General features: G+C 69.9%; 49 protein-coding genes. 32 read left to right on the plus strand and 17 right to left on the minus strand.

The features are described from left to right. The first annotated feature begins 444 nt into the window (after window positions 1-444). The 9 genes from ACFWY9_RS19920 (at window position 445) to sbnA (ending at window position 16,025) form a co-directional block, all read left to right on the plus strand. A complete protein-coding gene (locus ACFWY9_RS19920; RefSeq protein WP_378339492.1) occupies window positions 445-4,131 on the plus strand; it encodes a nitrate reductase subunit alpha in 3,687 nt (1,228 codons plus the stop codon). A gap of 31 nt (window positions 4,132-4,162) precedes the next feature. Then, the gene (gene narH, locus ACFWY9_RS19925) at window positions 4,163-5,740 is read left to right on the plus strand and encodes a nitrate reductase subunit beta (protein WP_378329227.1); all 1,578 of its coding nucleotides are present in this window, start codon (window positions 4,163-4,165) and stop codon (window positions 5,738-5,740) included. Beyond that, window positions 5,737-6,381: a nitrate reductase molybdenum cofactor assembly chaperone gene (gene narJ / locus ACFWY9_RS19930; RefSeq protein ID WP_378339494.1), complete on the plus strand. Its 645-nt coding sequence runs from the start codon at window positions 5,737-5,739 to the stop codon at window positions 6,379-6,381. The genes narH and narJ overlap by 4 nt, the downstream gene beginning before the upstream one ends. Further along, window positions 6,378-7,145, plus strand: coding sequence for a respiratory nitrate reductase subunit gamma (gene narI / locus ACFWY9_RS19935; protein ID WP_378329229.1), 768 nt, complete (start codon window positions 6,378-6,380; stop codon window positions 7,143-7,145). Before narJ ends, narI begins: the two co-directional genes overlap by 4 nt. A 645-nt stretch (window positions 7,146-7,790) precedes the next feature. Further along, complete coding sequence (locus ACFWY9_RS19940) at window positions 7,791-10,274, plus strand: Pls/PosA family non-ribosomal peptide synthetase (protein ID WP_378339495.1); 2,484 nt, start codon at window positions 7,791-7,793, stop codon at window positions 10,272-10,274. 102 nt (window positions 10,275-10,376) lie between these two features. After that, window positions 10,377-12,887: an amino acid adenylation domain-containing protein gene (locus ACFWY9_RS19945; protein ID WP_378339496.1), complete on the plus strand. Its 2,511-nt coding sequence runs from the start codon at window positions 10,377-10,379 to the stop codon at window positions 12,885-12,887. A gap of 46 nt (window positions 12,888-12,933) precedes the next feature. After that, complete coding sequence (locus ACFWY9_RS19950; protein WP_378339498.1) at window positions 12,934-13,938, plus strand: TauD/TfdA family dioxygenase; 1,005 nt, start codon at window positions 12,934-12,936, stop codon at window positions 13,936-13,938. Beyond that, a complete protein-coding gene (gene sbnB, locus ACFWY9_RS19955) occupies window positions 13,935-14,975 on the plus strand; it encodes a 2,3-diaminopropionate biosynthesis protein SbnB (protein ID WP_378339499.1) in 1,041 nt (346 codons plus the stop codon). The genes ACFWY9_RS19950 and sbnB overlap by 4 nt, the downstream gene beginning before the upstream one ends. A 33-nt stretch (window positions 14,976-15,008) precedes the next feature. Further along, window positions 15,009-16,025: a 2,3-diaminopropionate biosynthesis protein SbnA gene (gene sbnA, locus ACFWY9_RS19960; protein WP_378329234.1), complete on the plus strand. Its 1,017-nt coding sequence runs from the start codon at window positions 15,009-15,011 to the stop codon at window positions 16,023-16,025. Window positions 16,026-16,200: 175 nt separating this feature from the next. Here sbnA and ACFWY9_RS19965 read toward each other — a convergent pair whose 3' ends face one another. Continuing rightward, complete coding sequence (locus tag ACFWY9_RS19965; protein ID WP_378339500.1) at window positions 16,201-17,253, minus strand: hypothetical protein; 1,053 nt, start codon at window positions 17,251-17,253, stop codon at window positions 16,201-16,203. A 138-nt stretch (window positions 17,254-17,391) separates the two neighbouring features. Between ACFWY9_RS19965 and ACFWY9_RS19970 the strand changes: the two genes are divergently transcribed. The 9 genes from ACFWY9_RS19970 to ACFWY9_RS20010 are packed head-to-tail and all read left to right on the plus strand — an operon-like array spanning window position 17,392 to window position 22,099. Next, window positions 17,392-17,628 (plus strand): hypothetical protein, encoded by a 237-nt coding sequence (locus ACFWY9_RS19970; protein ID WP_378339501.1) that lies wholly within the window; start codon window positions 17,392-17,394, stop codon window positions 17,626-17,628. Window positions 17,629-17,630: 2 nt separating this feature from the next. Beyond that, a complete protein-coding gene (locus ACFWY9_RS19975) occupies window positions 17,631-18,014 on the plus strand; it encodes a VOC family protein (protein WP_378339502.1) in 384 nt (127 codons plus the stop codon). A gap of 40 nt (window positions 18,015-18,054) precedes the next feature. After that, the gene (locus ACFWY9_RS19980; protein WP_378339503.1) at window positions 18,055-18,483 is read left to right on the plus strand and encodes a hypothetical protein; all 429 of its coding nucleotides are present in this window, start codon (window positions 18,055-18,057) and stop codon (window positions 18,481-18,483) included. Further along, window positions 18,480-18,731, plus strand: a complete 252-nt coding sequence (locus ACFWY9_RS19985) for a monovalent cation/H+ antiporter complex subunit F (protein ID WP_378329239.1) — start codon at window positions 18,480-18,482, stop codon at window positions 18,729-18,731. The genes ACFWY9_RS19980 and ACFWY9_RS19985 overlap by 4 nt, the downstream gene beginning before the upstream one ends. Further along, window positions 18,728-19,006 (plus strand): cation:proton antiporter, encoded by a 279-nt coding sequence (locus ACFWY9_RS19990; protein WP_378329240.1) that lies wholly within the window; start codon window positions 18,728-18,730, stop codon window positions 19,004-19,006. The genes ACFWY9_RS19985 and ACFWY9_RS19990 overlap by 4 nt, the downstream gene beginning before the upstream one ends. After that, on the plus strand, window positions 19,003-19,245 hold the full coding sequence (locus ACFWY9_RS19995) for a Na(+)/H(+) antiporter subunit B (RefSeq protein WP_378339505.1): 243 nt from the start codon (window positions 19,003-19,005) through the stop codon (window positions 19,243-19,245). The genes ACFWY9_RS19990 and ACFWY9_RS19995 overlap by 4 nt, the downstream gene beginning before the upstream one ends. After that, complete coding sequence (locus ACFWY9_RS20000) at window positions 19,242-19,979, plus strand: MnhB domain-containing protein (RefSeq protein WP_378339506.1); 738 nt, start codon at window positions 19,242-19,244, stop codon at window positions 19,977-19,979. Before ACFWY9_RS19995 ends, ACFWY9_RS20000 begins: the two co-directional genes overlap by 4 nt. Further along, window positions 19,976-20,314, plus strand: coding sequence for a sodium:proton antiporter (locus ACFWY9_RS20005; RefSeq protein ID WP_378329243.1), 339 nt, complete (start codon window positions 19,976-19,978; stop codon window positions 20,312-20,314). The genes ACFWY9_RS20000 and ACFWY9_RS20005 overlap by 4 nt, the downstream gene beginning before the upstream one ends. Window positions 20,315-20,317: 3 nt before the next feature. Continuing rightward, the gene (locus tag ACFWY9_RS20010) at window positions 20,318-22,099 is read left to right on the plus strand and encodes a complex I subunit 5 family protein (protein ID WP_378339507.1); all 1,782 of its coding nucleotides are present in this window, start codon (window positions 20,318-20,320) and stop codon (window positions 22,097-22,099) included. A 104-nt stretch (window positions 22,100-22,203) separates the two neighbouring features. On the opposite strand, the gene ACFWY9_RS20015 is transcribed toward ACFWY9_RS20010, so the two are convergent. Beyond that, window positions 22,204-26,454 (minus strand): cation-translocating P-type ATPase, encoded by a 4,251-nt coding sequence (locus ACFWY9_RS20015; protein ID WP_378339508.1) that lies wholly within the window; start codon window positions 26,452-26,454, stop codon window positions 22,204-22,206. A 180-nt stretch (window positions 26,455-26,634) separates the two neighbouring features. On the opposite strand from ACFWY9_RS20015, the gene ACFWY9_RS20020 reads away from it, so the two are divergent. Continuing rightward, window positions 26,635-27,246, plus strand: a complete 612-nt coding sequence (locus ACFWY9_RS20020) for a flavodoxin family protein (RefSeq protein WP_378329246.1) — start codon at window positions 26,635-26,637, stop codon at window positions 27,244-27,246. A 99-nt stretch (window positions 27,247-27,345) separates the two neighbouring features. On the opposite strand, the gene ACFWY9_RS20025 is transcribed toward ACFWY9_RS20020, so the two are convergent. The 3 genes from ACFWY9_RS20025 to ACFWY9_RS20035 all read right to left on the minus strand — a co-directional run bounded on the left by ACFWY9_RS20025 (window position 27,346) and on the right by ACFWY9_RS20035 (window position 29,321). Continuing rightward, window positions 27,346-27,945 carry a dihydrofolate reductase family protein gene (locus ACFWY9_RS20025; RefSeq protein ID WP_378339510.1) on the minus strand — a complete coding sequence of 200 codons (600 nt, stop codon included), beginning with the start codon at window positions 27,943-27,945 and terminating at the stop codon, window positions 27,346-27,348. Then, on the minus strand, window positions 27,942-28,787 hold the full coding sequence (locus tag ACFWY9_RS20030) for a metalloregulator ArsR/SmtB family transcription factor (protein WP_378329248.1): 846 nt from the start codon (window positions 28,785-28,787) through the stop codon (window positions 27,942-27,944). The genes ACFWY9_RS20025 and ACFWY9_RS20030 overlap by 4 nt, the downstream gene beginning before the upstream one ends. 69 nt (window positions 28,788-28,856) lie before the next feature. After that, the gene (locus tag ACFWY9_RS20035; RefSeq protein ID WP_378339512.1) at window positions 28,857-29,321 is read right to left on the minus strand and encodes a DUF6194 family protein; all 465 of its coding nucleotides are present in this window, start codon (window positions 29,319-29,321) and stop codon (window positions 28,857-28,859) included. A gap of 63 nt (window positions 29,322-29,384) precedes the next feature. Here ACFWY9_RS20035 and ACFWY9_RS20040 point away from each other — a divergent pair, with 63 nt between their 5' ends. From ACFWY9_RS20040 to ACFWY9_RS20050, 3 genes are all read left to right on the plus strand, one after another. Then, window positions 29,385-30,155, plus strand: a complete 771-nt coding sequence (locus ACFWY9_RS20040; RefSeq protein WP_378339513.1) for a MerR family transcriptional regulator — start codon at window positions 29,385-29,387, stop codon at window positions 30,153-30,155. Window positions 30,156-30,290: 135 nt separating this feature from the next. Then, entirely contained in the window at window positions 30,291-31,793 is a 1,503-nt protein-coding gene (locus ACFWY9_RS20045; protein ID WP_378339514.1) for a substrate-binding domain-containing protein, read from the plus strand. A gap of 142 nt (window positions 31,794-31,935) precedes the next feature. Then, window positions 31,936-32,637 (plus strand): hypothetical protein, encoded by a 702-nt coding sequence (locus ACFWY9_RS20050; protein ID WP_378339515.1) that lies wholly within the window; start codon window positions 31,936-31,938, stop codon window positions 32,635-32,637. 111 nt (window positions 32,638-32,748) lie between these two features. Here ACFWY9_RS20050 and ACFWY9_RS20055 read toward each other — a convergent pair whose 3' ends face one another. Beyond that, window positions 32,749-33,522 carry a DUF5995 family protein gene (locus ACFWY9_RS20055; protein WP_378329253.1) on the minus strand — a complete coding sequence of 258 codons (774 nt, stop codon included), beginning with the start codon at window positions 33,520-33,522 and terminating at the stop codon, window positions 32,749-32,751. A gap of 427 nt (window positions 33,523-33,949) precedes the next feature. On the opposite strand from ACFWY9_RS20055, the gene ACFWY9_RS20060 reads away from it, so the two are divergent. Continuing rightward, window positions 33,950-34,171 (plus strand): hypothetical protein, encoded by a 222-nt coding sequence (locus tag ACFWY9_RS20060; RefSeq protein WP_378329254.1) that lies wholly within the window; start codon window positions 33,950-33,952, stop codon window positions 34,169-34,171. A 199-nt stretch (window positions 34,172-34,370) separates the two neighbouring features. After that, window positions 34,371-35,789, plus strand: coding sequence for a nucleobase:cation symporter-2 family protein (locus ACFWY9_RS20065; RefSeq protein WP_378339516.1), 1,419 nt, complete (start codon window positions 34,371-34,373; stop codon window positions 35,787-35,789). Here the strand turns inward: ACFWY9_RS20065 and ACFWY9_RS20070 are convergent, their stop codons facing one another. From ACFWY9_RS20070 to ACFWY9_RS20080, 3 genes are read right to left on the minus strand one after another with little or no spacing between them, the layout of a single operon-like run. Further along, on the minus strand, window positions 35,790-36,275 hold the full coding sequence (locus tag ACFWY9_RS20070) for a nitroreductase family deazaflavin-dependent oxidoreductase (protein WP_378329256.1): 486 nt from the start codon (window positions 36,273-36,275) through the stop codon (window positions 35,790-35,792). Continuing rightward, entirely contained in the window at window positions 36,272-37,504 is a 1,233-nt protein-coding gene (locus tag ACFWY9_RS20075; protein WP_378339517.1) for an FAD-dependent oxidoreductase, read from the minus strand. The genes ACFWY9_RS20070 and ACFWY9_RS20075 overlap by 4 nt, the downstream gene beginning before the upstream one ends. A 19-nt stretch (window positions 37,505-37,523) precedes the next feature. After that, the gene (locus ACFWY9_RS20080; protein ID WP_378339518.1) at window positions 37,524-38,090 is read right to left on the minus strand and encodes a TetR/AcrR family transcriptional regulator; all 567 of its coding nucleotides are present in this window, start codon (window positions 38,088-38,090) and stop codon (window positions 37,524-37,526) included. A 268-nt stretch (window positions 38,091-38,358) separates the two neighbouring features. Here ACFWY9_RS20080 and ACFWY9_RS20085 point away from each other — a divergent pair, with 268 nt between their 5' ends. Then, a complete protein-coding gene (locus ACFWY9_RS20085) occupies window positions 38,359-39,021 on the plus strand; it encodes a hypothetical protein (RefSeq protein ID WP_378339519.1) in 663 nt (220 codons plus the stop codon). 5 nt (window positions 39,022-39,026) lie between these two features. On the opposite strand, the gene ACFWY9_RS20090 is transcribed toward ACFWY9_RS20085, so the two are convergent. After that, on the minus strand, window positions 39,027-39,383 hold the full coding sequence (locus tag ACFWY9_RS20090) for a hypothetical protein (RefSeq protein ID WP_378329260.1): 357 nt from the start codon (window positions 39,381-39,383) through the stop codon (window positions 39,027-39,029). A gap of 608 nt (window positions 39,384-39,991) precedes the next feature. On the opposite strand from ACFWY9_RS20090, the gene ACFWY9_RS20095 reads away from it, so the two are divergent. The 3 genes from ACFWY9_RS20095 to ACFWY9_RS20105 all read left to right on the plus strand — a co-directional run bounded on the left by ACFWY9_RS20095 (window position 39,992) and on the right by ACFWY9_RS20105 (window position 45,322). After that, entirely contained in the window at window positions 39,992-41,572 is a 1,581-nt protein-coding gene (locus tag ACFWY9_RS20095; protein WP_378339520.1) for a PQQ-binding-like beta-propeller repeat protein, read from the plus strand. A 27-nt stretch (window positions 41,573-41,599) separates the two neighbouring features. Continuing rightward, on the plus strand, window positions 41,600-44,593 hold the full coding sequence (locus ACFWY9_RS20100) for an amidohydrolase family protein (RefSeq protein WP_378339522.1): 2,994 nt from the start codon (window positions 41,600-41,602) through the stop codon (window positions 44,591-44,593). An 84-nt stretch (window positions 44,594-44,677) separates the two neighbouring features. Then, window positions 44,678-45,322: a lytic polysaccharide monooxygenase gene (locus ACFWY9_RS20105; protein ID WP_378339523.1), complete on the plus strand. Its 645-nt coding sequence runs from the start codon at window positions 44,678-44,680 to the stop codon at window positions 45,320-45,322. A gap of 136 nt (window positions 45,323-45,458) precedes the next feature. On the opposite strand, the gene ACFWY9_RS20110 is transcribed toward ACFWY9_RS20105, so the two are convergent. After that, on the minus strand, window positions 45,459-45,860 hold the full coding sequence (locus ACFWY9_RS20110; protein WP_378329264.1) for a hypothetical protein: 402 nt from the start codon (window positions 45,858-45,860) through the stop codon (window positions 45,459-45,461). 214 nt (window positions 45,861-46,074) lie between these two features. Here ACFWY9_RS20110 and ACFWY9_RS20115 point away from each other — a divergent pair, with 214 nt between their 5' ends. Further along, window positions 46,075-47,241 (plus strand): PucR family transcriptional regulator, encoded by a 1,167-nt coding sequence (locus ACFWY9_RS20115; RefSeq protein WP_378329265.1) that lies wholly within the window; start codon window positions 46,075-46,077, stop codon window positions 47,239-47,241. A 65-nt stretch (window positions 47,242-47,306) separates the two neighbouring features. On the opposite strand, the gene ACFWY9_RS20120 is transcribed toward ACFWY9_RS20115, so the two are convergent. Both ACFWY9_RS20120 and ACFWY9_RS20125 read right to left on the minus strand, forming a co-directional pair. Beyond that, window positions 47,307-47,717: an Lsr2 family protein gene (locus ACFWY9_RS20120; protein ID WP_378329266.1), complete on the minus strand. Its 411-nt coding sequence runs from the start codon at window positions 47,715-47,717 to the stop codon at window positions 47,307-47,309. Window positions 47,718-47,916: 199 nt separating this feature from the next. After that, the gene (locus ACFWY9_RS20125; RefSeq protein ID WP_378329267.1) at window positions 47,917-48,489 is read right to left on the minus strand and encodes a TetR/AcrR family transcriptional regulator; all 573 of its coding nucleotides are present in this window, start codon (window positions 48,487-48,489) and stop codon (window positions 47,917-47,919) included. A 72-nt stretch (window positions 48,490-48,561) separates the two neighbouring features. Here ACFWY9_RS20125 and ACFWY9_RS20130 point away from each other — a divergent pair, with 72 nt between their 5' ends. Next, window positions 48,562-49,146, plus strand: a complete 585-nt coding sequence (locus ACFWY9_RS20130; protein ID WP_378329268.1) for a dihydrofolate reductase family protein — start codon at window positions 48,562-48,564, stop codon at window positions 49,144-49,146. A gap of 30 nt (window positions 49,147-49,176) precedes the next feature. Here the strand turns inward: ACFWY9_RS20130 and ACFWY9_RS20135 are convergent, their stop codons facing one another. Genes ACFWY9_RS20135 through ACFWY9_RS20145 form a run of 3 tightly spaced genes read right to left on the minus strand, consistent with a single transcriptional unit; the run spans window position 49,177 to window position 51,519 of the window. Continuing rightward, the gene (locus tag ACFWY9_RS20135; RefSeq protein WP_378339524.1) at window positions 49,177-49,938 is read right to left on the minus strand and encodes an SDR family NAD(P)-dependent oxidoreductase; all 762 of its coding nucleotides are present in this window, start codon (window positions 49,936-49,938) and stop codon (window positions 49,177-49,179) included. 14 nt (window positions 49,939-49,952) lie between these two features. Next, window positions 49,953-50,333, minus strand: a complete 381-nt coding sequence (locus ACFWY9_RS20140) for a hypothetical protein (RefSeq protein WP_378329270.1) — start codon at window positions 50,331-50,333, stop codon at window positions 49,953-49,955. Window positions 50,334-50,364: 31 nt separating this feature from the next. Then, window positions 50,365-51,519, minus strand: coding sequence for a flavin-dependent monooxygenase (locus tag ACFWY9_RS20145; RefSeq protein ID WP_378329271.1), 1,155 nt, complete (start codon window positions 51,517-51,519; stop codon window positions 50,365-50,367). A gap of 241 nt (window positions 51,520-51,760) precedes the next feature. On the opposite strand from ACFWY9_RS20145, the gene ACFWY9_RS20150 reads away from it, so the two are divergent. Further along, window positions 51,761-52,126: a hypothetical protein gene (locus ACFWY9_RS20150; RefSeq protein WP_378329272.1), complete on the plus strand. Its 366-nt coding sequence runs from the start codon at window positions 51,761-51,763 to the stop codon at window positions 52,124-52,126. Window positions 52,127-52,190: 64 nt separating this feature from the next. After that, window positions 52,191-54,005 (plus strand): ABC transporter ATP-binding protein, encoded by a 1,815-nt coding sequence (locus tag ACFWY9_RS20155; RefSeq protein WP_378339525.1) that lies wholly within the window; start codon window positions 52,191-52,193, stop codon window positions 54,003-54,005. A gap of 48 nt (window positions 54,006-54,053) precedes the next feature. Here ACFWY9_RS20155 and ACFWY9_RS20160 read toward each other — a convergent pair whose 3' ends face one another. After that, entirely contained in the window at window positions 54,054-57,248 is a 3,195-nt protein-coding gene (locus tag ACFWY9_RS20160; RefSeq protein WP_378339527.1) for a BTAD domain-containing putative transcriptional regulator, read from the minus strand. Window positions 57,249-57,295: the final 47 nt, after the last annotated feature.

Raw genomic sequence — 57,295 nt, forward strand, 5'->3', positions numbered from 1 at the left:
TAAAAAGCACCCGCCGGTTAACTAAAGGATCTCCGGCCCCGTTAGGCCAACCTGCGGCGCGAGACCCCCCGCCAAGGTGGCCTTACCGGCATGACACATGCGTCGAGAGTGGGTCCGTTATGTCGTATTTGTGCGGGATGGTCCACCAGCCCCGCGACCACCTGGGCCGAGCGTTACCGAGAGCTACTGTTGTCTAGAACAACAGTCCACAGTCGACAGGACAGAGCGCGCGACCGAAAATTGACAAACGATTTACTTTCCTTTACCTTGATCGCTTTTCGCTTAGCCGCTTAGAGTGAATCGCACGACAGAAACGATCGAGTAGCGGCGCGAAGATCATGATGGCGCTACGCTGGCGCCATCCTCACTCGCCGACGTGATCGGCCTGCCACACCCAATGCCGGCCGTCGATTCTCACGCCATTTTTACGGAGGTGCCCGAGATATGGGTCATCGTGGCCGGAAGAGCGCGACGACGGCGTCGGGCTCCGCCGCCGAAACCCTGCTGCGGCTCGGCAGATATCTCACCCGGTCCGCGACGTCGGACGACCTGCGCACGGTGTACCACGTCGGCGGCCGCGAAGGGGATTCCTTCTACCGCAACCGGTGGAGCCACGACAAGGTGGTGCCCTCGACGCACGGGGTGAACTGCACCGGTTCGTGCCGCTGGAAGGTCTACGTGTCGGACGGGATCATCACCTGGGAAACCCAGGATCCCGACTACCCGTCCGTAGGCCCGGACAAACCGGAATACGAACCCCGCGGCTGCCCGCGCGGCGCGTCCTTTTCCTGGTATTCCTATTCTCCCACTCGTGTCCGTTTTCCGTACGCTCGAGGCGTCCTAGTGGAAATGTACCGTTCCGCGCGCCACGTACACGGAGACCCGGTACTCGCCTGGAAATCGATCGTGGACGATCCGTGGAAGCGGCGGGTCTACCAGAAAGCGCGCGGCAAGGGCGGTCTCGTCCGGGTGAGCTGGGACGAAGCCGCCGAGATCGCGGCGGCGGCGCACGTCCACACCATCGCCACCCACGGCCCGGACCGCGTCGCCGGGTTTTCGCCGATCCCGGCGATGTCGATGGTCTCGCACGCGGTCGGCTCCCGGTTCATGGCGCTGATCGGGGCGCCGATGCTGTCGTTCTACGACTGGTACGCGGACCTCCCGATCGCCTCCCCGCAGGTCTTCGGCGACCAGACCGACGTGCCGGAGTCCGCGGACTGGTGGGACGCGGCGTATCTGCTGATGTGGGGCTCCAACGTCCCGGTCACCCGCACCCCGGACGCCCATTGGATGACCGAAGCGCGCTACCGGGGTCAGAAGGTCGTGGTGGTCTCCCCCGACTACGCCGACAACACCAAGTTCGCCGACGAATGGCTCGCGCCGCACCCCGGCACGGACGCGGCGCTCGCGATGGCCATGGGACACGTGCTGCTCAAGGAGTTCTTCGTCGAGCGGGAAATCGAATACTTCGCCCGCTACACCCGCGAGAACACCGACCTGCCGTTCCTGGTCACCCTCGAAGAACGCGACGGCGCCCACGTGCCGTCGAAGTTCCTCACCGAGGCGGACCTCGGCGGCACCGGCGCGGACGCGGCGTGGAAGACCGTCCTGGTCGACGAGCGGACCGGCGAACCAGTGGTGCCCAACGGATCCGCGGGCTTCCGCTGGAACGACGAGGACGCCGGACGCTGGAACCTCGAACTCGGCGACGTCGTCCCACGGCTGAGCACGCTGGACGCGGCCGGACACCGGGACGTCGAGGTCCTGTTGCCGAGGTTCGACGGCCCCGAGGGCACCGGCGCCGTGCTGCGCCGGGGCGTGCCCGCCGCGACGGTCGGGGGCAGGCTCGTGACGACCGTGTTCGACCTGCTGCTCGCGCAGTACGGGGTGCGCCGGGAAAACCTGCCGGGCGACTGGCCGTCGGACTACGACGACGCCTCGCAGCCGTACACCCCGGTGTGGCAGGAGGAGATCACCTCCGTCCCGGCCGGACGGGTGGCCAGGATCGCCCGCGAGTTCGGCGAAACCGCGGCGGAATCCCGTGGCCGCTGCATGATCCTGATGGGCGCGGGCACGAACCACTGGTTCCATTCCGACACCGTCTACCGGGCGTTCCTCGCCCTGCTGACGCTCACCGGCTGCCAGGGCCGCAACGGCGGCGGCTGGGCACACTACGTCGGCCAGGAGAAGGTCCGGCCGCTGACCGGGCACGCCACGCTGGCCGGTGCGCTGGACTGGACGCGCCCGCCCCGCCAGATGATCGGCACCGCCTACTGGTACCTGCACACCGGGCAGTGGCGGTACGACGGGCTGCGCAACGACGTCCTGCTTTCCCCGCTGGCCACGGGAAAGCTCGCCGGCACCACGGCCGCCGACGCGATGGCGCTGTCGGCACGGCTCGGCTGGATGCCCTCCTATCCGACGTTCGACCGCAATCCCCTGGACCTGGCCGACGAGGCCGGGAACGACCCCGACGGCTACGTCGTCGACCAGCTGCGCGCGGGCGAACTCCGGTTCGCCTGCGAAGACCCCGACGCACCACGGAACTGGCCCCGGGTGCTGACCGTCTGGCGGTCGAACCTGCTCGGCTCCTCGGCGAAGGGCCACGAATACTTCCTGCGTCACCTGCTGGGCACCGACGCGAACCTGCGCGCGGCCGAGGCCCCGCCGGATCGGCGACCGCGAAGCCTGGTGTGGCACGACGAAGCCCCCGAGGGCAAGCTCGATCTGTTGCTGGCCTTGGACTACCGGATGACCAGTACGACGCTGTTCGCCGACGTAGTGCTGCCCGCAGCCACCTGGTACGAGAAGCACGACCTGTCCTCCACCGACATGCACCCGTTCGTGCACTCGTTCAACGCCGCGGTCGATCCGCCCTGGCAGACCCGCACCGACTTCGACGCCTTCCACACGATCGCCCGTCACTTCAGCGAACTCGCCGAAACACACCTCGGGGTCCGGCGGGATCTGATCGCGACGCCGATGACGCACGACACGCCGTCCGAGCTGGCCCAGCCGGGTGGTGTCGTCCGTGACTGGCGCGCGGGCGAGACCGAACCCGTCCCCGGCCGCACCATGCCGAAGCTGACCGTCGTGGAACGCGACTATCCCGCGGTGGCGGCGAAACTGGCGACCTTGGGCCCGCTGCTGGAGAAGTCGGGCACGGCGACCAAGGGCCTCACCTACGACGTCACCGAGGAAATCTCGTGGCTCGGCACGAAGAACGGCGTCGCCGCGGCCGGTCCCGCGGCGGGCAGGCCGCTGATCGACACCGACATCCGCGCCGCCGACGCCGTCCTCGCGCTGTCCGGTACGACGAACGGGCGGCTGGCCACGCAGGGCTTCCGCACACTCGAACAGCGGGTGGGCACCGAATTGGCGCATCTGGCCGCCGAGCACGAGGGCAAGCGGATCTCCTTCGCCGACACCAGGAGCAGGCCGGCGGCGGTGATCACCAGCCCGGAATGGTCCGGCAGCGAGAGCGGCGGGCGTCGCTACTCCGCGTTCGTGATCAACGTCGAGCACCGCAAACCCTGGCACACCCTCACCGGGCGTCAGCACTTCTTCCTCGACCACGACTGGATGCACGAACTCGGCGAGGCGCTCCCGGTGTACCGGCCGCCGCTGGACATGAACCGGCTGTTCGGCGAGCCGCGGATCGGCCCGCACGGCAAGGAGGTGACGGTCCGCTACCTCACCCCGCACAGCAAATGGTCCATCCACTCCACCTACCAGGACAACCTGCACATGCTGACCCTCTCCCGTGGCGGGCAGGCGATCTGGATGAGCCCCGCCGACGCCGCCGCCATCGACGTCCACGACAACGACTGGATCGAGGCGGTCAACCGCAACGGCGTCGTCGTCGCCCGCGCGATCGTCTCGCACCGGATGCCCACCGGCACCGTTTTCCTTTACCACGCACAGGATCGCGCGGTGAACGTCCCGCGCAGCGAGGCCACCGGAAAACGCGGCGGGACACACAACTCGCTCACCCGGCTGCTGATGAAACCCACCCACCTCATCGGCGGCTACGCCCAGCTGTCCTTCGGCTTCAACTATCTCGGCCCGACCGGCAACCAGCGCGACGAGGTCACGGTCATCCGCCGCCGCGCGCAGGAGGTGACCTACTGATGCTGCCGAAACGAAGCTTGCGAGTGACCCGATGAAACCGATGGCGCAGCTCGCGATGGTGATGAACCTGGACAAGTGCATCGGCTGCCACACGTGTTCGGTGACGTGCAAACAGACGTGGACCAACCGCACCGGGACCGAGTACGTCTGGTTCAACAACGTGGAAACCCGTCCGGGACAAGGATATCCGCGCCGCTACGAGGATCAGGACCGCTGGCGCGGCGGCTGGACGCTGAACAACCGCGGTCGCCTGAAACTCAAGGGCGGCGGACGGCTGCGCAAGCTCGGCTCGCTCTTCGCGAACCCCGATCTGCCCGGGATCGGCGACTACTACGAGCCGTGGACCTACGACTACAGCACCCTGATCGACGCCCCGCTCGGCGACGACGTCCCGGCCGCCGCGCCGAAATCGGCGATCACCGGGAAGCCGATGCAACCGGAATGGGGCCCCAACTGGGACGACGACCTCGGCGGTTCGGCCGACCACGGCGACGACGACCCGGTATTGGCGGCACTGCGGGAAAAAGTGGGCATGACGATCAAGCTCGAGTACGAGCAGAGCTTCATGTTCTACCTCCCCCGGATCTGCGAGCACTGCCTCAACCCCGCCTGCGTGGCCAGCTGCCCGTCCGGCGCGCTGTACAAGCGCACCGAGGACGGCATCGTGCTCGTCGACCAGGATCGCTGCCGGGGCTGGCGGATGTGCGTCACCGGCTGCCCGTACAAGAAGGTCTACTTCAACCACAAGACCGGCAAAGCCGAGAAGTGCACGTTCTGCTATCCGAGGGTCGAAGCCGGGGAGCCCACCATCTGCTCGGAAACCTGCGTCGGGCGCCTGCGCTACATCGGTGTCGTGCTCTACGACGCGGACCGCGTCACCGAGGCCGCGAGTGTCGCCGACGAGCACGACCTCTACCCCGCGCAGCTGGACATCATGCTCGACCCGCACGATCCGGACGTCGTGGCCGCCGCGGAGCGAGCGGGTATCGGGCACGACTGGATCCTCGCCGCGCAGCGCTCCCCGGTGTACCAGCTCATCCACGACTACCGGCTCGCGCTGCCGCTGCACCCGGAATACCGCACCCTGCCGATGGTCTGGTACGTCCCGCCGCTGTCCCCGGTGGCCGAGGCCGTGTCCGGCAGCGGGTTCGACGGCGAAGACGGCGACAACCTCTTCGGGGCCATCGACTCGCTGCGCATCCCGCTCGAATACCTCGCCGAACTGTTCACCGCCGGAGACGTCGCGCCGGTCCGGGCGTCGCTGCGCCGGCTCGCCGCGATGCGCTCGTACATGCGCGCGGTGAACCTCGGCCGGGAACCCGACGACGCGCTGCTCCACGCGGTCGGCCTCACCGGCGAGCAGATGTTCGCGATGTACCGGCTGCTCGCGCTGGCGAAGTACGACGAACGCTACGTCATCCCGACGGCCGGGACGGGCCAGGCACACGACCTCGAAGGCATCGCGACCCAGTGCAGTCTCGACGTCGACGGCGGCCCCGGCATGGGCGGAACCCCTGCCGGGCCGGGCCGGGTGGACCTGGTGAGCTGGAAGCCCGACGACCGGCCCGCCGGGCTCTTCCCCACCCTCCACGGCGGTGAGTCCCGGTGAGGCTCTCCGTCCGGAAGGCCCGGGGCGCGGATCAGCGGACCCTGGCCGTCCTGCGTCAGCTGTGCGGCTGGTGCCTGCAGTACCCCGACGAATCCGTTCTGGGCAAGCTCCCGCTGTTCCGCGCCTGCCTCGCCGAACTCGACCCGGCTTCGCCAGGGCACGCGGAACTGACGCGGACGATCCGATACCTGTCCGGCGGCGAGCCGCTTTCCCTGGCCGCGCACTACGTCGAGGTCTTCGAGCGCAAACCCCGCCGGACCCTGCACCTGAGCTGGTTCACCGACGGCGACACCCGGCGCCGTGGACAGACCTTGGCCGCGCTCAAGGCGTTCTACCGCGACCACGGCTTCGTCCCGGCGGAGAACGAGCTGCCCGACTTCCTCCCGGTCCTGCTCGAATTCGCCGCGAACGCGGTGCCCACGGCGGCCGACGGGCTGCTGGCGCGGTTCACCCCGGCGCTGCGGTTGCTGCACCGTCACCTCGGGACGCTCGACACGCCGTATCGGGACACCGTCGCCGTGGTGCTGGCGACGGCGCCACCGCCGGACGAACGCGCCGCCGTGGCTCTGTCCGAGACGGGCCCGCCCGCCGAACTGGTCGGACTCGGTCCCTACCCCACCGGGCGCAAGGAATTCCCATGATCTCGACGATCGACATCCTGTTGTGGGGCGCCGCGCCCTACGCCACGCTCGCGCTGCTGATCGCGGGGACCGTCTGGCGGTACCGCTACGACAGGTTCGGCTGGACGAGCCGCTCCTCGCAGCTGCACGAGTCACGGATCCTCAAGGTCGCCAGCCCGTTGTTCCACTTCGGACTGTTGATGGTCGTCGGCGGGCACGTGCTCGGCCTGTTCGTGCCGAAGAACCTCACGGAACTGGTCGGCATCACCGAGGACGACTACCACGTCGTCTCCCTGCTGCTCGGCACGGTCGCCGGGCTCGCCGCCATCGCCGGGCTGGCCCTGCTGCTCTGGCGGCGGTTGCGCACCCCCGCCGTCCGGGACGCGACGACGCGCAGCGACAAAACCATGTACGTGGTGCTCGTGCTCGTCCTGCTGGCCGGGCTCGCGACCACGATCGTCGACAACGGCGCCCGCGGCGGCTACGACTACCGGGAGACCATCGGCCCGTGGATGCGCGGGATCTTCCTCCTGCACCCGCGGCCGGAACTGCTCGCGCACGCACCGCTGGACTACCAGCTGCACACCGGGATCGGCATGGTGCTGTTCACGCTGTGGCCGTTCTCCCGGCTCGTCCACGCGTTCAGCGCTCCGCTGCAGTACCTGTTCCGGCCCTACCTCGTCTACCGCGGCCGCCGCCCCGGCCGGATCGGCACCCGCACCCCCGAACGCGGCTGGGAGCCGCACCGGGACCACCACACCGCCGGGCCACGCGGGCGCCGGTGAGCACCACCGTCCTTTGCGGACTCCGCGAGAAACCGATCCCACTCTCAGCGAGCACTCAGGCACTCTGCGAGACACTGCGAGATTCCCACGGGGTGAACCGCGCGCCCAAACCGTGCGACGCCGGGCAAAAGCCGAACCCGCGCGACCGCGATAACGGCGGCTCAGGTCAGCCGACGGCAACCCGGCCTTCACCGCATGCCTCGTGCAATTCACCGCGGCGCGCGTGAACCAACCGTTATCTTCGGTCACGTCCCGTGCAGCGACAGAGTTTTGTTACCCAGCCGCCCGTATCATGAGCGAAGAACACTCTCCTGGGCCATCAGTTTCCCTTATGGGGCTATCATATTACTGCCGATCGGAGTATCGTGAACACGCACAGGATGGTAACTCCACCACCATGAGCACCACTTTTACCACTGGTTAATTTCGACAAGAAACGGCCTGTCGAAATTCTCGTGTAGCATGGATCTTGTTTCCGGCAACACGGTGCCATTTCACGTGATCTGAGCGGTATTCGTGATTTTGCGAAGTTCGCGGGCGACTTTTATTTCAAACGGGTTACGGAACAGAAGAATTCGGACGCCGGGGGTTACTTCACGGTTAAAGACGTTGATTATCGACGGCGTGGGGCTAACTGAGTCTTCTATGACCGAGGCTGGTTCGACCGCCGGTGTCGAGCGCGAGTTCGCTCAGGTTCTGGCCGACATAGTGGGGGGTGAGCAGGTAGGTCCGGACAGTCACTTCTTCGACGATCTGGGCGCCAACTCGTTGCTGATGGCCAAGTTCTGCGCACGCGTCAGGAAGAGACCGGACCTCCCGCCGGTGTCGATGCGGGAGATCTACCGCTACCCGACCGTCAGCAGCCTGGCGACGGCGCTGACGGACGCCGAGCAGGCCCCGGTCGAGCAAGAGGCCCCGGCGAAGGAGGCGATGGAGCCGAAGCAGCGGGCCGGAACGCTGCGGTACAGCCTCTGTGGGGCGCTGCAAGTGCTGTTCTTCCTGGCGTATTCGTGCTTCCTCGCGGTGGCCATGTCGCTGGGCGCGGAGTGGATCTCGGGCGGGGCCGGTTTCTTCGGGTACTACCTGCGCTCGGTGGCGTTCGGGGGCGCGCTGCTGGCGGTGCTGTGCACGGTGCCGATCGCGGTGAAATGGATGGTCATCGGCCGGTGGCGGCCACGCGAGATCCCGGTGTGGAGCCTGACGTACTTCCGCTTCTGGCTCGTCAAGACGTTGGTGCAGCGGAACGTGCTGGTGTTGTTCTTCGCCGGTTCCCCGCTGTATTCGATCTACTTGAGAGCGCTCGGGGCACGTGTCGGGAGAGGCGTCACGATCTTCTCCCAGCATGTGCCCGTCTGCACCGACCTGCTGACCATCGGCGACGGCGCGGTCGTCCGGCGGGACTCGTTCTTCACCGGATACCGGGCACACGCCGGAATGATCCAGACGGGCACGGTCTCGCTCGGGAAGAACGCGTTCGTCGGGGAGATGTCCACCATCGACCTCGGGACCACACTCGGCGAAGGGTCCCAGCTCGGCCACACCTCCTCCCTGCACACCGGGCAGGCGGTACCGGACGGGGAATGCTGGCACGGCTCCCCCGCGCAGCGGGCCGATCTGGACTACCGGGCGATCGGCTCGACCGGCAACGGGAACTTCCGGAGAGGCTTCTACGTCGTCCGCCAGCTGCTGGTGCTCGTGGGGCTGTTCGCACCGCTGATGCTCGGCGGCATCGACCTCGTGCTGAACCAGGTCCCGCGGCTGGCCGCCCTGCTGGGCGGCTCGGTGCTGCTGGACTTCACGAGCTGGACGTTCTACCGCGACGCCCTGATCGCTTCGCTCGTGCTCTTCTTCGGCCTCCGGCTCGCCGGATTCCTGTTCAGCACCACGGTTCCCCGGCTGCTCGACCTCGCGCTCGAACCGGGCAAGGTGTATCCGCTGTACGGCGTCCACTACTCGCTGCACCGCGCCATCCGGCTCGTCACCAACGCGAAGTTCTTCAAGACGCTCTTCGGGGACAGCTCCGCCATCGTGCACTACCTGCGTGTCCTCGGCTGCGACCTGGCGAAGGTCGAGCAGACCGGCTCGAACTTCGGGCTGCAGGAGAGGTTCGAATCGCCCTACCTGAGCGCGGTCGGCAGGGGGACGATGATCGCGGACGGGCTGTCGGTCGTCAACGCGGACTACTCGAACACGTCCTTCCGCGTGTCCCGTGCGTCGATCGGGGCACACAACTTCCTGGGGAACAACGTCGTCTTCCCCGCCGCGGCGAAGACGGGTGACAACTGCCTGCTCGCGACCAAGGTCCTGGTCCCCATCGACGGGGAGGTCCGCGAGGGCGTCGGGCTGCTGGGCTCGCCCAGTTTCGAGATCCCGCGTTCGGTCGAACGGGACAGCCAGTTCGACCATCCGGAGACCGCGGACGAGCTTCGCCGCAGGCTCGCCGCCAAGAACAGGCACAACGCCGTCACCATGGCGTTGTACGTGCTGTCGCAGTGGCTCTACTTCTTCGGCGTGGTCCTGCTCAGCTGGGGCACGGATGTCCTCTACAGCCGCATCGGCGCGCCGGTGATCGCGTTCGACTCGATCGTCATGGTCCTGTACAGCATCGGCTACTTCGTCTTCGTCGAGCGAGTGGTCACCCTGATCCGGCCGCTGAAACCCTTGTCCTGTTCGATCTACGACCGCCGCTTCTGGCGGCACGAACGGTTCTGGAAGGCCGCCTCGACGACACTGCACCTCCAGCTGCTGAACGGCACGCCCTTCAAGGGCCTCGCGTGGCGGCTGCTGGGGGTACGGGTGGGCCGCAGGCTCTTCGACGACGGCTGCGGGATGCCGGAGAAGACGCTGGTGACCATCGGCGACGACGTCACGCTCAACGCCGGCTCGATCATCCAGTGTCATTCCCAGGAGGACGGCGGCTTCAAGCTCGACGGCATCACCATCGGGGACGACTGCACCATCGGGACCGGCGCGTGGGTCCACTACGGCGTGCGGATGGGCGAGGGTGCCGTGCTCGCGCCCGATTCCTTCCTCATGAAGGGCGAAGAGGTCCCGAAACACACGCACTGGGGCGGAAACCCGGCCGGCGAGATCCGGGACGCCGCAGTGCGGCCCGCACGCGTCCACTGACCGGAACCGACGACAACTCACCCCTGGACCCAGGCCGGCTCGAGCGCTTTCGACGCCGCCGTGGTCGACGACGCCCGAACACCAGCGAATGGAGAGGAAACCGTGAGCAGAGCGGAAGGCGCGAGGACACCGGCCGGAGGTGGCCGGGAGTACTGGGCTGCCGTGCTCGCCGCAGGCGGGGCCACGAGAATTCCACAATGGACACTGCACCCGGTGGCCGGTGCCACCGAGCACGAAACCCCGATACCCGGCGACCTCGTGAAGACGCTGCGCCGAATGACAGAAGGCCTGTCCATCCCCTTGAGTTCCGTGCTGCTCGCGGTGCACGCGAAGGTACTCGCCGCGCTGTCCGGCGAACGCGAAGTCACCTTGGGGTACCGCGCCGCGCCCGGCGGGCAGCCGCTGCCGTGCGGGCTGACGATCGAACCGGGGTCCTGGCGAGCGCTGCTCCACGACGCCGCCAAGGCCGAGTCACAGTTGCTGGCACACAAGGACTTTCCGCTCGACGGCCTCCGGCGGGAGCTGAGCCTGGCCGGGCCGGTGTTCGAGACCGTCCTCGATCCGGGCGGCCACGGCGGGGATCTCGCCGGTGACGCCGTGCTGTCGGTCGGCCTGGTGGACGACGCGGGCGGGCTGAACTTGCGGATCCGGTACCGCACCGACGTCCTCGACGCGGACTTCGCGGCCAGGATCGGCGGCTACCACCACACCGCACTGGCCTCGCTCGGCGCGGACCCGGATGCCGGGCACAGCGGGCAATCCCTGCTTTCCGAGGAGGAACTCGCCCGGCAGCTGGAAGATCTCGCCGGGCCCCGCCGGGAGCTGCCGGATCTCCGGGTCCACGAGCTGATCGAGCAGCGGGTGCGCGTCCACCCGGACGCGGTCGCGGCGGTGCACGGGCACCGGCGGTGGACCTACCGGCAGCTCAACGCCCGTGCCAACCGGCTGGCGCGAGCCCTGCTGGCGCGGGGCCTGCACCGCGAGGACGTCGTCGCGGTGGTGACCGAGCGCGGTCTGGACTGGCTGGCCGCCGTCCTCGCGATCTTCAAGGCAGGGGGCGTCTATCTGCCCATCGAGCCGCATTTCCCGGCCGACCGCATCGCGAAGACCCTCTCGCGCGCGGAATGCGGGCTGGTGCTGACCGAGCCGGGCAGCACCACCACGCTCGGCAAGGCGCTCGACACCCTGCCCGGCACCCGGTCCCTCCTCATCGACACGGCCTGCGCCGAACAGCACGACGAGACGGATCTCGGCGTCGAGGTCACCGCGGATCAGCTCGCCTACATCTACTTCACCTCCGGCTCGACCGGGGAACCGAAGGGGGCGATGCTCGAACACGCCGGCATGCTCAACCACCTCTACGCCAAGATCGACGATCTGGGGATCGCCGAAGGCCAGATCGTCGCCCAGACCGCCCCGCAGTGTTTCGACATCTCACTGTGGCAGCTCGTCGCCGGGCTCCTGGTCGGCGGCCGGACGCTGGTGATCGGGCAGGAGATCATCCTCGACGTGCGGCGGTTCGTCGACACCGTCGTCGAGGGCCGGGTCAACGTGCTCCAGCTCGTCCCGTCCTATCTCGAAGTCGTTCTGTCCTTTGTGGAGCAAAACCCCCGGCCGCTGCCGGACCTGCACTGCGTGTCGGTCACCGGTGAGGCGCTGAAGAAGGAACTCACCGAACGCTGGTTCGCGGCCGAACCGGACATCAAGCTCGTCAACGCTTACGGGCTGACCGAGACCTCGGACGACACCAACCACGAGGTGCTGACCCGGCCGCCGGACCGGGACCGGGTTCCGCTCGGCCCCGCCGTGAACAACGTGCGCGTCTACGTCGTCGACGAGCACTTGTCCCTGGTGCCGCTGGGAGCCCCCGGTGAGATCGTCTTCTCGGGCGTGTGCGTCGGACGTGGCTACGTCAACGATCCGGAACGCACGCGGGCCGCCTTCCGCACCGATCCGTATCACCCCGGACAGCGGCTCTACCGCAGCGGCGACCACGGCCGGTGGCTGCCCGAAGGGAAGCTCGAGTTCCTCGGCCGCCGCGACACTCAGGTCAAGATCCGCGGTTTCCGGATCGAGATCGGCGAGATCGAGAACACCCTGCTGTGTGTCCCCGGCGTCCGCGACGCGGCGGTGGTGGTCGTCGAGCGAGCGGACCGGAGCAAACATCTGGTGGCCTTCTACTCGGCCGGGCGACCGCTGGAACTCGACACCCTGCGGACGCGGCTGGGCGCGTCGCTGCCCGAGTACATGGTGCCGTCGGCCTTCCAGTGGCAGGACCGCCTTCCGGTGAACGCCAACGGAAAGATCGACAAGAAGACACTCACGGTACGGGCCGCCGAACTCCACCGCGGCGACGAGAGTGGCGGGCAGCACCACGCGCCCCGCACGCCGACCGAAAAGCGGCTGGCGGAAGCCTGGGCCGGCGTGCTCGGCGTCCGCGCGGACCAGCTCGGGCGGCGAGACCACTTCTTCGACCGGGGCGGATCGTCGCTGTCGGCGGTGAAACTGGCGATCGCGCTCGACCGCACGGTGTCCTTGAAGGACATCACCCGGCACCCCGTCCTCGCCGATCTCGCCGAATTACTCGACGCCGGCCGAAAACTGCCCGGCTGAGTTCCCTGTCCTGAGCACGACCGGCACAACCGAAAGGAACACGGAAATGTCATCCTCGTCCGCGGCGTCGCTGCTCGACGTGGCCCTGCGCCCCGGCGCGCCCCCGACGCTGGACGTCGAGCACATCGACGCCCCGCCGAGCTGGGCCGCCGGGCACCGGGACGCCCTGCGCGCCCTCGTCATGGAACACGGCTCGCTTCTGATCCGTGGTCTCGGCCTCGCCGAACCGGCCGGAACCGCCGCCGTCTTCCGGGAACTGACCGGCGAACTGATGGCGGAGAAGGAACCCTTCGCCCCGCGCCCGGCCTACTCCCCCGGCGTCTATTCCTCCACACCGTGGCCGCCGTATCAGCCGATGTGCATGCACCACGAACTCAGCTACACCCTCGAATTCCCCGGCCTCATGCTGTTCGCGTGCCTCACCCCGCCCGCCGGTGGCGGCGTGACCGGCGTCGCCGACGCGGCGGCCGTGCTCGCGGCGCTGCCGCCCGACCTTGTCGATCGGTTCGAACGGGACGGCTGGCAGCTCGTCCGCTGCTACAACGAGGAAATCGGGGCGTCGGTCGGCGAAACGTTCGGCACCGACGACCGCCGGGCCATCGAACGGTACTGCCGGGACAACGCCATCGAGTACGCCTGGCAGCCCGACGGCGGACTGCGCACCCGGCAACGGCGCAGCGCCGTGATCCGCCATCCGCTCACCGGACTGCGCTGCTGGTTCAACCAGATCGCGTTCCTGAACGAGTGGACGATCGAGCCCGAGATCCGGGAATACCTCGTGGACCTCTACGGCGCCGACGGACTGCCGTTCACCACGCGCTTCGGCAACGGCGACCCCATCGGCGAGGACGTCGTGCAGCTGCTCAACGACGTCTACGAGGCCCAGACCGCGCGAGAACCCTGGCAGGCGGGCGATCTGCTGCTCGTCGACAACATCCGCACCGCGCACAGCAGGGAAGCCTTCGACGGGCCGCGCGAGGTGGTCGTCGGCATGGGCGACCCGATCCGCCTTGCCGACTGCGCGCCCACCGTGGAGGTGAGGACCCGATGACCGCCACGGGCGCCCCCGCCACCGCGCCGCCGTTCGCGGTGATCTCCGGGGCCCAGGTGCACGACGCGCTGCAGGGCCGCGAGAGCCGGATCGTGGGGCTGGTCGAGGAGACCTACCGGCTGCACGGCGCCGGGGACTCGGTCAACCCGCCCTCCTATTTCCTGCGGTTCCCCGATCGCCCCACCGCCCGGATCATCGCGCTGCCCGCGTCGATCGGCGGGTCCGTCGGGGTCGACGGCCTGAAGTGGATCTCCAGTTATCCGGACAACGTGGCGGCCGGCATCCCGCGGGCCTCCGCGGTGCTGATCCTCAACGACCGCGACACCGGATATCCCTTCGCCTGCCTGGAAAGTTCGATCATCAGCGCCACCAGGACGGCGGCGTCGGCGGCACTGGCCGCGGACGTGCTCAGCCGCGGCCGGGAGCGTCCCACCCGCGTCGGGTTCTTCGGGGTGGGCCTGATCGCCCGCTACATCCACACCTTCCTGGCGGCCACCGGCTGGTCGTTCGACGAGATCGGGGTGCACGACCTTTCCTCGGACAACGCGGCGGGTTTCCGCGGCTATCTGGACCAGGCGGATCCCGGCCGGGTGACCGTCCACGAGACGGCCGAACAGCTGATCCGGTCCAGTGATCTGGTGGTGTTCGCCACCGTCGCCGGACGGCCGCACGTCGAGGACGTCACGTGGTTCGACCATCATCCGCTGGTCCTGCACGTGTCGCTGCGGGATCTCGCGCCCGAGATCCTGCTCGCCTCGGCCAACGTCGTCGACGACGTCGAGCACTGCCTCAAGGCCGACACCTCGCCGCATCTGGCCGAGCAGCGCACCGGGACGCGGGACTTCCTGCTCGGCACGCTCGACGACGTCATCGCCGGGCGGGTGGTCCCGCCCACGGACCGGCCGCTGATCTTTTCGCCCTTCGGCCTCGGCGTGCTCGATCTCGCCGTCGGCAAGTACGTCTACGACGAGATCTCGCGCGCCGGCGAACTCCACATCATCGACGACTTCTTCCGGGAGCTGCGCCGCTATGGCTGACCGAACGCACAGCCCGGACACGAGGAGAGCACAGTGCCCGTCATAACCGTTCCCGAAGCCTTCAACGAGGAAGAGCTCTACATCGACCTCCAATGGAGCTTCGGGCATCCGATCTACCTGAAATGCGAAGGCTTCAACTTCGCCGGATCGATCAAACTGAAGGCCGCGACGGAAATGGTCGACGCCGCCGAGCGGGACGGAACGCTCACCGCCGGATCGGTGCTGATCGAATCGTCGTCCGGCAACCTCGGCGTGGCGCTGAGCATGCTCGCCGCCAGCCGTGGTTACCACTTCGTGTGTGTCACCGATTCCCGGTGCAATCTCTCCACCCGGCGCGCGATCGAGGCGCTGGGCAACGAGGTGCACGTGGTCACCGAGCCCAGTGCCGCCGGCGGTTTCCTGGGGGCGCGGATCGACTACGTCCGCGCACTGTGCGCCGCCGACAGCCGCTACGTCTGGCTCGACCAGTACCGCAACCCCAACAACTGGCGGTCGCACTACCGCCGCACCGCGCCCGCGATCGCCGAGGCATTTCCGAAGCTGGACGTCCTGTTCGTCGGGGCGGGCACCACCGGCACGCTGATGGGGTGCGCGCAGTACTTCCGGGAGTGGCACCGGCCGGTCCGGGTCATCGCGGTGGACAGCGTCGGATCGGTGACCTTCGGCGGCCCGCCGGGACGGCGGATGCTGCCGGGGCTGGGCACGAGCGTCCGCCCGCCGCTGCTCGACGTGTCCTATGTGGACGAAGTCGTGCTCGTCGAGGAGGCCGACACCGTCCGCGCCTGTCACCGGCTGGCGCGCAGCGGTTTCCTCTTCGGCGGCTCGACCGGCACGGTCGTCAGCGGCGCCACCGCGTGGCTCGACCAGCACGACGCGCGCGACCTCACCGCGGTGGCCATCGCCCCGGATCTCGGCGAACGCTATCTCGACACGATCTACCACACCAACTGGCTCCACGACATCTACGGCGACCAGGTCCTCGACGCCGACGGTCAGCCGTCCGAACAACCCGGCCTGCCGAGGCCGAGCCCCACCCTCCAGTGCTACTGACCACGAACGCTTCGCATCCGCGAGGAAGCGTGTTTCGCCGCCGCACGACCTCTGGGGTTACCTATTCTTACGAATAGCGCACCGCGCGGAGAATTCACGAAGCGAACGTGGATTTCGGCCGGGTGTCCGCGTCCGACACCGCGGGCACCCGGCCGCACACACCGGATTCAGGGGCTCAGACCGGGGTTTTCTCGGCAGGAGGCTCGGCCGCGAGATGCAGCGGGCTCTCCTCCCGGCGGATACGGGGGACCTCCCGTTCCTCGTGCATCGCGGTCAGCGGTTGCAGGTCCAGCAGGGGCAGATCCGTGACCGCCTCCAGATGGCGCAACAGGATGCCTTCGCGCAATGCCCACGGGCAGACCTCGACGACGTCCACGTCCAGCGCCGCCAACGTCGCCTCCGCCACCACCGCCCCCGCGACGATCTGCCGCGCCCGTGGCTTCGAAACGCCCCGGAACCGGGCGCGTTCGACGGCGGGGACCTGGGCGAGCCGGGGAATCCACTTCCGCAGATCGGACCGGCGGAGCTCACGCCGCACGAACGGCCCCTTCCGCCGGGCCGGCGCGCCCGCCAGCCGCGCGAGCTGTTTGAAGGTCTTCGACGTCACCACCATCCGCCGGGCGTCCCCTTCCCAGCGAAGCCGGTCGAGTACCTCGCCCAGCGTCGTGCGGACGTGCCCGCGCAACGTCTTGAGCTCCCGGCGCGTCGGCGGGTCCGAGGTGAGAAACTCGCGGGTCAGCCTGCCCGCCCCCAACGGGAGAGAGGTCGCCAGTTCCGGCTCCACATCGCGGCCCAGCACCAGCTCCATCGAGCCGCCGCCGATGTCCGCGAGCAGCAACCGGCCCGCCGACCAGCCGTACCATCTTCGTGCCGCGAAGTAGGTCAGTCTTCCTTCCTCTTCTCCCGAGAGGAACTGCGGCCGGACCCCGGACCGCTGCTCGATCCGGTCGATGATCTCCGCGCGGTTGACCGCGTCCCGCACCGCCGCCGTCACGAACGGGTAGAGCTGGTCCACGTCGAGCCGGGCCGCCGCCTCGACGGCCTTGCCCACGGCGTCCGCGGCTCGCTCGACCCCCGCCTCGCCCAGCGCCCCGTCCGCGCGCAGCTCCTCGGAGAGCAACGTGGGTGCCTTCACCGCGTGCACCGGCAGCGGCGGCGCCCCTGCCACCACCTCCACCACCTGCAACTGGGCCGAATTCGAACCGATGTCCAGAACCGCGAGTCTCATCGGCCCCGGTTACCCCGTCCGTTCCCCGGCAAACGGCTGTCACAGCAGCACCACGCGTCGAGGAGGCCGTGATCACAGCCTGGGGTGTGAACCGGCGCGCTCGGGGTACCCCCATGTCAGACCGAGAGGGGTGCGACCATGCACGACGTGACGAGCAGGCTACGTCCTTCACCGGATCTCGCGATGGAGGGCGAGGACACACCCGAGCAGGTGGACGTCCGGCGCCGGGCCGCCTCGGTGGTGGCGACCGGAGCACGCGACGCCGACGACTGCGCCATGCTGCTGGACATGCTCGGACTGCACCAGAGCCCGCGGACCTTCGACGCCAGGGAGTCCACAGAGGACGTTCTGGCAGCGCGCCGGGAAGAGGCCTAGCCGTGCTGCGTCTGGGGTTCCCCGTGATCGGGGTGAAGGACGTCGAACGCGCGGCGGCATTCTGGTCTGCGGCGCTGCACCTGGTTCCCACCGAGGAGTGGGCGAGCGACACGTGGCGGACGCTGGCCCACGCGGACGGGTCCGGCAGGGTGCTGGGGCTGATGCGCAGCGACTCTCCCGCCGAGGAGCACCCCCGTATCCACCTCGACCTGCTGGTCGACACCCCGGCCGAGCAGGAGGCCGAAGTCGTGCGGCTCGTCGAACTCGGCGCGCACGTGGTGGACTGGGACCACTATCCGCCGAATCCCGACTTCGTCGTACTGGCCGACCCGGACGACAACGTCTTCTGCGTGGTCGACCTGAGCAAGGCGCCGTCCGGGAGCTGATTCGGCGTTTATTCCCGGGTAGCCGGGGAACCCGCGTGGCATGCTTCGGGTTCTGGCCTGGTGGGCGGCGCTGACCGCGGCGTGGCTGCTCACGACGTCCACTGTGGACATCGCGGAGTTCGTCGCCGCCGCGATCGCCGCCGTGCCCTGCGCGGTGATAGTGCCCTTCGCGGGCCGCGCGCTGGGCGGGATCGAAAAACCACGAGTGAGCTGGCTCCGGTGGTTCACGCACATCCCCCTGGCCGTCACGACCGAGACGGTCCGCGCCCTGCGGACGCGGGAAACCGGCCACTTCGAGACGCTGCGGCTGCCCGCGGACCGGGTGGCCGCGCGGCAGGCGGTCGCGACCGTCGCGATCGGGCTCTCCCCCGGCGCGATGGTGGCCGACGTACCGCCCGGCGGGCGGACCGTGGTTGTCCATCGGCTGCTGTCCGGCGAATCGGCCGTGCTGGACAGGATCCGGCGATGACCGGCTGGCTGATCGCGGCGGCCCTGCTCCTCGTCGGCGGGCTCGGCCCGGCGTTGTGGCTCGCCGCCAGGGGCACCCCGTCGAGCCGGATGGCCGGACTCGAACTCGGCGGCGCGGTCACGGTCCTCGCGCTGCTCGTGCTCGCGCAGGGATACGGACCTTCGAGCGCGCTGATCCTGCCGCTTGTCCTGGCGCTGCTGGCCTTCGCCGGGACACTCGTGTTCGTCCGGCTGCTGGGGCAGCGATGAACGTCTTCGCGGCGGTGCCGGCGTTCGCCGGGGTCGGTGTGGTCCTGATCGCGGCGTTCGGCATGCTGCGGGCCAGGACCACCTTGGCGCGCCTGCACTTCCTGGCGCCGGTGACGACGATGGGCGGCCCGCTGATCGGGCTCGGCCTCGTCGTCGAGATCGGCTGGAACCTCACCTCGGGCATGGTGGCGCTGACCGTCGTCCTCCTCGCCCTCACCGGCCCCGTGCAGCAGACGGCGACCGCGCGCCTGGCCGAGGACCGGGACGAGCGGTGAACGCCGTCCTGCTCTTGATCGCGCTCGCGTTCGTCGCGGTGGCGGGGACGATCGTGGTACGCACCGAGGACCCCGCTCGCCAGGCGATCACGTTGTCGGTGTTCAGCCTGCTCCTCACCGTGCTTTTCGTGGTCCTGCAGGCCCCCGACGTCGCGTTGTCCGAGCTGGTCGTCGGCTCGGCGATCGTGCCGCTGCTGGTGTTGCTGACGTTGCGCAAGGTCCGGGGCGGCAAGCCATGACGCGGCGGATCCGGACGGTGCTGGCGCTGCTCGGGGTCGCGGGAATCGCGACGCTGCTGCTGGCCGCGTTCACGCGCGTGCCCATGCCGGGCGGATCCGGGCATCTCTACCGCGATCTCGTGCTCGGCCCCGCGCTGGAGCACGCGACCCCGAACCTGGTGTCCTCGATCAACTTCGACCTGCGGGCGCTGGACACTCTCGGCGAGGAGACGATCGTGACCGCGGCCGTGGTCGGCACGCTGTGCCTGCTCGCCCCGTCGGCGGCCGAGCGGCGGCGCATCGGCACGGACCACCGTCCGGTGCTGCCCGCCGTCAAGCTGGCCGGTTACCTGTTGCTGCCGCTGACGACGTTGCTCGGCCTGGACGTGGTGCTGCACGGCCATTTGACGCCGGGCGGCGGGTTCCAGGGCGGGGTCGTGCTCGCGACCGGCTGGCATCTGCTGTACCTCGCCGGGGACTACCCCGCGTTGTCCCGCCTCCGGCCGATCGGCTGGTGTGAGTACGCCGAGGCCGCGGGGACCGGTTTCTACGTGCTCACCGGGCTGCTCGGGCTCGGCCTCGCCGGTTCGTTCCTGGCGAACTTCCTGCCCGTCGGCACATTCGGTTCCCTGCTGTCGACGGGCACGGTGCCACTGCTGAGCCTGTTCATCGGCGCCGAGGTCGCGGCCGGGCTGCTGGTCATGCTCGCCCAGTTCCTCGAACAGGGCCTGATCCGCGAACGGCGCCGGTCGTGATCGCGGCCTACGGATGCTACGGCGTGGCCGCCTGGCTGTTGCTGATCGGCTGCCTGGCCATCGTCCGCAGCCGGAACCTGATCCACGCCGTGGTTTCGCTGTCGGTCGCCCAGGCGGGTACCTACGTGCTGCTGCTGGGCATCGGCTACCAGCGGGGCGCGAGCCCGCCGATCCTGCCCGCCACACCCGTCGTGGACCCGATGGTGCAGGCCATGACGCTGACCGACATCGTCGTGTCGGCGACCATCACCGCGCTACTGCTCGCCATCACCCTCCAGGTCTCCCGGCGGCACGGCACCATCGACCCGGACGAGCTCCGGGCGCTGCGGGGCTGACCCGTGTCCGCCCTGCCCGCGCTCGCGATCGCGCTCCCGTTGCTCGGCGCCTGCGTGCTGCTGGGCCTCGGGCGGCTGCTGCCCCGGACGGTGGTCGACACGCTGGCCATCGCGTGCACGCTCGGCGTCGTCGCGGTGCTGGCCGTGCTGGTGACCACGTGCTGCCACGGCCGGGTGGTGAACTGGCTGGGCGGCCACCCACCGCGGGACACCCGGTCCGTCGGGATCGTCCTCGTCGCCGACGGGCTTTCCGCGCTGCTCGGCCTGCTCGCGGCGGCGCTGCTGACGTTCGCGCTGCTCTACGGCTGGCGGTACTTCGAAGCCGTCGAAGCGCGGTTCCACGCGATGATGCTCCTGTTCCTGACCGGCATGCTCGGTTTCCTGTTCACCGGCGACCTGTTCACCATGTTCGTCTTCTTCGAGCTGATGAGCGCGGTCGCCTACGCGCTCACCGGTTATCAGGCCGACGAAGCGGAATCCGTCCAGGGAGCGCTCACCTTCGGGGTACTCAACTCCCTCGGCGCTTATTTCACCCTGACCGGGATCGGCCTGCTCTACGCCAGGACGGGGCAACTCGGCATGGCCCAGATCGCCGCGGCGCTGTCACCGGCACACCACGACACGCTCGTCGTCGCCGCGTTCGTCCTGGTCGCGACCGGGCTCCTGGTCAAGGCCGCCGCGGCGCCGTTCCACTTCTGGCTCGCCGACGCGCACGCCGTCGCACCGGCGCCGGTCTGCGTCCTGTTCTCCGGCATCATGGTCGAGCTGGGACTCTACGGCCTGATCCGGGTGTACCGGATCGTGTTCGCACCGGCGCTCGGCGACGCGGCGCTCAGCCGCACCGCGCTCGTCCTCGGCGTCGTCACCGCCGTGACCGGTGCGATACTGAGCTGCACCCAACGGCATCTCAAACGCCTGCTCGCCTACTCCACCGTCGCGCACGTCGGCATGTTCCTCTGTGGACTGTCCATTCTCGACGGTCCGGCGCTGAGCGGTTTCGCGCTGGCCGTGGCCGGGCACGCGGGCGCGAAGGGCGCGTTGTTCCTGCTCACCGGCATGCTGCGCAACAGATACGGCAGCGTCGACATCGACGAGCTGTACGGCACTGCCCGGCCCGCCCGCACCGAGGCGGTGTTGTTCCTGTTCGCCGCGCTGGCGCTCACCGGGCTGCCGCCGTTCGGTGTCGCGCTGGGAAAGGGCGTCAGCGAACATGCCGGGCCTTCCTGGCTGACCCCGCTGTTCCTCGGGGTTTCGGCACTCACCGGTGCCGCAGTGCTGTGCGCGGGCGCCCGTGTCTACTTCGGACTCGGCAAGCCACCACACGACAGCGCCGAGGAGACCAGCACGGGCTCGCCTGAAGAACCCGAGACCGGACAGCGGATGACGGGCACTCCGGCGGTCATGCTCGCCTCGGCGATCGGTCTCCTGCTGTGTTCTCTGCTCGCCGGAGTTCTTCCCGTCGTACGGGAGTGGGCCGTCCAGGCGGGGAGTCAGGCCGCGGACCGCCTGGCCTACCTCCACGACGTCCTCCCGGTGCTTCCCGCCGCGCCCGCGCCACCGTCCACAGCGGACTGGACGGCGACGGGAATTCTCACCGCGTCCGTCGCGGTACTCGCCGCTTTGGGCGCCTGCGCCGCGACGCTGTGGCGATGGCTGCCACGCGGACCGCGCGCCGCCAGGAATGTCCTGCACACGTTGCACGAACTGCAGTCCGGGCACATCGGCGACTACGTGGCGTGGTTGCTGGCGGGCGTCGCCGCACTCGGCGCACTCTCCTGGTGGTGACACTCCCGTCCGACCCGGCAGGGCGCCGAGGCTGAAGGACGCCTTCAGTGCGTTGACTGCACTGAAAGCGTCCTTCAGCACCGCCAGTGCACTGAAAGCGTCCTTCAGCTCAGGCCGGGGAGCAGCCGGGAGGCCACCGCGCCCGCGCCGGCGCCGCAGCCCACGCCCGCCCAGGCGACCGGGCCGAGCGGGGTACAGCCGAAGAACTGGCTGACACCCGGCGTCTGCACGAGCGCGGCCAGCACGAGGGCCGAACCCGCCGCGGTGCCGACCACCAGCGGGCTGTGCCACCGCCCGCGCAGGGTCTGCGCCAGCTGGGTGCCGACCAGGCCGCACAGGGCCATCGTGCTCGTGCGGCGGGCGGTGCCCGGGGTCGACCGGCCGATCAGCCACGCCGTGGTCGCGCCAATGCCGGTGGTCACGCCGCGGCTGGTGATGTCCCTGGTCAGCGAGCTGCCGAGCCCGGTGGCCGCCTCGCCTTCCCCGTCGTCCGGCCGGGTCACGGCGACCGCCATGGCGGGGAACAGATCGGTGAGCAGGTTGACGAGCAGGAGCTGGCGGGTCCCCAGCGGCGAATCGCCGGAGATCAGGGTGCCCAGCACCGAGAATCCGACCTCCCCCGCGTTGCCGCCCACCAGGATGACGACCGCGTCGGAGACGCTCCGCCACAGCGCCCTGCCCTCGGCCACGGCCTCCAGCAGGACCGTCAGATCGTCCTCCGCCAAGGCGAGATCCGCGGCGGTGCGCGCGGCCGTCGAGGAACGCGCCCGCACCCCGACGCCGACATCGGCGGCCCGGATCGCTGCGGCGTCATTGGTCCCGTCCCCGACCATCGCTGTGACCCGGCCCGCCTCCCGCAGCGCCTCGACCACCTGGAGCTTCTGTTCCGGTGCGACGCGCGCGATCACCCCGGCGCCGCCCAGCGCCTCGGCCCGCCGCGTCCGGTCGAGGCCGGCGAGCTGGTCGCCGGTCAGCACCGTGGTGTCCTCGGGCCAGCCCAGCGACTTCGCGATCGCCAGCGCCGTGTGCGGGTGATCGCCGGTCAGCATCACCGGCGCGATCTCCGCGTCCCGCAGTCCGCTGACGAGCGTCTCGGCGGTTTCCCTCGGCGTGTCCGACAACCCGACGAATCCGAGAAAACTCAGTCTTGCCAACACTTTCTCGTCGTTCCCATTGCCGAACTCCGGCCGATCCGCCTCGTCGGCGATCTCCCTGCCCGCGACCGCGATGACCCGCAACCCGTTGTCCGCCAGCGACTCCCCCGCCTCGACGACATGCCGGTCCGCGTCGCAGGCGCGCAGCACGGTCTCCGGCGCGCCCTTGACCACCAGCATTGTCCGCCCGGTCCCGTCCCGGCCGACGGCGGCCGAGTAACCCCGGCTGGCCTCGAACGGCTGACTGTCCACTTCGGTCCAATCCGCTTCCCGGCCCGCCGCGTCCAAAATGGCCCAGTCGGTCGCGTGGGCATGCGCGGCGGGTCCGCCGTCCGCACCGGGGCAGGCTCGCGCGGCGGCCGACAACGCCGTCTTGTCACCGTCCGCTTCGGACGGCTGACCGTCCGATGTGGTCACCACGGATACGCGCAATCGGTTCTGGGTAAGGGTTCCGGTCTTGTCGAAGCAGACCACGTCCAACCGGCCGAGTGCTTCCAGCGCCCGCGGCGTCCGCACGAGCACACCGAACGCGGACAGCCGCCGTGCCGCCGCACGCTGCGCGACGGTGGCGACCAGCGGCAGCCCCTCGGGCACCGCGGCGACCGCGATCGCCACACCCCCGGCGACGGCGCGGCGCAGCGGCCGTCCGCGGACGGCGGACAGCCCGGTCACCAGCGCGCCACCGAGCAGGGTCAGCGGCAGCGCCCGGCGAGTGAGCCGATGCAGCCGGGACTGGATTCCGGCCGCCCCAGGGGTTCGCGCGGCCAGGCTGACCGCGCGCCCGGACACCGTCTGCTCGTCGGTGGCCACGACGATGGCCCGCCCCTCACCGCTGACCACCGTGGTACCGGCGAAAACCAGGCAGCCACGTTCGGCCACCGACGCGCCCGGCGTCGGCTCCAGCTGTTTCGCCACCGGGAGGGATTCCCCGGTCAGCGCGGACTCGTCGACCTCCAGATCGGTGAGAGCGCACAGCCGCGCGTCGGCGGGGACCACGTCACCGGTCCGCACCTCGATCACGTCGCCGGGTTCCAGCGCCCGCGCGTCCGTGGTGACAGTGGCGGACTCCGAGACCACCTTGCGTGCCTTCTGCCGTTCGTCCTCGCGCAACTTGGCCAGTGCGCGCCTGCCGCGGAACTGCTGGGCGCCGCCGACAAACGCGTTGAGCCCCATCGCCGCCGCGACCAGCCCCGCGTCGACCGGCGAACCGACCACCGCCGAGGCCACGGCGCCCAGCGCGAGCACCGGTGTCAGCGGGTCGTCCAGTTCGCGCACGACATCGGTGGCCAGGCCCGCGCCCAGCCGGAGCGGAGCGGCCGCGGGATGCTCCACCACCGCGGTGGCCGCCGTCCGGATGCGGTGCGCCACCGTGTCCAGCGGCGTCGGTGCGGGCAGGTTTTCCCGCAGGCGGCCGGTGACCTCCTCGACGCTCAGTTCGTGCCACGCGATCCTGGGCCTCGCGGCGGGCGGCCGGGTCGTGGCCATCCGCAGCGCCGAGCCCCAGCCCAGCGCGAGACCGCTGATCCCGCCGAGTGCCACCGGGTCCAGCCGGGGCAGCAGCGGCAGCAGCGAGCGGCTTCGCCTGCCGCGGCCGGTCAGCAGGGCGAGCCCGCCGACCACCGCGCTGGCCGTCGCGAGTTCGGTCGCCCGCCTGCCGTTCGCGCGGGCGGCGGCGGCCGCGACCAGGATCCGCCACGCGCCGACGAGGCCACGGCGGACGATCAGGTCCGCGCCCCACAGCACCGGCGTCCGGCCATCGGTGAGCGCGACGCAGACGTCCCCGGCGAGCAGGCCCGCGACCTCGTCCGAGCCCGGCCGGGCATCCGGGGACGGGCGGGCGATCGTGAGCACGACACGGCCTTCGCCGTGCAACCGGGTCGCGAGCCCCGCGAAAGTTTCTTCGTCCTCTGTGGACAGAACATCGTCGGCGAGCGCGGCGAACTCGCCGAGCTCGTCGTCGGCGGTCGTGCCGACGACCACGACGCGCGAGTCGGCCGCGCGGGCGGCTTCGAGCACCGCTTCGGCGTACGGATCCAGCCCGTCCCCGTCGAAGAGCGCGCTCACATGCAGGACCACGGTGTCGACGGCGTCCAGTGCCTTGATCCGATCCGGGTCACGGACGAGGATTCCCTCTCGTGCCAAGGCAAGGCCCATCGCCGAGTGGAACGCCGTGTGCGCGTACCTGGCGGGCATCGGCGACACCGCGAGCGCGGCGTCGGCCGCCTTCCCGAGGTCGCGGGTCAGCACCAGCTCGGCCAGTGTGCCGAGCAGCCCGCCGCTCACCGCGCCACCGGCGTAGTCCTCCACCGGGATCTGCGCGCATCGCGGCTCGGGTGTCACGCCCATGCTCGGCCGATCCGGCGCGCACAGCTCGTCGTGGGCGGCGTCGAAGGCCATCGCCCTGGCGATCGCCTCCGCAAGCTGGCTGGTGCGCAGCACGACGTCCAGCGCCAGCTCGGCGGGCTCCTGGCTCACGCCCCTGGCCGCGGCGTTCGCGGCCGCGCGTGTCAGTTCCGCCGTGTACCAGCCGAAACGCTCGTTCAGCAGCGCTCGCGCCGTGGGGTGTTCCCGGACCGAGCTGACCGCGGCGCGCAGCCATTCATGGGCTCGGCGGGCACGCATCGCCCTGGTGCTCAACGCGATCCCGAGGCCGACGCCGTCCATGGCCAGCGCCAGCACGGCGCTACGCACGCCGGAGACGTCCCCCGGATGCGCGGGCCCGGCTTCCACCGGCTCGGCAGGCGTCAGGCCGTGCCGCCCGGTCCGTTCGGTGATCCATTCGACGACCTCGTCGGCGACGGCGTCCTCGGCCAGATGCGCGACCACACTGCCCAGGCCCGCGTCCCAGTAGGCACCGGCCACCGAGGGATGTCCGGCGACCTTCCTCGCGAGTACCCGGCCCGCGCCCGGCGTCACCTCGTCTTCGGTCTCGTCCGGACGTACTGGTACATGAACGCGGCGGCCCGCCTGCCACACGGGTGACCGGGCCCCACTGGCGTTCTGCGCGACACGTCCCACGCGCACGACGGTGTACGCGAGCGTCTGGACGGTCTCCCCCGCCTTTTTCGCCGAGCGGGCGGCTAGTTCGTCGAAGACCGGCGCGGCGGCAGCGGCCACGCGGGTGGCGAGAACGGGTCCCGTCAACGCCGCGACCATGCCGAGCCGAGCACCTTGGCGCAACCCCGTCACGAAACTGCTCACGCGACCGGCGTTCCCCCGGAAGGACCCCTCGAAACCTCGGCACGCCCGAACCGGTGATTGAGCCGCGCGGGTGGCTCACCAACCGGCCCTCCAGGTACGCGAGCCGACGCTCCGGGGACGCGAGTTCGCCGTCCAGGTACCCGAGGTTTGACCTTCGGGGAAACGGCAATAACCGAGGGTATGAGGACACCGCTGCGCGCGCTCGCCCTGGTCTGCACCCTCAAGCCCTCACCCGCGCCGTCGAGCAGCCAGCTCATCGCCCAGCAGCTGTTGGACCGGCTCGCGGAGCAGGGCGCGCCGGGAGAGTCCATTCGCGTGGTCGACCACAACGTCCGGCCCGGGGTGGAGGCCGACATGGGCGAGGGCGACGCCTGGCCCGAGCTGCGCCGCGAGATCGCCGCCGCCGACATCCTGGTGCTGTGCACCCCGACCTGGCTCGGGCACGCCTCCAGCGTCGCCCAGCGGGTGCTGGAGCGTCTCGACGCCGAGTTGTCCGAGACCGACGACGAAGGCAGGCCCGCGATGTTCGGCAAGGTCGCGCTCGTCGCCGCCGTCGGGAACGAGGACGGCGCGCACAAGATCATCGCCGACCTGTTCCAGGCACTCGACGACGTCGGGTTCACCATCCCGGCGCAGGGTGCCAGCTACTGGAACGGCGAGGCCATGAAGCCCGGTGACTACCAGGATCTCGACGAAACCCCGGACGCCGTCATCTCCGCCAACTCCACCGCGGCCCGCAACGCCGTCCACCTCGCCCGGCTGCTGCGGGAGCACCCCTATCCGCCGCCGTGATCCCCGCGTCCATCCTCAGAGGACAGTCGGACGCGCTGGGGCACCACCACGCAATTCGGTCCTCGACCGATCGGTGTCCACAGAGGACACTGGTTGCGGTCAGCGTGCGCGGTCGTAGACCACGGCGGTTTCGCCGAGTTTTCCGGTCTCCTGGTACTCGAGTGTCCACTTCGTACCCGGCAGGCCGTCCTCGAACAGCCGATCCCCTCCCCCGGCGATCTCCGGGCAGATCAGGAGGTACAGCCGGTCGAGCAGATCCGCCGCGAGCAGCGCCTTGATGACGCTCGTGCTGCTGTTGACGAGAATGTCCCCCGTGCCGGTGGCCCTGAGGTCCGCGACGACGTCCGCGACCGGGGCGTTCACGATCCGGGTGCGCTCCCACGGGGCCTCGGTCAGCGTCGTCGACAGGACCACCTTTTCCGTTTCCACCAACCACTTCGCGTATCCGCGGTCACGCGGGTCGGCGTTCTCGTCCTCGGCGACGGACGGCCAGAACCCCAGGAAGCCCTCGGCGTTGAGTCTGCCGAGCAACGCCGTCGTCGCGTTTTCGCGCATGCGGGTCATGTGGTCGCGTGCGATGTCGGTGGTCGCGTACGGGATGATCGCGCTGAGATCGCCGGGCCCGCCGGGGCCGTTGTAGCGTCCGTCCAGGGTGAGGCTGAGGTTCGCGGTCACCTTGCGGGCGTTCGGGTTCGTCATGATCGTGCTTCCTTTTCTTTCGCTTGTACTGCTTGGGTTGTGTGCGGGAACGCGCCGACGGCGCCGGCGAGCTTGTCGAGCACCTGGGCCCAGCCGGTTTCGATCCCCGCGATGGCGGGGACGGCCCCGACGGTCGTCTCGGTGATGCGCAGGCCGAGCCGCAGCCGGGTGCCGCCCTCGGCCGCGGCGAGCGCCAGGTCGTAGTGGCCGGTGAACGCGACCGCGCCGGCCGCGTCGAGCACCGAAAGGTCGAACACGAGGTGCCGCGGTTCCTTCGCGGCGCGAACGGTGCCCTCGGAGGGGTACCGGTGCCCCTCGGCGTCGCCGTACTCCAGCACGACGCGACCGCCCGCCCGGGGCTCGAGAACGCAGTCGGTGACGGTCATCGACGGCGGCACCCACCAGGACGCCAGCAGGTCCGGGTCGGTCCAATGCCGCCAGACGACGTCGCGGGGCGCGGCCAGCACGCGTTCGAACAAGAAGGCGCGCCCGTCCGCCCAGCGCTCCCGGTCCGCGATCGCGGTCTCCGCTTCGATGGCGGCGCGATAGCGCGCGATGACGTCTCGCTCGTCCTCGTGCGCTCCGGCCGTCTCGGCCAGTTCCCGCAGTCGGCGCGCGAGGGCCCTCAGTGGCGCGGTTTCCACCGCGTAGACACGGCGTTGCCCGAGCGGGAAGACCGTCACGAGGCCAACCCGGGCGAGGGTCTGGAGATGCTTCGTGGTCTGCGGCTGCCGCAGGCCGGTCAGCTCGGCCAGTTCGCCGACAGACCGGGGCCGCTCGGCGAGCAACTCGACGAGACGCCACCGTGCGGCGTCTCCCAGTGCCGATGCGATCCCGTCCATGGCGCAAAGTATTCACTGAGCAGAATATTCTTGTCAAGGAATATCTTGAACCATGGCTGTGACCTGGGGTTATCCGGTCTGGGAGCGACGCTCATAGCGGGAGCGGGCGAGGTCGTACGCCGTGCGCAGCAGCTCACGCACCGCGGTCCCGGTCCGCGGCCCCGGATTCACCACCGCGAGCCAGCCGACGGTGCCGTAGACCGGGTGGGCGATGACGGTGTCGGTGACACTCGCGTCCGCGTCGTCGACCGTGTCGCGCGGGGCGTGCCGGGTCCATTCGCGGAAGGCGTCCTTCCCGGCGGCGATGTTGACACGGAAGGTGTCCGGACGCTCCAGCCGCGACCGCTCGTCGCCGGGGTAGTTCTTGGTCACGATCGTGGCGAAGGGCTGCGTCTTCGGCACGACGCCGTCGGGCGCGTAGTAGAAGAACGTGTCGCCCCAGCTGATCTCCGGCGAGCCGTCACCGGGTAGCGGGCTGAGGGTCAGCACTCCGTCGAGGCTGTCGAGGAAACGGATGATCTCTTCGGTCGTCATGTGCTCCAGCGTCACATTAAAGTGCTTGTGGAGACTTTGCCGAGGAAGTCGAGGGACATCGGGGTGACAACTCTCAACTCGCCGGTTCTGCGCACGGCAGCCGTCGCACGGGCCGCCGGGTACTCCGCGCAGCAGGTGCGCAACCTCGAACGCGCCGGGGTGCTGCCACCCGCCGAGCGGACCGGCTCGGGCTACCGCGCCTACGGGGAGATCCACCTGCGGTCGGCGCTGGCCTACCGGGCCCTCGCGGCGGGTGTGGGTCCGGTGGAAGCCAAACGCATCGTCCGCGCCGTACACGAACGCCCGGTTTCGGAGGCGCTCGCAATGCTCGACGCGGCGCACGCGCGGCTCGATCGGGAACGGGCGGAACTCCGGGAAGCCGAAGCGGCGGCCAAGGCGATCTCCGCCGAGCCGATCGCCGACGTGCGTCCCTCCGACTCGATGAGCGTGTCCGAACTCGCCACCGCCCTCGCGATCCGCCCGTCGACCCTGCGCCACTGGGACGCTGAGGGCCTTGTCGTGCCGGACCGGGTCACGCCCCGCGAAACCCGGCGGTACTCCCCCGCCCAGGTCCGCGACGCCCGGCTCGTCCACCAGCTGCGCGGCGCCGGATACGGCGTCACCGCGCTACGCACCCTCATGCCGCAACTGCGTCGCGGCAAACGCGCCGAAGACCTCACTGCCGCGCTCGCCTCCCGGGCCGCGAACATCACCTCCCGCTCCCGCGCGCTCCTCGACGGCACCGCCGAACTCGCCGCGGTCCTTTCCCGCATCCGGGACGAGCGACAGGACTCCGATTATCCTTGTCCTGTAACGGTTTCATGGAGAAGTTGACGGCCCGGTGAACATCCGCTGAAGGTCGGTCACGCGCGGGACCGGTCACCGCGCGCGGGCAGTAGATTGTCTCCCTCCAGGGGGGTGGCAGTGGAAGATTTCCCGTTCGGCGCCTTGATTTCGATCGTCGGCGTGGTGGTTCCGGTCGTAGCGTTCCTGTGGGAGTTCGTGCTGCGGGGGCGCAAGCGGCTCGGGTACCGGGTGCAGATGGACACCACCGTGACCGGCGAGATCTCCGCCGAGCACGTCGGCGCACTGGAGCTGGTGCACCGGGAAACCGCCCGGTCGCTGGTCAATCCGTCGTTCGTGCTGCTGCGCATCGAAAACCACGGCACAGCCACCATCAAGGAGGCCGACTACCGGAATCCGGAGGCGGTGGCACACGGCGTCCAGATCAGGTTCCCCGGCCGGACGGTCGCCGGGTTCGTGGTGACCGAACTCAGCGACTCGCAGCTGGTCAACAACTTCGGCGAGAAGTCGGGGCTGACCCGCAAGGCGATCGACGACGCGCGCGGCACGAAGGTCGGCGTCATCGAGCTGCCCAAGGCGCGGTTGAACCGGGACGACCACTACAAGGTCCTCGCCGTCCTGGAGCCGGCGCCCGGCAACGGCCCGCTGACCCCGGAGGAGATGAAGCCCTATCTCGAGGGCAATGCCCTCCTCGGCGGCCGGGTGGTCAAGACCGAGAGCGGGACCGGGCTCTCCCGGCGGACGCTGGCACTGCTCGTCTTCCTGGTGGCGATCATCATCGCCCAGTTCGGGGTCTACGTGTTCAACGACCCGTCACCGCTCGACTGTGCCAAGGGGAATCTCACCCTCACCGGTTCCACCGCCTTCGCGCCCGTGCTGGAGGAAGCCACCCGGCAGTACCGGAACAGCTGCGGGGAGGCGAACTTCACGGTGGCGTTCCACGGAAGTACCGAAGGACTGCGCACGCTGAACGAGGCGGGCCGGAAAGCGGGCTCGGGGCCGGACATGCTGAGCTTCACCGACGGCGCCAAGGAGGACGGCTATCCGCAGCTGCTCCCCCGCCCCGTCGCCTTCTCGCTGTTCACGCTCGTCGCCAACAAGCAGACGGGGATCCAGGATCTCAGGGCGGACCAGATCCGGCAGCTCTACGACGGCCGCGTCGGCAACTGGCGGGAGCTCGGCGGCGCCGACCTCCCGGTCCGCCTGATCAGCCGAAACCCGGATTCCGGCACGCGGCGCGCGTTCCAGACGCGCATCCTCGACGGCAAGCGGGAACCCGGCACCAACTCCGACGACTGCCTGAAGGTGGGCCCCGGCGGGCAGCCCGGTCCCGTCCGGTGCGAACGGCCGACCACCGCCGAGCTGCTGAACGCGGTCGCCAGTACGCCCGGCGCCCTCGGGTACGCCGAACTCGGCGGCATCACCGGCCGCGACGACCTCGTCCCGGTCCGCATCGACGGCCATCCGGCCACTTTGGACGGTGCGGTGCACGCCGCCTACCCGTTCTGGGAGACCGAATACGCCTACACCTACGGCGACCCCAAGGCCGGCTCGCTCGCCGCCAGCTTCCTGCGGTACCTGACCAACCAGGTCGGCAAGGACGTCATCCGCTCGTTCGGCAACCGGCCCTGCGCCGAACTGGCGAACCCGGTGCTGTGCCACCCCTGACCGGCACCCCAAGGATCTTCCGGGCATGAAGCACCGACGGCGATGACCTGAACGCCGCACGAACAACCGTTCCAGGCCTCGAATCCGGCGCTCCACAGGCGAGAATCCCTTGGCCAGAAACACTTCTCGCCTTGGGGAGCCCATGAACCGCACCAGCGCCAGACTCGTCGTCGCCCTGCTCGCGACGATCGCCGCCGTCACACTCGGTGCCCTGCCCGCGAACGCCGACGCGGCCATCACCACGCTCACCGCGTCGGCGGACCGCACCCGCATCGACGCGGGCCAGTCCCTCACCGTCTCAGGCACGCTGACCCGGGCCACCGCCGACGGCGCCCAGCCGGTGGCCTCGGCCACTATCGGCATCGCCTACTGCCCGACCCCGTCGTTCTGCGGGGAATTCGTCGCCAAGCCCGTCACCGACGCCGCCGGGCACTACGAGGCCTCGGTGAGCCCCGTCCGATCCGGCAGCTACCGCGCCGACTTCCTGCCCGCCGACGGCACCCTCGCCAAGGCGACCGCGACCACGGCCCAGATCACCGTGCTGCAGCCCGCCTCGATCCCGGAGTTCACCGCCGCCCGCGGCGCGGACGGCAGGATCCCGGCGCACGGCGTCATCGCGTTCCCCCGGTTCACCCCGTCGCCGATCCCGGTCGAAATCCAGTCCTTCTCGGCGAAGACCTGGTGCTGGACGACGGTCGCCACGGCCACCGCGACCTGGGACGGGACGGCCTTCGTCTTCGGTGCCACCGTCGCCCAGCCCGGGTGGGGCCTGTGGCGCGCGCACTACGCGGGCGTGCCGGACCAGTTCAAGGCGGCGACGAGTGACGTGGCCTTCGTGCGCTGACACCGTGTTGGTCCGTGAAGGCCTCCTTACCGGCGCTTGAATCCATACCGCCGCGCGTAGCGCGTCCGTTGAGGGCGGCGGCGGGGGCATGGATGGACGGTAAGGAGGCCTTCACGGCGTGGGGCGGCGTTCGAGCGCGTGGTCGAGATGGGTGATGACCGCCGGGACGTCGGTGCGCTCGGCGCTGCGGATCAGCTCGATGGCGGCGCGGAGAAGGCTCTCGGGCCGCGCGATCAGGCGGGCGAGCACGGCGGCGCGGACGTCGAGCAGTTCGATGGTGGTTTCGCGCTCGGTACCGCTCTGGCCGGCGAGGATGACGGCGTTGCGCCAGGCCTCTTGACGGGCTCTGCGGATGCTGAAGTCGAGAACGCGTTCGTCGGTGCGGCCACCGAGCCGGTCGAGCAGCCACAGATACGGCGAGACGTCGTCGACGGCCTTCTGCACCGCCAGTACCACGCGCGCCAGGATGTCGTTGATCAGGAGAAAATCGCGGCGCAGTGCGTGGATGTCCGCGCCCGGGCAGGTGTCCGCCGCCGCGATCGCCAGATCGAGGTTGATGTGCGCGTTCACGCCGAGCACCAGGTGCCCGACGATGACGGTGTCCGGATCGGACAGCGTCTCGAAGGCCGTCCGCCAGCACCGAGGCCCGCCCCGGTCACGGAGCCAGGCGTCGTGGGCGTCGAAGTAGCGGTTGCCGAACAACGTGTCGAACCGATCCATCCGCGCGCCGTCGTCGAACTGTCCACTGTGGATGGCGGTGCGCACCTCGACGGTCACTTGCCGGTACAACGCCGCGAAGTAGCCGGCGCGGTCGGCCGCCGCGTGCGCGTCGCGCACGATCCCGGCGAGCCCGGCCACCACTTCGTCGATGTTCCGTGCCGTCATGGGACACCTCCGGGAACTCGGCGACGGCCGCAGTGTCCCCGATCGGCCGAGGACCCCTCCCGGACACGGGGAGCGACGCACATCACGTGCCGGAAAGCGCCGCCGGGGAAACAACGAGGCGCGCCGGACGTTGTACCGAGTGCCGGTAGGGAACCAGTCCCCGGGCCTCACCCCTCGCCTTCACGGAATACCGCTCCGGGCGGAGCCGTGTCGCGCCACCCGCCGCGAGGCGACGCCCTACCGGCCCCGAGCCCCCGCTCCTGCTCGCAGGGTCTCCCCCACCCCTTCGCTGGGCGGGAGCGGGCCAATCACCACCGATCGGCTAACCCATGCGTGCGACACGATTTGATCGTGCACTCTCCGTACGCGAGAATCTCGGCTCGTGACAGACCGTGACCAACGTCGGCCCCAGAATCGCCAGGAGACCGTGGCACCACCAGCGCGGCCGATGACGCTGACGGAGGCACTCGCCGACGAGCACCCGCTCATCCGCTATCAGGCCCGGCAGCAGCGCTTGCTCGACGCCGGCGAACGCCCCCTCTCGGCCGAAGCGATGACCTCCGCGGACCTGATGCGCGAGCTGTGGCAGCGCAACCGCGACCGCATCCGCGGTCACCGGATCCTGAGCGCCACGCACCCGCGGCGATAAGACCCGCCACCGACCGGCCCGCTCACGGCCGTCCAGATCCGGTACCGGTACGGCTTGTTGACGTGCCGCGGCGCCTGTGCCTATCGTCACATCTGCATTCCGGAAGGCGCCTTCCGCATAGTGAAACAGCTAGCCCACGTCGGACCGTCAGCCCGGCGGGCCGCGTCCCGGCTCGCCCGCGCGGAAGGATCGAGGCCCCATGCGGATTCCCCATTCCCGGAGCAGGACGGCACGCCGGCTCCGCCCGGAGGACGAGCGGCCACCGGTACGTCAGCAGATCCTCTACGGCCTGCAGCACATCCTTTCCATGTACGGCGGCGTGATCGCGGTCCCGCTGATCATCGGCGGCGCCACCGGCCTGCCGCCCGAGCGGATCGCGCTGCTGGTGACCGCGGCGCTGTTCGTCAGCGGTGCCGCGACGATCCTGCAGACGGTGGGCATCCCGTTCTTCGGCTCACAACTTCCGCTCGTACAAGGAATCTCCTTCGCCAGCGTCGCCACGATGACGGCGATCGCGGCCCGCGGCGGCGGGCTGTCCGCGGTGTTCGGCTCGATCATCGTGGCCAGTCTCATCGGGCTGGTGCTGAGCCCGTTCTTCAGTCAGCTCATCCGGTTCTTCCCGCCGGTGGTCACCGGTTCGATCATCACCGTGATCGGTGTTTCCCTGCTGCCGGTGTCGTTCCGCTGGGCGATGGGCGGCACCGCCACGGCCCCCGACTACGGATCGGTCGGCAACATCGCGCTCGCCGGCGCCACGTTCCTCATCGTCCTGCTCGTCAGCAGGCTCCTGCGGGGCCTGCTGTCCCGGCTGTCGATCCTGCTCGGCATCGTGGCGGGCACCCTGGTCGCCTTCGCCATCGGCAAGACCGACTTCTCCGGCGTCGGGCACGGCCCCGTCGTCGCCCTGCCGCAGGTGCTGCCCTTCGGCGCACCCACGTTCTCGGTTTCCGCGATCGTCTCCATGACCGTCGTCATCCTGGTGACCATGATCGAGACGACCGCCGACATCGTCGCGCTCGGCGAAATCGTCGAAACCGAGGTCGGCCCGCGCCGGGTCGGTGACGGCCTGCGCGCCGACATGCTCTCCTCCGCGGTCGCCCCGCTGTTCGGCAGTTTTCCGTGCACCGCCTTCGCGCAGAACGTCGGACTGGTCGCGCTCACCCGCGTCAAGAGCCGCTACGTCGTCGCCACCGGCGGGCTGATCCTCGTCGTCCTCGGCCTGCTGCCGGTACTCGGCCGCGTGGCCGCCGCGATCCCCCAGCCCGTCCTCGGCGGCGCCGGGATCGTCCTGTTCGGCATGGTCGCCGCCAGCGGCATCCGCACCCTCGCCAAGGTCGACTACGACAACAACCTCAACCTCGTCATCGTCGCCGCGGCACTCGGCTTCGGCATCATCCCGATCGCCGTTCCCGGGTTCTGGTCCCATTTCCCCGGCTGGTTCGCCACCATCATGGACTCCGGGATCAGCTCCGCCAGCGTCGTCGCCGTCGTGCTCAACCTCGCCTTCAACGAAACCAGGGCGCTGCGCCGATCCGGACCGTCCACAGTGGCCGCGGCGCCGAGCCCCGGCACCGTCACGCGCCCGGATTCCCCGGACGGCGTAACGGAAACCGGCTGATCAGGCTTCCTGACGCGGCCCGAAGGCCACGATCGGCAGCTGCGAAACCAGGCCGCGCCGCGCGGCGTCACTGCCGTCGTAAGGACGACCCACCAGTTTGCCGAGCAGCGGACGCAGTATCGGCCGGATCCACCGGTTGCGCCGCTCGTAGGCGGTCATCACGGCGAACGCCTCCTCCTCGTCGAGGACACGGTGCCGTGGTGTGAACCGCCGCCTGCCGACGACGACCTCGAGCGGCGGGCTCGCCCGGATGTTGCGGTACCAGTCGGCGCCGGGGCCGAGCCCGGCGACGACCATGACCTCACCGGAGGCCGGAGCCGAGCCGATCACCTCCAGCACGGTGCGGTACCGGCGGCCGGACCGGCGCCCGGTGTGGGTCAGGCACAGGAACCGGCTCCCCAGCAGCCAGCCGAGCCCTCGGTCGTAAAGCCGCAGCGGTGCCCGGAAGACCGCCCGCAGGACGGGGCCGGGCTGGGTTTTCGTCACGGGTGTGTCCTTCCGTCGATGCCGGGCGAGGTGGTCCACCACCCGGGAGATCCGCTGTCGCGCAACCGGTTGATCAGCTCCGTCGGCTTGCCCGCCACCGCGGCGGTGACCAGGCGGTCGAGACCCGGCAGCCGCGAGGCTCGCATCGCGAGCCTGCGGACGTGCAGGGACAACCGCGAGGCGGGGACGAACCAGCGCGCGGTGGATCGGGCGTCCCGCTGGGTGCGTTCCACGACCGGACGCCACATCCGCTCGTAGCCGGCGAGCCCCGCTTCCACGGACGAGGCGCGGGCCAGCCGGTCGGCCAGGACGAAGGCACCCGCGATCGCGAGCGAAGCCCCTTGCCCCGCAAGCAGGGACACCGCGTAGGCCGCGTCGCCGAGGAGCACCACGCGATCCCGGCTCCACCGGGGCAGCACGATCTGCGCGACCTGGTCGTAGTACACCTCGGCCGGGGGCGGGCAGCGGTCGAGTGCGCCCGGCACGACCCAGCCCAGCGAGCCGTACCCGGCCCGCAGCGCGGCGCGCGCGTCCACGGGAAGCGCGGCATCCCAGGTGCGATGGACGGCGAACGCGGCGACCTCGCCATCGCGCAGACCGTAGAACCCCATCTGCGCGCCGACCGTTTCGGTCAGGCAGAAGCGATCCCCGACGGCGGCGTGGATCTCCGGGTCACGGAAGCGGAACGCGGCGGTGTGGAAGCCGAGGTGGCGCAGGAACTCCGGCTCGGGACCGAAACACCGGCGCCGAACGGCCGAGTGGACGCCGTCGGCTCCCACCAGCAGATCGGCCTCGACCACCTCGCCGCCGTCGAGCATGCACCGCACTCCGTCGCGAGTCGTGTCGATCCCGGTGAGGGACGTACCGAACCGCAGCTCGACCCCCGCGGGAAGCGCATCCCGCAGCGCGCATTCGAGATCCGGCCGCATGACGCTCAAAAGCCGTCCCGCCAACGGACCGGCGAACTGGGCGAGCCGCAACCCCGCGCGACGGCGGCCTGATCCGTCGACGAACGCCGCCTCCTCGACGTAGTAGGCGCGGGCCTGGATCGCGGGCAGCACCCCCATTTCCTCCGCCGCGTCGTACCCGGGACCGAAGAAGTCGATCATGTAGCCCTGCGCTCGTGGCCCGGCCGCCTTCTCCAGCACCACGACCTCGGCCCCGAGCGCGGCCAGCCGGTTCGCGCACGCGAGGCCCGCGATCCCCGCGCCGCAGATCACCACCTTCATCCGTCGCCTCCTCTCCGCCTCAGCCGCGCTCGACGAGGCGGCGCAACACCGGCGCGACCGCGGCGGCGGTGATGCCGGGGTTCAGTGCCCGGTGCAGCAGCACGCCGTCGATCGCGGCGGCCAGTACCGCGGCCGTCTCCGCGGGCGCCGGGATCCCGCGCGCGCCCAGCCACTCGGCGAGCCGCTCCCGGAAACCGGCGACGACCTCGCTGATCGCGTCCCGCAGTTGCCCGTCGCGGGTGGCCGCCAGGTACGCCTCCATGAACAGCACCGACAGCGGATCATTGCCGTCGTAAGGCTCGAGCGCGGCGAGCATGGCCTCCAGCAAGTCGCCCGGGCTTCGCACGGCCGCGAGCGACGACGTCGTTTCGTCGAGCAATCCACGCATCTGCGCCACCACGGCTTCGACGAGCAACGCCCGCAACGACGGGAAGTGGTAGTGCACCACGCTCGGGGTCACCCCGGCGCGTTCCGCCAGTACCCGGGTGCTGACGGCGGACCAGCCCCGTTCCGGGATGAGCTCGACCGCGGCCCGCATCAGCCGCTGCCGCACTTCCCGGCCGCGAGCGGCCGCCGCGTTCGTCATCCGCCACGCCTCCTGGTAGGGCAGTCGTCCTGTACGACCGCCCTACCAGGGTTGCAGACAACTATTGATTGATGCAACAGTTGTCCGGTGCCGATTCCTGCCACCCCGCGAGCCGCGCCGCGCGACATGTCTGTCCACAGTAGATTTTCCGGCACGATGTCCGGAATGCTCCGTTGACGAGGGTGAGCGGCTCTTGCACGTCGTTCAGGACGCCCACCACATCGCGGATGAGCGAGCGGTCCCGCGCGACAACGCCTAAGTTCATCTCATGACGTACGGGGGTCCAGGACCGAACCATCCGCAGCAGCCCGCCTGGCAGCAGCAGCCGGGCCCGCAGCCGCACGGCATGCCACCACAAGGCATGCCACCGCGGGGAAGGCCGCACTGGCAGCCGCATCCACCCCAGCGCGCACCCGAGCAGGCACCGCTGACGCTGCCCGGCTGGGGTGCCGTCCCGGCACTGCTCGGCGTGGTGCTCGCCGCGGTCGGCCTGTTCGCGCTCAAGTGGGCCGGGGACGCGACCTTCGCCGATCTCAACGAATCGATCCGGCACGCCACGGGCGCCACGAGCGACCTCACCGGCAACGGCCGGTGGATCAGGATCTACTTTCCCCAGGGTGTCATCATCGCGCTGGCACTGGCCGCGATTCCTCCGGCGCTGTGGTCACTCGGCTCCCTCCGCTCGGCGAAAAGCGTCCAGCGCCGCGGCGGGCTCACGAGGAAGAGCCTCCAGGAGGGCCGGACCGGGCCGACCCGGGCGGTGATCTCCGTCCTCGCCGGCCTCTGCCTGCTCTACCACGTGATCAGCCTGCTCGTCCTGACCGACGGCGGCGAGTACCTCGGCAAGCTCGGCCCCGGTCCGTGGCTGCTGCTGGCCGGGACCGCGCTGTCCGTCGCGGGTGCCGTGATCGGCCCGCGTGTTCGCCGGTAGCCCCGCTACGCGCGGCCGGTGAGGGCCCCGGCGGCGTGGGCCAGCGTGGTGGGCCAGGAGTCGACGATGCGGTTGCGCGCCCACCGCAGCGACACCCCGGTCGCGAGCACCAGGTACGGCCCGGCACCCCAGCGCGTCGCGACGACCGCGCCGGTCCGGTCCGGTTCCCCGTCGGCGGGCGCGCCGCCCGGCAGGAAGTCGATCGTGAACCCGCTCCCCGCCCCGGAAAGATCGTCCTTCAGCCCGGCCGACGCCGCGGTGTAGCGGCGCAGCCCCGCCCGCACGGTGGCGTCCTCCGACATCGGCGCGGCGGGGTGGGCACTGTTGTAGGCAGCCAAAGTTTCGTAGCACGGCACGGTCATGATCCATACCGTATCCGGCATACCGCCCACCCGCCCCCGGCGTTAACCACCCGGTTACGAATCGCACAGCCCCCTCACAGCAACCCGCCCGGATCGCCCACCGCCGCCGGAGGAACTCCAAAAAGTGTAGTCACCGCTTGAAGTCGTCTCCTTTCGGGTAGTTACCATGGTATGCCTGCCTTTGCCAGCTCCCGACACGCCGCCGCTTCCCAGCCCCAGCCGCGCGGAACCCGCGTCACCGCCTTCAGCGCCCCATAGCGAGCACCCAAGTAGTCCACAAAGGACACACCGGGTCATCGCGCCTAAGCCCGCGTCCCGAACGACGCGTTGCGGACGATCAACGTCTCCAACGCGTCGTTCGGGACATCGCCATTCACGACCCCGCCGACCAGCGCAGCCGTCTCTTAATGCCACTGTTATCCCGCGTGGCACTTTTCACGGGCTGTCAAGGTGTTTTTCCCGTCCATCATGGGACACAGCGGATGAAATCATTTCGTGATTGGTCGTTTCGGAGCACAAGCAACACCGTGACCAGCACGTACGATGAATGACTGGCTGCACGAAAAGCCATCCCCGCATTCGACCGCATCGACTCATGAGGGGTGGAAATGCTTGTGTCTCGCGCAAAAACCCGCTTCGCGGCCCTGCTCGGCGCCGTGGTGCTGGTCCTCGGCGGCACAACCGGGGCCGCCGCGGAATCGCCCGGTCACCGGTTCGGCGACTGGCCAAGCTGGCAGGGCGATCCCTCGGGATCGCGGTTCAACGCGGCCGAACACCACATCACCCGGCACACCGCGGGCAGGCTCGGCGTCAAATGGGCCTTCGCCTATCCGAAGACGTTCTTCCCCGCCAAGAGCCAGCCCGCGGTCGTCGGCGACGGCGTCTACTTCGGCGGTCCCGACGGCAAGTTCTACGCGGTCGACGCCGAAACCGGTGCCACCCGGTGGAGTTTCGACCTCGGCACGGTCGACAAGGGCGGCGTCGTCATCGACGGGCCGTCCGTGGCACGGGGCAAGGTGTTCTTCGGCGACAGCCGCGGCTACCTGTACGCGCTGGAGCAACGGACCGGAAAGCTGGTGTGGGCCAAGCAGACCGAACCGCACCCCGCCGGAATGCACACCAGCTCCCCGCTCTACCACGACGGGCACGTCTACGTCGGCTCGTCGAGCGGCGAGATGCTCAACCCCGACGTCAAGTACCCGTGCTGCACGTTCCGCGGCCACATCGACTCGTTCGACGCCGAGACCGGGGATCTGACCTGGCGCTACTACACGGTCCCCGAGCCGAAGGCCGTCGGCACCTGGCCCAGCGGGGCGACCCGGTACGAGCCGTCCGGTGCCGGGGTGTGGAGCTCGCCGGTGGTCGACGAGCGCACCGGCACCCTGTACGTCGGCACCGGACAGCTCTACTCCGGCACCACCGGGGACTTCGACACCCTGCTGGCACTCGACTCGCGCACCGGCGCGGTGCGCTGGAAGCAGCAGGTGACCAAGGCCGACACCTGGCGGCTGCTGTGCGGCAAACCCGACAACGAGGGGTACTGCCCCGGCCAGAAGGACGGCACCGCACTGGATTACGACATCGGCGCGACGCCGACGCTGTTCCGGTCGGGCGGGCGCACGATGGTCGGCGTCGGCCAGAAGAGCGGTGTCTTCCACGTGTTCGACGCGCGCACCGGCGAGGTTTCGTGGCGCCGCCAGCTGTCCGAGCCGATGCCCGGCGGCGGCCTGTCCGGCATCCAGTGGGGTACCAGCTTCGACGGCCACAACCTTTACGTGGCAACGAACTGGGCCAATCCGGGCACCCTGTTCGCGCTCGATCCCGAGGACGGCGACATCGTGTGGCAGACCCCGAGTCCCGCCGACGGCTGCACCACCGGCGGCGCGGCCCAGTTCCCTGCCGTGTGCAAACGGGCGCACACCCCGGCCGTGACGAGCAGTCCCGGTCTGGTGTACGAGGGCAGCGTCGACGGCAAGATGCGCGTCTACGACTCGCGGACCGGCGCTGTGCTGTGGACCTTCGACACCATCCGCGACTTCGCCGGGGTCAACGGCCTGACCGGGCACGGCAGCGCGATCTCCGGCAACGGTGGCGCGGTGGTCAGCCACGGCACGCTCTACGTCCAGTCGGGCTACTGGCCCGCCTACCCGAGTGACCACGGAAACGTCCTGCTCGCGTTCGGGCTCTGACGCCCGGCCTCCGCCAAGGAGCTTCCGATGAGAACCCCGACCCACCGGCGCTTCACCCGCGCCGCACTGGTGTGCGTCCTGGCCGTCTCGCCGATCACCGCGGCCGGTTCGGCCCAAGCAGGCGAGAAGACGGTCACCGTCACCGAAGGCACCAACCTCGCCGTGACGGTGTCCCCGCGGGACGGCACGCTCGTGTTCGACCTCCAGGGACAGTTGTTCTCCGTGCCGCGCGAGGGAGGCACCGCCACCCCGGTCGGCGACGACCTGCTCGACCCGTTCTGGCCGGTTTTCTCCCCCGACGGCAAGGAAATCGCCCTCCAGTCCTACGCCGACGGCATGTTCCACATCACCGTGATCACCCCGGACGGCCGGACGTCGCGGCAGCTCACGTACGGCGAGCACGACGACCTCCAGCCCGCGTGGTCCCCCGACGGCACGAAGATCGCGTTCAGCTCGGACCGGGCGGGCGCGGCCGACATCTGGACCGTCGACGTGCGTACCGGCGAAACCCGGCAGATCACCAAAGGCATGACGCAGAAGTCCCAGCCGACCTGGGCCCCGGACGGCAAGAGCATCGCCTACGTCCAGGGCACCGGCATCGAGAGCATCGACCTGGCCACCGGCGCCGTGCGCGCCGTGGTCCCGCCGGGCAGATCGTTCCTCGGGGCGCCGTCCTGGTCCCCGGACGGACGCACGCTCGCCTTCCTGCGCACCGGCAAGGAGGGCAGGACGCTCATGGTCTCCGAGTCCGGCACCGTACGTCAGGTGGGGACTTACACCGACGTGTTCCCGTTTCCCGCGCGCTGGCTTTCCGCGCACGAGCTGATCTACGGCGCCAACGGCAAGATCGCCGTCTCCGACACCGCGACCGGCGCCGGCCGGGCCGTGCCGTTCTCGGCCACCTTCACCGTCAGCCGGGACGAGTACGCCCGGAAGACCCATGACTTCGACACGCGGCAGCCTCGGCCGGTGCGCGGCATCGCGGGTCCGGCGCTGTCCCCGGACGGTCGGTCGGTGGCTTTCAAGGCGCTCAACGACCTGTGGCTGCTGCCGATCGACGGCAAGCCACGGCGGCTGACCCACGACCAGTTCTCCGAATGGGATCCGGTCTGGTCGCCCGACGGCGGGCGCATCGCGTACGCCTCCGACAAAGCGGGCACCGAAGACCTGTACGTGCTGGACGTGGCAGGGGGCGGCGAAAAGCGGGTCACCTCGCTGCCCGGCGCCGAGGTTTCCCCCGCCTGGTCCCTCGACGGGAAGAAACTGGCGTTCGAGGACCAGGACGGCCTTCTGTCCACTGTGGACCTGGCGAGCGGCGCGGTGACCAAGGTGCTGGGACCGCTGAACACGCCCGGCAGGCTGAGCTGGTCCCCGGACGGCCGGTTCCTCACGCTGACCGTGTCCGCCGGGCAGCGCAACCAGATCCTGCTCGTGGACGTGGCCGCGGGCACGACGAGGACGATCGAGCCCTCGCCGTACGGCTCGGTGTCCACCCGCGGTGACGACGGCCCGCTCTGGTCGCCGGACGGGCACTGGCTCGCGTTCTCCCAGGACAGCACGATCCACCTGCTTCCGGTCGACGCCACGGGCACCCCGACCGGGCCCGCGCGGCGCATCACCGACGAGGCCAGCGACGCGCCGAGCTGGAGCGGCGACTCGAAGACGGTGCTGTACCTGCACAACGGCACTCTCCGGCTGACCACAGTGGACGGAGAATCCACCCGGGACATCCCGCTCGACCTCACCTTCACCCAGGACAAGCCGGACTCCCGCCTGGTGATACACGCCGGGCGGCTGTGGGACGGCCGTCATCGCGAACCCCGCACCGACGTCGACATCATCGTGGTGGGCAACCGCATCAGGCGGATCGAGCCGCATCGGGAGGACCGGCAGCGCGCGGGCTGGCAGTTCATCGACGCGAGCGAGCAGACGGTCACCCCCGGGCTCGTGGACATGCACAACCACCAGGAGATGCGGTCGAGGTTCTTCGGCGACCGGCAGGGCAGGCTGCTGCTGTCCTACGGGATCACGACCACCCGCTCCACCGGCGACCCCGTCTACCGGGCGCTGGAGGACCGCGAGGCACTCACCTCCGGCGACCGGATCGGGCCGCGGTTCTTCATGACCGGCGAAATGCTGGAGGGGTCCCGGGTCAGCTGGGAGTTCGCCAGGCCGGTCCGCGACGAACGGCAGCTCGCGCTGGAGATGTCCCGCGTCCGCGCCCTCGGCTACGACCTGGTGAAGACCTACCAGCGCTTCCGGAACGACTGGCAGACCGAGGTCACCGAGCAGGCACACGAGATCGGCATTCCCACCACGTCGCACTACCTCTACCCCGCCATCGCCCACGGCGTCGACATGAAGGAGCACCTCGCGGGGCCGTCGCGCTGGGGATTCGGCTTCTCACACGAAGGTTCCCTCGGCGGGGCGTACGACGACGTCATCCAGCTGGCGGCACAGGGCAAGATGCCGTTCAGCACCACGCTGTTCAGCTCCAGCTCGCTGCTCGCCGACGACCCGGCCATGGTCACCGACCCCCGGCTGAGTGCGCTCTACACCCGCTCGCAGCAGGAGATCCTGCACGCGAAGCTGCTGTGTGCGCAGGGTAAGGGACCGTGCGGTTTCCTCGACGCCGACGCGGCGCGGACCCGCAAGGAGGTCGACCTGATCAAGCGCCTGCTCGCGGCGGGCGGCACCGTGCTCACCGGGACCGACGCGCCGCTCGACACCACGGCCGTGAGCCTGCACCTGAACGTGCGGGCGATGGCCAAGTACGGCGTCGATCCGTTCCAGGTGCTGCAGAGCGCGACTCTGCTGTCCGCCCGGCAGCTCGGGGTCGAACGCGATCTGGGCAGCGTCGAGGAGGGCAAGCTCGCCGATCTCGTGTTCACCGACGGCGACGCGTCCCACGACGTGAACCGGCTCATCGACGTCCGGATGGTGGTGAAGAACGGCAAGCCCTACACGATCGACGACCTGACCGCGCCGTTCCGCACCCCGCCTCATGGTGCTCCCCGGTGACGGCACGACTTTCGGGCCTACAGGCCGGTGCGTCCGGACCACTACCGTGATGTGGTCTAGACCTCTCAAGAGAGGAACCCTGCGATGAAAGTTTCCCGCACCGCCCTCAAACTGGCGGTCCTGACCATCGTGCTCGGCACGGCCTCGGTGTTCACCGCCACCCCCGCCCTCGCACACGGCTCGATGGGCAACCCGATCAGCCGGATCATGCAATGTTTCCAGGAAGGTCCGGAGAACCCGCAGTCCGCCGCGTGCAAGGCCGCCATCGCGGTCGGCGACAGCTGGCCGATCTACGACTGGGACGAGGTCAACATCGGCGACGCCAGCGGACGCAGCCGCGAGATCATCCCGGACGGCAAGCTGTGCAGCGCGGGCCGGGACAAGTACAAGGGGCTGGATCTGGCGCGGGCCGACTGGCCGGCGACGACGCTGCCGAGCAGCGGCCCGTACACCTTCCAGTACCAGCTCACCGCCGCGCACGAGGGCACCTTCGAGCTGTATGTCACCAAACCCGGCTACGATCCGGCCAAACCGCTGAAGTGGTCCGACCTCGAAGACAAGCCGTTCTACCAGCAGGACAACCCGCCCATCGCCGGAAACGCCTATCAGCTCCGCGCGAACCTGCCGGGCGGGCGCACCGGCCGCCACCTGATCTACTCGATCTGGCAGCGGCACTGGCCGGACTCGGGCGAGGCCTTCTACTCCTGCTCGGACGTGCTGTTCCGCTGAGCCCGCGGCACACCCGGGCCAGGCCCGCACGAAGAGGAACCGCGGTCCACCACCGATGATGGACCGCGGTTCCGCTGGTCACCGGGACGGCAGGCGGGGGCTCGGGCACCGGCCGCCCCGGCATGTCCGGAGCGCGTCAGACGTCGAGCGCGCCAAGATTGACCAGGCGGCCACCCGTACACGTGAGCCGGACGGGGTACGTGCCCACCGCGCGCAGCGTGCTGCTCTTGACCCGCTGGCCGTTCGAGCAGTCGATGTACACCTGGATGGCACCGGACGTCACCCGGCAGCTGAAGTCGACAACGGTGAACGGTGCCACGCTGACGAAGTTGCAGCTGAAGACGGCAGCGGCGGCCGTGTTCCCGCCCTGCGGGCTCGCGATCCGCTCGCTCACGACCTGCGCGGTACCGGCGCCCGCGGGCGCCGCGGAGGCCACGGCGGGTGCGACGAAGAGCGCCGCGATCGCGAAGGCCAGCAGGAGCACGGGTTTCATCGCCGCCGCGGCGAGCGAACCGGATCCGCTGAGTGGTCGACGCATGATGATCCTCCTCGGGGATTTCAGTAAGGGCTTTCTTGCCGTGGCGACATCGTTTCAGGAGGTCGGCGCGGAAATATACGTGATTCCGCGTGAAAACGGCCGGTCACGACCAAGATCGATTCATCATTTTCCCGGGTTCAGCGCGAGTTAAGCCGGGCTGGGTACCCTCGCCGCGGACACCAGCACACGCAGGTGGCGACGAGGGGGCCGAGGGATGAAAGGCCTGTTCAAGTCGTTGTGGGACAGCGCGGACGGCAACGCGCGCCGGGCGGTCGACATCTACGTCGACCAGCTCCCCGATTTCCGTTCGGCGGCGGAGAATCCGCATGCGCGAGCCTCGATGCTGGAATTCGCGGTACTGCTCAGACGACGTGAAGCCGAGCTCGCGGGTGATGGTGCGCCATTCACCGACAACGATTTGAGAATGTTGGCCGCGTTCGGCGAGGAGCGCGGTGCGCAGGGAGTCTCACTGCCTTCGGGGCGACGCGTTCTCGATCTGCACGACGTTCTCACTCTCCGGGAAATCCACGAAGCGGCGGGCTTGAACCAGGCCGACCAGGTGACGCGGCTGATCGGCTGGCTTCCCGCCAATGCCCTGGCCGGGAAAAGTGCCTACACCCAGGGCTTCCTGAACGGGCGGAAACGGCTGATCCCCTTCGTCGAACGTGTTCGGGATCTTGCCGCGACACTGCTCGCAGACGAATTCGTGGCACCCGGCCTCACGGAAAGCCTCGGCATGAGGACGTCCGAGAAGTATCTGATCACCGTCGTGCGGGTTTCCGGCTCCCCGCTACCGGCCGCCCAGCGACGGGAAGAGATCGTCGGCGCGTTGCTGAAGCACTGCCGGGTGCCGATGATCTGGCGCGAATCCGATGAGCTGGTGGCCCTGCTCCCCGGCGACAACGCCGAAGCGGCGGAGGAACGCGCGATCCGCCTCGTCGGCGACTTCGCGCGGTTGATCGAGCGGCCGTGCGCGACGGGAGCGGCCTCGGGAAATGTCCGGGCGCTGGGCGACACGTTCGCGCTGGCGCGCCGGATCAGCCGGGTGGCACCGCTCGAAACCGTGCCAAGTCACCTGTGTTCCCTGGCCGACGTCTTCGTCGAACTCGGCGTCGCACACCTGCCGCCGGTCGACGACTGGTTGCGGGAATTCGCGCGGCGGCTGACCAGCGGGCCGGATCTGGTGACCACGCTGGACGCCTACTACCGGCACGACATGAACCGGATGAACACCGCGGGCGCGTTGCGTATCCACCCGAGAACCCTGGACTACCGCTTCCACCGGGTCCGCGAACTCGTCGGGCTGGATCCCGGTTCACGTCAAGGTGTCCGCGTCCTCAGCACCGTGGTCACCCACGTACGCGCCGGACGCTGGAGCTGAACTCGCCGCCGGGCGAGCGGAGGTCGGTTCCGGCGGCCCGCACCGCCGGAACCGATCCCCGTTTCTCAGGCCGCGCTCTTCTTCCGGGACTTGCGCTTCCGCGGTGCCTCGGCTTCCTGCGGAGCCGCCTCGGCCTGCTCGAACGCCTCCACGACCTCGGTCGGAATCCGGCCGCGGTCCGACACCGCGTAGCCGTTCTCCACCGCCCAGGCCCGGATGGCGCGAGACCGCTCCCGGTCCACCGGAGCCGAGGGGGCCGCGGCGCTGGCGGACTGGCCGGCGGCCAGCCGCACCTTGCGGCCGCCCACCCGCCGGGCCGCGGACACGTACTGCGCCAACGCGTCCCGCAGATCGTCCGCGTTCTCGTCGGAAAGGTCGATCTCGTAGCTCACACCGTCCAAACCGAACGGCACCGTCTGCTGTGCTTCGCTACCGTCGATGTCGTCCGTAAGCTGGACAAGCACCTTCTGCGCCATCGCTTGTTCTCTCTCGTCGTCATTCAGGAACAACCCGGGTACCGGTCAGTTCCCGGAACATTGCCCTCCCCCATCCGGCGGCATATTACCCGAATGCCGTATCGGCTGTCGCGTCGAGCAAATTCTCTCGATCCTTTTCCGTCGCTCGGCCCCTTCGCCGGGCGTCCACACTGGACCGTGGCGAATGTCGCGGGGCACGCTAACCGGCCACGATCCGGGCGACCGCCTTGGCGATCAGTTCGTCGCGGTCCTCGGCGGAGAAGACGTCCGGCAGGGTGAGCTGTTCGACGATCAGCCAGTTCAGCGCCAGGTAGAGCAGGCGAACGGCGGTGGCGTCGCCGGGCAGACCGGACGCTTCGTGATGGGCGATGTTCGCGTCGATGTCGGCGCGAACCCGTTCGGTCAGCAGCGCGCGCAGTCCGGGGCGCCGGGTCGCCTCCAGCCGCAGTTCCAGCAGAGCGAGATAACCGGCACGGAACTCGGCGATCCTGGCCACGGTGTCCCGCATCACTTCGGTGTAGGCGTGGCGGCTCCGCGCGTTCGCGAGCCGCCGGACAAGTGCGGGATCCTCGGGCCGCAACCGCTGATACACCCGGGTGCCCGCCTGCACGAGCAGATCGTCGCGATTGGCGAAATAGTTCGATGTCGTCCCCACGGGCACCGCCGCCCTGGCATCGACGGCTCGGAGGGTCAGCCCGCGTGCCCCCAGTTCCGCCAGCAGCTCGATGGCGGCGTCGAGCAGGGCGGTCCGGCGTTCGGTGTTCGTGCGCATCAGATTGACACCACTTCAGTTGAAGTACTACGGTTGAACCACTTCACTTAGAGTACTTTACTGGGGGCCCGCTTGCGCAAGCTCGTCTACTACATCGGGATGTCCTTGGACGGCGTCATCGCCGGACCCGAGGGACAGGTCGACTTCTACACCCAGGGCACCGAAGCCGATGCCTCGTACGCGGCATGGGTCAACGAGCGCTATCCCGAAACCGTCCCCACGCCGATGCGGTCCTCGGCCGGGCTCGAGAACGTGCCCGGCAAACGGTTCGACACCGTCCTGATGGGACGGGGCACCTACCAGCTGGTGCTCGACCACGGCCTCACCAGCCCGTACGCCCATCTCCGGCAGTACGTGGTGTCCGGCTCCCTGGGCGAGATCGCCGACCCGGCGGTGACACTGGCCGAGGGCGATCCGATCGCGCTCGCGCGCGAGCTCAAGCAGGAGTCCGGTTTGGACATCTGGCTGTGCGGCGGCGGCAAGCTGGCCGGAGCGCTCCTCCCCGAACTGGACGAGTTGATCGTCAAGAGCTACCCCGTGGTGGCGGGCGCCGGGATCCCCGCGTTCGGCGGCGAGTTCAGCCCGGCCCGGTTCACGCCGGCCCGGCGCGAGTCGTTCGAGAACGGAACCACCATGACGTGGTACAGCAGGCCGTGACGGGCGCCACGACGCGGGCCACCGTGTTCGTCATCGAAGGTAAAGCCCGCCGTTGGCGTCCCAGCAGGCGCCGGTGACCGAGGCGGCATCGGGCGAGGCGAGCAGCGCGACCATCCGCGCGATGAACGCGGGATCACCGAGCTTGCCGACCGGGATGTTCCGCACGAAGCCCTCGATGTTTTCCTCCCCGATGATCGCGCGGACCATCGGACTGTCCAGCGGCCCTGGCGAGACGGCGTTCACCGTGACCCCGCGCGACGCGAGTTCGCGGGCGAACACCTTGGTGGCGGCGATGATCGCGCCCTTGGAGGAGGCGTAGTGCCCGCCGGTCCCGGTGCCGCCGTTCTGCCCTGCCAGCGACGCCATGTTCACGATCCGGCCGTAGCCCTGTGCCGCCAGGTGCGCGCCGAAGACCTGGCAGGCGGTGAACGTGCCGCCGACGTTGACCTTCATGACCGCGTCCAGTTCCTCCGGCGTGATCTCCAGCAACGCCTTGGCCTGGGTGCGGGCCGCGTTGTTCACCAGCACGTGCACCGCGCCGAAGTCCGCCAGCACCCCGGCCAGCAAGGACTCCAGCGCCACGCGTTCGGCGACGTCCACCGCGTATCCCCTGGCGGTGGCGCCCGAGACATCCAGTTCCGCCGCCAGCGCGTCGGCGGCGGCGCCGTCGAGATCGGCGATGGCGACGCGATATCCGTCGGCGTGCAGGCGGCGCACGATCGCCTCGCCGAGCCCGTTGCCGCCGCCGGTGATCACGGCGGTCCGCGCGGTACCCGCGTAGCCCTCGGTCATCCCGTTCTCCCTCCTCAGCCGGGAAGTTCGACGTCTTCGCGCACGGTGAGCGCGCGGCCGATCCTGGCCTCGACCTTCGCGAACCGCCAGAGCTTGACCTCGCCGTCGCCGACCGGTGTGGTACGGAACAGGTCGCACGCGGCCTTCACGGTTTCCTGTGTGTCGACATCGGCCAGCAGGTAGCAGGTCCACGGCCAGCCTTCGGAAGGGCCGACCATGTGCGCGTCGTCGTCCATGTCGCCGATGAAGTCCACGCCCGGCAACGCCTTGATTCCGTCCATCATGGACACGAAGGCCTGCCAGACATGGCCCGCCGTGATGCCGTCGGCGGGCAGGTCGAAGAAGTTCTGGTTGATGCCGATGCAGAACAGCACGCGCAGGGGCGGTGTGCTCACGGTGATTCTCCTCGTGGTGGTCGGTCGGGGCTCAGCGGAAACCGCGCGAAGTGGGCGGAAGTCCCATGAGGACGGCACCCGCCGCGTCGAAGACGGCCGGGCCGAGGAACGCGTGCTGCTTGGGGACCAGTGCGTCGCCTGCCAGCTCCTGCAGCGGGTGCCCGGTGTGGATGGGCGCGGTCCCGGAGATCTCGACCAGGCCGCCCACCACGTCGGAGGAGACCTTGGCCAGATGCGCGGAAGCGAGCCGCAGCAACGCGTTCTGCTCGTCGGTCGCGGTGTTGCCTGCCAGCACGTGCTGCCACACCTCCTCGCTGAGATCGTAGAACCAGGCGCGAGCCGAACGCAGCTCCGCCTCGGCGCGGGCGACGCCGGTGCGGTAGTAGGGCCGGTCGGCGAGCTTCGGCGCGCCGGTGATCCCGGTGTACCCGCCGCCGACCCGTTCGGCGTGATCCAGTGCGGCCCGCGCGACCCCGGCGCCGACCACGGCGAGCACCTGCGAGGCGTAGGCGATCGCCGGATAGTGGTAGAGCGGCTCGTCGACAGCGGGCTCCCCGCCGCGGATGAACGTCCACTCGCGCGGCACCTCCACCCCGCGGACCACGATGTCGAACGAGCCGGTGGCGCGCATGCCCACCACGTCCCAGTCCTGGAGGATCTCGACCTGTTCGGGCCGCAGCACGGCAGTGCGGGGTTTGCCGTCGGACTCCGCGTCGCCGGGCAGCCCGACCCCGATCCGGTCCGCGCCCATGCAGCCGCTGGCGAGCTTCCAGTGCCCGTCGACCAGGAACCCGCGCTCGGTGGGTTCGGCGTGCTGCGTCGGAAAGAGCGCACCGGCGAATACGACGTCCGGTCCGTCGCGGTAGAGCTCGGCCTGGGTGTCCAACGGCAGCGCGGCCAGATAGATCAGCGCGGAGCCGAAGCTGGCGACCCAGCCCGTCGAGCCGTCCACGACGGAGATCCGCTCGATCAGGTCCAGGAACTCGGCAGGTGGGAGCGGGCTGCCGCCGAACCTGGCGGGCGCGGCCGCGCGGTAGACGCCGACCTGTTCGAGCCGCGCGACGAAGTCCTTCGGGACATACCTCAGCTCGTGGAACTCGCGCCGCCGCTCGGCCAGTTCGGCGAGTACGTCGTCGAACCCGGCGTCGCCGGGCACCGGGTCCGGTGCCTTCTCCTGAGTGTGCACCACGCCTCCTCTTCATCGCGTGTCCGGAAGTACGACACCACCAGCCGACCGGCTGGCGCGGCCCCGCCACCCGGCTGGAACCGGCCCGGCATCCGTCGTGCACCGGCGGAAATCACGGGCAGGTGATCGTAGCCGGGCATTAGAGTCGGCCTCCGGTGGGGAAATTCGGCTCGAGCGGAGTAGTGGTGAAGCGGACGATCGTCGTGACGGACCGGGCAGCGGCCCGCTTCCGGAGGCTGCCGTGGTGATCTCCCGGCAGACCGTGCTCGGCCTGGTCGCCGTGCTGGTCGTCGCGGCCGCGATCGTGGCCAGGCTCGTGCTGTGGACGAGTGCGCCCGCCCTGTTCACCATCGCGGGCACGGTCAAGGCCGCCCAGTGCGCCGCCGGCCCGGCCCCCGAGGTGCCGGTGGAGGTCGTCGGCCCGGACGGCACGCTGCTGAGCGTCGGCACCGCCCAGCGGCAGGCCTGTTCGACGCGCTTCTCGGTGCCCGATGTCCCGGCAGGCCAAGGCAGGTACGGCATCCGGATCGAAGGCCTCGGCGACCAGGTGCACTGGAAGGACGAGGACGAGTCCCGTGCGGGCGTCAACATCAACGTGAACGCCTGAAGACCTTACCGGAACTAGATTTCACACTGTCCGAAAAGGACTTCGTAGGGGAAGGAAGGTCGTGATGGGCGCGGGTTCTTCGTGGGAGGACCTCGCGGACGCGAGCGGTGACGAGCCAGCCGGTGAGCGGGTGAAGATCGACCGTGCGCGGGTGTGGCGGATCTTCGCGCCGTACCGGTGGCGGCTCGGCGGTCTGCTGGCACTCATCGCGTTCACGTCCATCCTCGGCATCTTCACCCCGTTCATCGTGCGAGCCATCGTGGACGACGCGCTGGTGAACCGGGACCTCGTCCTGCTGCTCGCCCTCGTCGGCGCGCTGATCGGGTTCGCGGCGGTGGCGGCGGTCGTGCAGGTCGGGGAGATCCTGATCGCGTCGCGGGTCGGCCAGGCGGTGATGCACGACCTGCGCGTGCGCGTCTATCGCCATCTGCACCGGCTTTCCCTGCGGTTCTTCACCTCGTCGCGGACCGGGGAGGTGCAGTCGCGGATCTCCAACGACATCGGCGGCATGCAGTCGCTGGTGACGAACTCCGCGGTGGAGCTGACCAGAAGCGCCGGCGCCGTCTGCGTCTCGCTGGTCGCGATGCTCGTGCTGGACTGGAAACTCGCGTTGTTCTCCTTTCTGGCCCTGCCGTTCTCGATCTGGGTCAACCGGCGCATCGGGATCGCCCGCCAGCGGATCACCACGCGGCAGCAGGAACGGCTCGCCGACATGTCCTCCCTCGTCCAGGAGTCGTTGTCGGTCCAGGGTGTCGTGCTGAGCCGGACGACGGCGCGGTCGGCGCGGCTGGTCGAGCGGTTCACCCGGACGTCGCGGGACGTCGCGCGGCTGGAGGTCCGGTCGCACACCGCGGGACAGTGGGAGTACTCACTGGTGATCCTGCTCGTCTCGGCGATGCCCGCGCTGACCTACCTGCTGGGCGGGATCCTGATGGGCACCGGCGCACCGGTCACGATCGGCACGCTGGTGGCGATGATCGCGTTGCAGGAGGCGCTGATCTGGCCGCTGGAGGAACTGCTGCAACTGGGCGTCCAGTACCGGGCCGCGACCGCGTTGTTCGCGCGGATCTTCGACTACCTGGACCGGGAGCCCGACATCGTGGAGGCGGCGGAACCGGTCGTCGTGGCGCAGCCGGACGTCCGCGGGCACATCCGGCTGAAGGACGTGACCTTCCGCTATGCCGAGGATCTGCCGCCGGTGCTGCGGCGGATCGATCTGGACATCCCCGGCGGCTCGCGGGTGGGCATCGTCGGGACGACCGGCTCCGGGAAGAGCACGCTGGGTTACCTGCTCGCACGACTGTACGATGTGGACTCCGGTGTGGTCACCATCGACGGCGTCGACGTTCGCGACCTCGGCTTCACCTCATTGGCCGGAATGCTCGGTGTCGTCACGCAGGAGCCGTACCTGCTGCACGCCTCCATCGCCGACAACCTCCGGTTCACCAAGGAGAACGCGACCGACGCCGAACTCGTCGCGGCAGCGAAGGTCGCGCAGATCCACGACGTCATAGCCGCCCTGCCGGAGGGTTACGACACCCTGGTCGGCGAACGGGGCCACCGGTTCTCCGGCGGTGAGAAACAACGGCTGGCACTGGCCCGCACCCTCCTCGCCGACCCGCCGATCCTGCTGCTGGACGAGGCCACGAGCGCGCTCGACACGCGCACCGAACGCGCCATCACCGCGGCGCTCGACGCCCGGATGGCCGACCGCACGATCATCACGATCGCCCACCGCCTCTCGACCGTCCGCCACGCCGACCGGATCATCGTGCTCGACCGAGGGGAAATCGCGGAACAAGGCACCCATGAGGAACTCCTCACCCGCGACGGCCGCTACGCCGACCTCGTCGCCGCCAACCACCAGCCCACCGCCTGACCGCATGCGCGCCAATGTGGCGTTTGTCCGTCCACAGTGGACCAGGCATCACGGAGCGGCGGGGAGGGCGTTGGCGTGGTCGGTCCAGGGTGCGCCGATGCCATGGAACAGCGCGACGGCGTTCCTGCGCTGGACCCGGGACTGGCTGTGGTGCCCGTCGCGGCCGTGCAACCGGGCGAGGACGAGCCGGGCCCTCGCCTCACCGAGGCGATGGCCGATCTCGGCGAACCGGGCATGCACGCGGGTGACCTCTTCGATCGCCTGGGCGCGTTCCGAATCGACGCTCGTCAGCACGAGGAGCGCTTGTCCCTCCAGCAGGCGGTAACCGTGCCGCCGGGCGAGCGCGAGCGCGGCCCGCGCATCGCCGGGATCGTTGCGTACCGCGGCGAACCCGATGAGCGCCTTGGCCTCCGCGAAGCGATGAGTGATGGCGCGACCGAGTTCCCGGGCTTCCCGGTAATGGGACGCCGCCTCGGCGCGGTGCCCGAGGAGGTGATGCGCGACGCCGACCGCGATGAGGGCTTCGGCCTCCGCGGCGCGGTCGCGCGCGGCGCGGGCGAGGACTCTGGCGGCGTGGGCCTGGTCGAATGCTTCGTCGTAGTGACCGGCGTCGGCGCGCACAGCGGCGATCTCGGCCCGCGTAGCGGCTTCCGTACCGCGGTCACCGGTCTCCTGGTGCCCCGCCAGCGCGGCGGTGAGGCACCGGGCCGCCTCGTCGAGGTTGCCCAGATCGTGCTGGACGACGCCGAGTTCGGTCATGGCGAGAGCCTGCCCCGACGCGGATCGCAGCTCCCGGTAGAGCGCCAGCGCGTCGGTGTACCAGCCGAGAGCCTCCCGGAGATCGCCTCGGTACAGGTGCACGTTGCCGAGGCTGCAGAGGTTGTTGGCCTGCTTGGTGCGCCGCCCGGTCCGCCGGTTGAGGGTGAGCGAAGCCTGGTGGTGATCGGCGGCGTCGGCCAGGTGCCCCGCTTCGGCGGCGAGGTTGCCGAGGTTCCCGTGCGCGGCGGCCTGCCCGTCGGGCCAGCCGGTGTCCGTGGCCATCGTCAGCGCCTCGATGGAGTACTGCTCGGCGCGTTCGCTGTGGCCCTGGCGATAGTGGACGTCCGCCAGGCTCAGCAGCGCCGTGACCGTTCCCCGCGGGTCGTCGACGGCCTTGGCGATGTCCAGCGCGGCCTCGGCGGCGGTCAGCCAGTCCACGGTATGCATGCGAAGCCAGAAGTAGCCACGCAGCGCGTCGGCGAGCAATCCGGCCGAGGCGACGGGCCGGTGCCGGGCGGCGTCGGTCACCACCGCGAGAAGGTTGGGACGCTCGGCGTCCAGCCACGCGGCCGCTTCGGTGTGCTCGGCGAAGGCCGACCGGACGGCGTCGGCCGCGGGCAGGGTGAGCCGCCGCATCTGCGGGTACAGCGCGTTCGCCGCCTGATCGGTGGTGGCGAGGTACCAGGCGAGAAGCCGATCCGTCGCGGTGTCCGTGTCGTCCTCGCGAACCGCCCGCTCACGGGCGTACAGGCGCAGCAGGTCGTGGCTGTGGTACCGGCCGGGCCGGTGTTCGTCGAGCAGGCGTGTCATGGTGAGTTCGGCGAGGAACCGGCCCGCGTCGGCCTCGCTGACCGCGGCGAGCGCGGCGGCCGTGCCCACGGTGAAGTCGGCGACGGGCGCCGCGCCGAGAAGCCGGAAAAGCCGCTGCGCGTCGTCACCGAGACGCCGGTACGACAGGTCGAACGCCGTGCGTACGGCCAGTTGTTTCTCGTCCGGAACGCTCAGCGCCGTGAGCCTGTCATCGCGCAGTTGTTCCGCGTAGTGGCCGATCGAGAGACCGGGCCGGGTGTGCAGATGCGCGGCGGCGATCCGCAGTGCGAGCGGCAGCCCCGCGCACAGACCGGCCAGTTCGCCGACCGGCCCGGCACGCGCAGGGCCGAGCACCCGGCGCAGCAGGGCTTCGGCCTCGGACGCGGTGAGCAGGCCCAGTGGCAGGCTTCGCGCGCCGTCGCGGGCGACCAGCCCGGACAGCGGTGTACGGCTGGTGATCAGCACGACGCACGTGTTCGAGCCGGGGAGCAACGGGCGGGCCTGCTCCGCGTCGCGTGCGTTGTCCAGCACGACGAGCATGCGCCGGTCGGCAAGAATGCTGCGGTAGAGGGCGGCCGCCTCGTCGACGCTCGTCGGGATCTCGTCGACGGGCACGCCGAGCGCCCGCAGAAAGCGCGTCAGCACCGTGATCGGCCGCGCCGGAACTCCGGCGGAGTAGCCGCGGAGATCCGCGAAGAGTTGTCCGTCGTCGAACCGCTTACGTACCCGGTGTGCCCAGTGCAACGCCAACGCGGTCTTGCCGACGCCGGCCGTGCCCGTGATCACCGAGACGAGCAGCGCGGTCGGCGCTTCACCGGTGTCGGCCAGCAGCCGGTCGAGTTCGGCCAATGCGGGCTCGCGCCCGGTGAAACCCGCGACGTCGGCGGGTAGCTGGACCGGACGGACGAGCGGGACCCGCGCCGGCTCGGGCGCGAGCCGCGGGTCGTCGGACAGCACGGCGCGTTCCAGCTCGCGCAGGGCGGGCCCCGGCTCCAGCCCCAGCTCGGCGACCAACCGCGCGCGGCCGCGACGGTAGGCCTGCAGGGCTTCGGCCCGCCGGCCGCACCGGTACAACGCCAGCATGAGGTGCTGGAGCAGCCGCTCCCGCAACGGATGCCGGACAACCCAGTCCTGCACCTCGTCCACGACCTCGAAATGCCTGCCCAGCCGCAGATCCGCGTCGAGCCGTGCCTCCAGCGCGGTCAGCCTGAGCTGGTCGAGCCGCGTGGCTTCGGCCACCGCGGTTTCGGCAGGCACCTCGGAAAACGCCGGGCCGCGCCACAGTGCCAGCGCCGCGGCCAGCGTCGCCGCCGCGGCCTCGGCACGTCCCTCGGCGAGTTCACGCTGCCCGGATTCGACGAGGCGCTGGAACACTCCCGCGTCCAGTTCGCCGTCGGCGACCGTGAGCCGGTACCCGCGGCCGGTGGTGGCCAGCAGCTCGTGCCCGTCCTCGCCGAGCAGCCGCCGCAAGCGGTTCACGTAGACCTGGACCGTGTTCAACGCGGTCCTCGGCGGGCAGGCGCCCCACAGTTCGTCGACGAGCCGGTCGGTGGCGACCACGCGGCCCGCCTCGACGAGCAGGAGCGCCAGCACGGAACGCGGCTGGGCCGCCCGAACGGCCACCCAGTCCTCGCCGTCCCAGATCCGCACCGGGCCGAGCACCCGAAACCGCATCAGCCTCCCCGGCCGTCCGCCGTCTCCCCCGGCAGCCTAGCGCCGAG

It is taken from the genome of Amycolatopsis sp. NPDC059027, assembly GCF_042739735.1.
Lineage (GTDB): Bacteria > Actinomycetota > Actinomycetes > Mycobacteriales > Pseudonocardiaceae > Amycolatopsis.

Excerpts from the sequence above, each read along its gene's own strand:
- ACFWY9_RS19920 (WP_378339492.1), top strand. The coding sequence starts at position 445 with ATGGGTCATCGTGGCCGGAAGAGCGCGACGACGGCGTCGGGCTCCGCC.
- narH (WP_378329227.1), top strand. The coding sequence starts at position 4,163 with ATGAAACCGATGGCGCAGCTCGCGATGGTGATGAACCTGGACAAGTGC.
- narI (WP_378329229.1), top strand. The coding sequence starts at position 6,378 with ATGATCTCGACGATCGACATCCTGTTGTGGGGCGCCGCGCCCTACGCC.
- ACFWY9_RS19940 (WP_378339495.1), top strand. The coding sequence starts at position 7,791 with ATGACCGAGGCTGGTTCGACCGCCGGTGTCGAGCGCGAGTTCGCTCAG.
- ACFWY9_RS19950 (WP_378339498.1), top strand. The coding sequence starts at position 12,934 with ATGTCATCCTCGTCCGCGGCGTCGCTGCTCGACGTGGCCCTGCGCCCC.
- sbnB (WP_378339499.1), top strand. The coding sequence starts at position 13,935 with ATGACCGCCACGGGCGCCCCCGCCACCGCGCCGCCGTTCGCGGTGATC.
- ACFWY9_RS19965 (WP_378339500.1), bottom strand. The coding sequence starts at position 17,253 with ATGAGACTCGCGGTTCTGGACATCGGTTCGAATTCGGCCCAGTTGCAG.
- ACFWY9_RS19970 (WP_378339501.1), top strand. The coding sequence starts at position 17,392 with ATGCACGACGTGACGAGCAGGCTACGTCCTTCACCGGATCTCGCGATG.
- ACFWY9_RS19980 (WP_378339503.1), top strand. The coding sequence starts at position 18,055 with ATGCTTCGGGTTCTGGCCTGGTGGGCGGCGCTGACCGCGGCGTGGCTG.
- ACFWY9_RS19985 (WP_378329239.1), top strand. The coding sequence starts at position 18,480 with ATGACCGGCTGGCTGATCGCGGCGGCCCTGCTCCTCGTCGGCGGGCTC.
- ACFWY9_RS19990 (WP_378329240.1), top strand. The coding sequence starts at position 18,728 with ATGAACGTCTTCGCGGCGGTGCCGGCGTTCGCCGGGGTCGGTGTGGTC.
- ACFWY9_RS20000 (WP_378339506.1), top strand. The coding sequence starts at position 19,242 with ATGACGCGGCGGATCCGGACGGTGCTGGCGCTGCTCGGGGTCGCGGGA.
- ACFWY9_RS20020 (WP_378329246.1), top strand. The coding sequence starts at position 26,635 with ATGAGGACACCGCTGCGCGCGCTCGCCCTGGTCTGCACCCTCAAGCCC.
- ACFWY9_RS20025 (WP_378339510.1), bottom strand. The coding sequence starts at position 27,945 with ATGACGAACCCGAACGCCCGCAAGGTGACCGCGAACCTCAGCCTCACC.
- ACFWY9_RS20030 (WP_378329248.1), bottom strand. The coding sequence starts at position 28,787 with ATGGACGGGATCGCATCGGCACTGGGAGACGCCGCACGGTGGCGTCTC.
- ACFWY9_RS20035 (WP_378339512.1), bottom strand. The coding sequence starts at position 29,321 with ATGACGACCGAAGAGATCATCCGTTTCCTCGACAGCCTCGACGGAGTG.
- ACFWY9_RS20050 (WP_378339515.1), top strand. The coding sequence starts at position 31,936 with ATGAACCGCACCAGCGCCAGACTCGTCGTCGCCCTGCTCGCGACGATC.
- ACFWY9_RS20055 (WP_378329253.1), bottom strand. The coding sequence starts at position 33,522 with ATGACGGCACGGAACATCGACGAAGTGGTGGCCGGGCTCGCCGGGATC.
- ACFWY9_RS20065 (WP_378339516.1), top strand. The coding sequence starts at position 34,371 with ATGCGGATTCCCCATTCCCGGAGCAGGACGGCACGCCGGCTCCGCCCG.
- ACFWY9_RS20075 (WP_378339517.1), bottom strand. The coding sequence starts at position 37,504 with ATGAAGGTGGTGATCTGCGGCGCGGGGATCGCGGGCCTCGCGTGCGCG.
- ACFWY9_RS20080 (WP_378339518.1), bottom strand. The coding sequence starts at position 38,090 with ATGACGAACGCGGCGGCCGCTCGCGGCCGGGAAGTGCGGCAGCGGCTG.
- ACFWY9_RS20085 (WP_378339519.1), top strand. The coding sequence starts at position 38,359 with ATGACGTACGGGGGTCCAGGACCGAACCATCCGCAGCAGCCCGCCTGG.
- ACFWY9_RS20090 (WP_378329260.1), bottom strand. The coding sequence starts at position 39,383 with ATGACCGTGCCGTGCTACGAAACTTTGGCTGCCTACAACAGTGCCCAC.
- ACFWY9_RS20095 (WP_378339520.1), top strand. The coding sequence starts at position 39,992 with ATGCTTGTGTCTCGCGCAAAAACCCGCTTCGCGGCCCTGCTCGGCGCC.
- ACFWY9_RS20100 (WP_378339522.1), top strand. The coding sequence starts at position 41,600 with ATGAGAACCCCGACCCACCGGCGCTTCACCCGCGCCGCACTGGTGTGC.
- ACFWY9_RS20105 (WP_378339523.1), top strand. The coding sequence starts at position 44,678 with ATGAAAGTTTCCCGCACCGCCCTCAAACTGGCGGTCCTGACCATCGTG.
- ACFWY9_RS20110 (WP_378329264.1), bottom strand. The coding sequence starts at position 45,860 with ATGCGTCGACCACTCAGCGGATCCGGTTCGCTCGCCGCGGCGGCGATG.
- ACFWY9_RS20115 (WP_378329265.1), top strand. The coding sequence starts at position 46,075 with ATGAAAGGCCTGTTCAAGTCGTTGTGGGACAGCGCGGACGGCAACGCG.
- ACFWY9_RS20120 (WP_378329266.1), bottom strand. The coding sequence starts at position 47,717 with ATGGCGCAGAAGGTGCTTGTCCAGCTTACGGACGACATCGACGGTAGC.
- ACFWY9_RS20125 (WP_378329267.1), bottom strand. The coding sequence starts at position 48,489 with ATGCGCACGAACACCGAACGCCGGACCGCCCTGCTCGACGCCGCCATC.
- ACFWY9_RS20135 (WP_378339524.1), bottom strand. The coding sequence starts at position 49,938 with ATGACCGAGGGCTACGCGGGTACCGCGCGGACCGCCGTGATCACCGGC.
- ACFWY9_RS20155 (WP_378339525.1), top strand. The coding sequence starts at position 52,191 with ATGGGCGCGGGTTCTTCGTGGGAGGACCTCGCGGACGCGAGCGGTGAC.
- ACFWY9_RS20160 (WP_378339527.1), bottom strand. The coding sequence starts at position 57,248 with ATGCGGTTTCGGGTGCTCGGCCCGGTGCGGATCTGGGACGGCGAGGAC.